The 57,671-nt window shown below is 31.1% G+C and carries 53 protein-coding genes, 1 tRNA gene and 1 other RNA gene (2 of these 55 only partly in view); 26 read left to right on the top strand and 29 right to left on the bottom strand.

The genetic code is table 11. From position 1 onward, the window contains the following. The 3 genes from ACUN3A_RS18365 to ACUN3A_RS18355 all read right to left on the bottom strand — a co-directional run. Positions 1–1,698 carry the 5' portion of a heavy metal translocating P-type ATPase gene (locus ACUN3A_RS18365; protein ID WP_445552735.1) on the bottom strand. Its footprint begins 813 nt before the window's first position, so the window shows 1,698 of its 2,511 coding nt (coding positions 1–1,698); the start codon lies at positions 1,696–1,698; its stop codon lies beyond the left edge, outside the window. A gap of 183 nt (positions 1,699–1,881) precedes the next feature. Then, positions 1,882–2,400, bottom strand: coding sequence for a helix-turn-helix domain-containing protein (locus ACUN3A_RS18360; protein WP_445552734.1), 519 nt, complete (start codon positions 2,398–2,400; stop codon positions 1,882–1,884). 45 nt (positions 2,401–2,445) lie between these two features. Then, complete coding sequence (locus ACUN3A_RS18355; protein WP_445552733.1) at positions 2,446–2,976, bottom strand: DUF3347 domain-containing protein; 531 nt, start codon at positions 2,974–2,976, stop codon at positions 2,446–2,448. A gap of 121 nt (positions 2,977–3,097) precedes the next feature. On the opposite strand from ACUN3A_RS18355, the gene ACUN3A_RS18350 reads away from it, so the two are divergent. Further along, positions 3,098–3,331 (top strand): hypothetical protein, encoded by a 234-nt coding sequence (locus ACUN3A_RS18350; protein ID WP_445552732.1) that lies wholly within the window; start codon positions 3,098–3,100, stop codon positions 3,329–3,331. Between the two features lie 324 nt (positions 3,332–3,655). Here ACUN3A_RS18350 and ACUN3A_RS18345 read toward each other — a convergent pair whose 3' ends face one another. Next, positions 3,656–3,916: a hypothetical protein gene (locus ACUN3A_RS18345; protein ID WP_445552731.1), complete on the bottom strand. Its 261-nt coding sequence runs from the start codon at positions 3,914–3,916 to the stop codon at positions 3,656–3,658. Positions 3,917–4,000: 84 nt separating this feature from the next. Then, positions 4,001–4,075, bottom strand: a tRNA-Val gene (locus tag ACUN3A_RS18340). Positions 4,076–4,283: 208 nt separating this feature from the next. Between ACUN3A_RS18340 and ACUN3A_RS18335 the strand changes: the two genes are divergently transcribed. Continuing rightward, positions 4,284–6,071, top strand: coding sequence for an ABC transporter ATP-binding protein (locus ACUN3A_RS18335; RefSeq protein ID WP_445552851.1), 1,788 nt, complete (start codon positions 4,284–4,286; stop codon positions 6,069–6,071). Positions 6,072–6,186: 115 nt separating this feature from the next. Here ACUN3A_RS18335 and ACUN3A_RS18330 read toward each other — a convergent pair whose 3' ends face one another. Next, positions 6,187–7,356, bottom strand: coding sequence for a proline dehydrogenase family protein (locus ACUN3A_RS18330; protein ID WP_445552730.1), 1,170 nt, complete (start codon positions 7,354–7,356; stop codon positions 6,187–6,189). A gap of 93 nt (positions 7,357–7,449) precedes the next feature. On the opposite strand from ACUN3A_RS18330, the gene aroB reads away from it, so the two are divergent. From aroB to ACUN3A_RS18295, 7 genes are all read left to right on the top strand, one after another. Then, positions 7,450–8,517, top strand: a complete 1,068-nt coding sequence (gene aroB, locus ACUN3A_RS18325; protein WP_445552850.1) for a 3-dehydroquinate synthase — start codon at positions 7,450–7,452, stop codon at positions 8,515–8,517. 58 nt (positions 8,518–8,575) lie between these two features. After that, entirely contained in the window at positions 8,576–8,755 is a 180-nt protein-coding gene (locus tag ACUN3A_RS18320) for a hypothetical protein (protein ID WP_445552729.1), read from the top strand. Positions 8,756–8,810: 55 nt separating this feature from the next. After that, positions 8,811–10,208 (top strand): arginine decarboxylase, encoded by a 1,398-nt coding sequence (locus ACUN3A_RS18315; RefSeq protein WP_445552728.1) that lies wholly within the window; start codon positions 8,811–8,813, stop codon positions 10,206–10,208. 109 nt (positions 10,209–10,317) lie between these two features. Further along, positions 10,318–11,289 (top strand): deoxyhypusine synthase family protein, encoded by a 972-nt coding sequence (locus tag ACUN3A_RS18310; RefSeq protein ID WP_445552727.1) that lies wholly within the window; start codon positions 10,318–10,320, stop codon positions 11,287–11,289. A 93-nt stretch (positions 11,290–11,382) separates the two neighbouring features. Next, positions 11,383–11,778, top strand: a complete 396-nt coding sequence (locus ACUN3A_RS18305; RefSeq protein ID WP_445552726.1) for a DNA primase — start codon at positions 11,383–11,385, stop codon at positions 11,776–11,778. A gap of 86 nt (positions 11,779–11,864) precedes the next feature. Then, positions 11,865–13,976 (top strand): DNA helicase RecQ, encoded by a 2,112-nt coding sequence (gene recQ / locus ACUN3A_RS18300; RefSeq protein ID WP_445552725.1) that lies wholly within the window; start codon positions 11,865–11,867, stop codon positions 13,974–13,976. 2 nt (positions 13,977–13,978) lie between these two features. Then, positions 13,979–14,458: a DNA-deoxyinosine glycosylase gene (locus ACUN3A_RS18295; protein WP_445552724.1), complete on the top strand. Its 480-nt coding sequence runs from the start codon at positions 13,979–13,981 to the stop codon at positions 14,456–14,458. A 16-nt stretch (positions 14,459–14,474) separates the two neighbouring features. On the opposite strand, the gene ACUN3A_RS18290 is transcribed toward ACUN3A_RS18295, so the two are convergent. The 4 genes from ACUN3A_RS18290 to ACUN3A_RS18275 form a co-directional block, all read right to left on the bottom strand. Continuing rightward, a complete protein-coding gene (locus tag ACUN3A_RS18290; protein WP_445552723.1) occupies positions 14,475–14,990 on the bottom strand; it encodes a DinB family protein in 516 nt (171 codons plus the stop codon). 43 nt (positions 14,991–15,033) lie between these two features. Beyond that, on the bottom strand, positions 15,034–17,619 hold the full coding sequence (locus ACUN3A_RS18285; protein WP_445552722.1) for a phosphoenolpyruvate carboxylase: 2,586 nt from the start codon (positions 17,617–17,619) through the stop codon (positions 15,034–15,036). An 89-nt stretch (positions 17,620–17,708) separates the two neighbouring features. Continuing rightward, positions 17,709–18,188, bottom strand: coding sequence for an Lrp/AsnC family transcriptional regulator (locus ACUN3A_RS18280; protein ID WP_024981770.1), 480 nt, complete (start codon positions 18,186–18,188; stop codon positions 17,709–17,711). A 76-nt stretch (positions 18,189–18,264) separates the two neighbouring features. Then, a complete protein-coding gene (locus ACUN3A_RS18275; RefSeq protein WP_445552721.1) occupies positions 18,265–19,419 on the bottom strand; it encodes a M14 family metallopeptidase in 1,155 nt (384 codons plus the stop codon). 310 nt (positions 19,420–19,729) lie between these two features. Between ACUN3A_RS18275 and ACUN3A_RS18270 the strand changes: the two genes are divergently transcribed. Both ACUN3A_RS18270 and ACUN3A_RS18265 read left to right on the top strand, forming a co-directional pair. Next, positions 19,730–20,182, top strand: a complete 453-nt coding sequence (locus ACUN3A_RS18270; RefSeq protein WP_445552720.1) for a helix-turn-helix domain-containing protein — start codon at positions 19,730–19,732, stop codon at positions 20,180–20,182. A 423-nt stretch (positions 20,183–20,605) separates the two neighbouring features. Continuing rightward, positions 20,606–21,271: a spermidine synthase gene (locus tag ACUN3A_RS18265; RefSeq protein WP_445552719.1), complete on the top strand. Its 666-nt coding sequence runs from the start codon at positions 20,606–20,608 to the stop codon at positions 21,269–21,271. Between the two features lie 44 nt (positions 21,272–21,315). Here ACUN3A_RS18265 and kdsB read toward each other — a convergent pair whose 3' ends face one another. Genes kdsB through ACUN3A_RS18250 form a run of 3 tightly spaced genes read right to left on the bottom strand, consistent with a single transcriptional unit; the run spans position 21,316 to position 24,400 of the window. Continuing rightward, complete coding sequence (kdsB, locus tag ACUN3A_RS18260; RefSeq protein ID WP_445552718.1) at positions 21,316–22,044, bottom strand: 3-deoxy-manno-octulosonate cytidylyltransferase; 729 nt, start codon at positions 22,042–22,044, stop codon at positions 21,316–21,318. Between the two features lie 58 nt (positions 22,045–22,102). Continuing rightward, positions 22,103–22,936: a 4,5-DOPA-extradiol-dioxygenase gene (ygiD, locus tag ACUN3A_RS18255; RefSeq protein ID WP_445552717.1), complete on the bottom strand. Its 834-nt coding sequence runs from the start codon at positions 22,934–22,936 to the stop codon at positions 22,103–22,105. Positions 22,937–22,975: 39 nt separating this feature from the next. Next, a complete protein-coding gene (locus tag ACUN3A_RS18250) occupies positions 22,976–24,400 on the bottom strand; it encodes an ATP-dependent DNA helicase (RefSeq protein ID WP_445552716.1) in 1,425 nt (474 codons plus the stop codon). Between the two features lie 269 nt (positions 24,401–24,669). Between ACUN3A_RS18250 and ACUN3A_RS18245 the strand changes: the two genes are divergently transcribed. Both ACUN3A_RS18245 and ACUN3A_RS18240 read left to right on the top strand, forming a co-directional pair. Next, on the top strand, positions 24,670–25,482 hold the full coding sequence (locus ACUN3A_RS18245) for a DUF3822 family protein (RefSeq protein ID WP_445552715.1): 813 nt from the start codon (positions 24,670–24,672) through the stop codon (positions 25,480–25,482). Beyond that, positions 25,479–26,081, top strand: a complete 603-nt coding sequence (locus tag ACUN3A_RS18240) for an RsmD family RNA methyltransferase (protein ID WP_445552714.1) — start codon at positions 25,479–25,481, stop codon at positions 26,079–26,081. The genes ACUN3A_RS18245 and ACUN3A_RS18240 overlap by 4 nt, the downstream gene beginning before the upstream one ends. A gap of 140 nt (positions 26,082–26,221) precedes the next feature. On the opposite strand, the gene rnpB is transcribed toward ACUN3A_RS18240, so the two are convergent. Next, an RNA gene (rnpB, locus tag ACUN3A_RS18235) (RNase P RNA component class A) lies at positions 26,222–26,543 on the bottom strand. 120 nt (positions 26,544–26,663) lie between these two features. Here rnpB and ACUN3A_RS18230 point away from each other — a divergent pair. Beyond that, positions 26,664–26,963, top strand: coding sequence for a hypothetical protein (locus ACUN3A_RS18230; protein WP_445552713.1), 300 nt, complete (start codon positions 26,664–26,666; stop codon positions 26,961–26,963). 150 nt (positions 26,964–27,113) lie between these two features. On the opposite strand, the gene ACUN3A_RS18225 is transcribed toward ACUN3A_RS18230, so the two are convergent. The 7 genes from ACUN3A_RS18225 to ACUN3A_RS18195 form a co-directional block, all read right to left on the bottom strand. Beyond that, positions 27,114–27,707: a 2OG-Fe(II) oxygenase gene (locus ACUN3A_RS18225; protein WP_445552712.1), complete on the bottom strand. Its 594-nt coding sequence runs from the start codon at positions 27,705–27,707 to the stop codon at positions 27,114–27,116. A 127-nt stretch (positions 27,708–27,834) separates the two neighbouring features. Further along, complete coding sequence (locus ACUN3A_RS18220; RefSeq protein ID WP_445552711.1) at positions 27,835–29,292, bottom strand: AAA family ATPase; 1,458 nt, start codon at positions 29,290–29,292, stop codon at positions 27,835–27,837. 141 nt (positions 29,293–29,433) lie between these two features. Beyond that, positions 29,434–30,552: a vWA domain-containing protein gene (locus ACUN3A_RS18215; RefSeq protein ID WP_445552710.1), complete on the bottom strand. Its 1,119-nt coding sequence runs from the start codon at positions 30,550–30,552 to the stop codon at positions 29,434–29,436. A 131-nt stretch (positions 30,553–30,683) separates the two neighbouring features. Further along, positions 30,684–31,472, bottom strand: coding sequence for an META domain-containing protein (locus ACUN3A_RS18210; RefSeq protein WP_445552709.1), 789 nt, complete (start codon positions 31,470–31,472; stop codon positions 30,684–30,686). A 23-nt stretch (positions 31,473–31,495) separates the two neighbouring features. Further along, positions 31,496–31,876 (bottom strand): YchJ family protein, encoded by a 381-nt coding sequence (locus tag ACUN3A_RS18205; protein ID WP_445552708.1) that lies wholly within the window; start codon positions 31,874–31,876, stop codon positions 31,496–31,498. Between the two features lie 26 nt (positions 31,877–31,902). Further along, the gene (locus tag ACUN3A_RS18200; protein ID WP_445552707.1) at positions 31,903–32,124 is read right to left on the bottom strand and encodes a hypothetical protein; all 222 of its coding nucleotides are present in this window, start codon (positions 32,122–32,124) and stop codon (positions 31,903–31,905) included. Positions 32,125–32,136: 12 nt separating this feature from the next. Continuing rightward, positions 32,137–32,289: a hypothetical protein gene (locus ACUN3A_RS18195; protein ID WP_445552706.1), complete on the bottom strand. Its 153-nt coding sequence runs from the start codon at positions 32,287–32,289 to the stop codon at positions 32,137–32,139. 246 nt (positions 32,290–32,535) lie between these two features. On the opposite strand from ACUN3A_RS18195, the gene ACUN3A_RS18190 reads away from it, so the two are divergent. Both ACUN3A_RS18190 and ACUN3A_RS18185 read left to right on the top strand, forming a co-directional pair. Continuing rightward, complete coding sequence (locus ACUN3A_RS18190) at positions 32,536–35,379, top strand: PAS domain S-box protein (RefSeq protein WP_445552705.1); 2,844 nt, start codon at positions 32,536–32,538, stop codon at positions 35,377–35,379. Further along, positions 35,376–35,771, top strand: a complete 396-nt coding sequence (locus tag ACUN3A_RS18185; RefSeq protein ID WP_445552704.1) for a response regulator — start codon at positions 35,376–35,378, stop codon at positions 35,769–35,771. The genes ACUN3A_RS18190 and ACUN3A_RS18185 overlap by 4 nt, the downstream gene beginning before the upstream one ends. On the opposite strand, the gene ACUN3A_RS18180 is transcribed toward ACUN3A_RS18185, so the two are convergent. After that, entirely contained in the window at positions 35,768–36,313 is a 546-nt protein-coding gene (locus tag ACUN3A_RS18180) for a hypothetical protein (RefSeq protein WP_445552703.1), read from the bottom strand. The two genes, ACUN3A_RS18185 and ACUN3A_RS18180, sit on opposite strands and share 4 nt — an antisense overlap. 374 nt (positions 36,314–36,687) lie before the next feature. On the opposite strand from ACUN3A_RS18180, the gene ACUN3A_RS18175 reads away from it, so the two are divergent. Beyond that, positions 36,688–37,170: a hypothetical protein gene (locus tag ACUN3A_RS18175; RefSeq protein ID WP_445552702.1), complete on the top strand. Its 483-nt coding sequence runs from the start codon at positions 36,688–36,690 to the stop codon at positions 37,168–37,170. A 78-nt stretch (positions 37,171–37,248) separates the two neighbouring features. On the opposite strand, the gene ACUN3A_RS18170 is transcribed toward ACUN3A_RS18175, so the two are convergent. Both ACUN3A_RS18170 and ACUN3A_RS18165 read right to left on the bottom strand, forming a co-directional pair. Further along, entirely contained in the window at positions 37,249–39,699 is a 2,451-nt protein-coding gene (locus ACUN3A_RS18170) for an InlB B-repeat-containing protein (RefSeq protein WP_445552701.1), read from the bottom strand. A gap of 295 nt (positions 39,700–39,994) precedes the next feature. Next, entirely contained in the window at positions 39,995–40,762 is a 768-nt protein-coding gene (locus tag ACUN3A_RS18165; RefSeq protein WP_445552849.1) for a sulfite exporter TauE/SafE family protein, read from the bottom strand. A 131-nt stretch (positions 40,763–40,893) separates the two neighbouring features. Between ACUN3A_RS18165 and ACUN3A_RS18160 the strand changes: the two genes are divergently transcribed. Beyond that, positions 40,894–41,415, top strand: coding sequence for a DUF7935 family protein (locus ACUN3A_RS18160; RefSeq protein WP_445552700.1), 522 nt, complete (start codon positions 40,894–40,896; stop codon positions 41,413–41,415). A gap of 297 nt (positions 41,416–41,712) precedes the next feature. Here the strand turns inward: ACUN3A_RS18160 and ACUN3A_RS18155 are convergent, their stop codons facing one another. The 4 genes from ACUN3A_RS18155 to ACUN3A_RS18140 form a co-directional block, all read right to left on the bottom strand. Beyond that, the gene (locus ACUN3A_RS18155) at positions 41,713–42,612 is read right to left on the bottom strand and encodes a patatin-like phospholipase family protein (RefSeq protein WP_445552699.1); all 900 of its coding nucleotides are present in this window, start codon (positions 42,610–42,612) and stop codon (positions 41,713–41,715) included. 66 nt (positions 42,613–42,678) lie between these two features. Next, positions 42,679–43,326, bottom strand: coding sequence for an HAD family hydrolase (locus tag ACUN3A_RS18150; RefSeq protein ID WP_445552698.1), 648 nt, complete (start codon positions 43,324–43,326; stop codon positions 42,679–42,681). A gap of 200 nt (positions 43,327–43,526) precedes the next feature. Next, positions 43,527–43,931: a hypothetical protein gene (locus ACUN3A_RS18145; RefSeq protein WP_445552697.1), complete on the bottom strand. Its 405-nt coding sequence runs from the start codon at positions 43,929–43,931 to the stop codon at positions 43,527–43,529. Positions 43,932–43,955: 24 nt separating this feature from the next. Next, positions 43,956–46,019 carry a M1 family metallopeptidase gene (locus tag ACUN3A_RS18140; protein WP_445552696.1) on the bottom strand — a complete coding sequence of 688 codons (2,064 nt, stop codon included), beginning with the start codon at positions 46,017–46,019 and terminating at the stop codon, positions 43,956–43,958. A 123-nt stretch (positions 46,020–46,142) separates the two neighbouring features. On the opposite strand from ACUN3A_RS18140, the gene ACUN3A_RS18135 reads away from it, so the two are divergent. Further along, positions 46,143–46,880, top strand: coding sequence for a Dph6-related ATP pyrophosphatase (locus ACUN3A_RS18135; RefSeq protein ID WP_445552695.1), 738 nt, complete (start codon positions 46,143–46,145; stop codon positions 46,878–46,880). A gap of 45 nt (positions 46,881–46,925) precedes the next feature. Here the strand turns inward: ACUN3A_RS18135 and ACUN3A_RS18130 are convergent, their stop codons facing one another. Then, complete coding sequence (locus ACUN3A_RS18130; protein ID WP_445552694.1) at positions 46,926–47,471, bottom strand: DUF1697 domain-containing protein; 546 nt, start codon at positions 47,469–47,471, stop codon at positions 46,926–46,928. A gap of 178 nt (positions 47,472–47,649) precedes the next feature. Here ACUN3A_RS18130 and recG point away from each other — a divergent pair, with 178 nt between their 5' ends. The 7 genes from recG to pheT form a co-directional block, all read left to right on the top strand. Next, a complete protein-coding gene (gene recG / locus ACUN3A_RS18125; RefSeq protein ID WP_445552693.1) occupies positions 47,650–49,758 on the top strand; it encodes an ATP-dependent DNA helicase RecG in 2,109 nt (702 codons plus the stop codon). A gap of 223 nt (positions 49,759–49,981) precedes the next feature. Further along, positions 49,982–50,620: a MarC family protein gene (locus tag ACUN3A_RS18120; protein WP_445552692.1), complete on the top strand. Its 639-nt coding sequence runs from the start codon at positions 49,982–49,984 to the stop codon at positions 50,618–50,620. 209 nt (positions 50,621–50,829) lie between these two features. After that, positions 50,830–51,888: an efflux RND transporter periplasmic adaptor subunit gene (locus tag ACUN3A_RS18115; protein ID WP_445552691.1), complete on the top strand. Its 1,059-nt coding sequence runs from the start codon at positions 50,830–50,832 to the stop codon at positions 51,886–51,888. A 115-nt stretch (positions 51,889–52,003) separates the two neighbouring features. Further along, the gene (locus tag ACUN3A_RS18110; protein ID WP_445552690.1) at positions 52,004–55,102 is read left to right on the top strand and encodes an efflux RND transporter permease subunit; all 3,099 of its coding nucleotides are present in this window, start codon (positions 52,004–52,006) and stop codon (positions 55,100–55,102) included. Between the two features lie 72 nt (positions 55,103–55,174). Continuing rightward, complete coding sequence (locus ACUN3A_RS18105; RefSeq protein ID WP_445552689.1) at positions 55,175–56,485, top strand: TolC family protein; 1,311 nt, start codon at positions 55,175–55,177, stop codon at positions 56,483–56,485. A gap of 23 nt (positions 56,486–56,508) precedes the next feature. Next, positions 56,509–57,372, top strand: coding sequence for a bestrophin family protein (locus tag ACUN3A_RS18100; RefSeq protein ID WP_445552688.1), 864 nt, complete (start codon positions 56,509–56,511; stop codon positions 57,370–57,372). A 176-nt stretch (positions 57,373–57,548) separates the two neighbouring features. Further along, positions 57,549–57,671 carry the beginning of a phenylalanine--tRNA ligase subunit beta gene (pheT, locus tag ACUN3A_RS18095; RefSeq protein ID WP_445552687.1) on the top strand. Its footprint extends 2,298 nt past the window's final position, so the window shows 123 of its 2,421 coding nt (coding positions 1–123); its start codon is at positions 57,549–57,551; the stop codon falls past the right edge of the window.

Below are 57,671 nucleotides of genomic sequence, written 5' to 3'. Positions count from 1 at the left end.
TGCCAAAGGATGTTCGCTGTATTGATTTAAAGAGGCAATGTCTTGTAGTAAAGAATCATCATCATTGTTTATGGCATATATTTTTTCGACAGATGGTTTTCCCTCTGTAATTGTTCCTGTTTTATCAGTAATCAGAACATCAATTTTATCCATGTTTTCTAGAGCTTCTGCATTTTTAATTAAAATACCAAACTGTGCTCCTTTGCCCACTCCAACCATAACTGACATTGGAGTAGCTAATCCCAAAGCGCAAGGACAAGCAATAATTAAAACAGCAATCGCATTAATTAATCCGTAAACATAAGACGGTTCCGGACCAAATTTTGCCCAAGAAATAAAAGTCAAAACAGAGATTATAACTACTGAGGGTACAAAATATTTGGCAACTTTATCAGCTAATTTTTGAATTGGGGCTCTCGAACGACTCGCATCATTTACCATTTGAATAATTTGCGAAAGCATTGTTTCGGATCCAACTTTTTCAGCAATCATAACAAATGATTTTGTTCCGTTTATAGTTCCTGAAATCACCGAATCCCCTACTTTTTTATCTACAGGAATTGATTCTCCTGTAATCATAGATTCATCTATATTACTTTCGCCAGTTGTAATTTTTCCGTCAACTGGAATTTTTCCTCCTGGTTTTACACGTAATAAATCTCCTTTTTTGATATCGTGAATAGAAATTACTTTATCGCTTCCATTTTCTACTACTATAGCATCTGTTGGTGCTAGTTTTAATAATTCTTTTATTGCTCCGTTCGTTTGTCCGTGAGCTTTGGCTTCTAATAATTGACCAAGTAAAACTAACGTTATAATAACCGTTGCTGCTTCAAAATACAAATGAATTGTTCCGTGATGTGATTTGAATTCTGTTGGAAAAATAGCAGGAAAAAACATTCCAACAAGACTAAATAGAAAAGCAACACTCGTTCCAATTCCGATAAGTGTAAACATGTTTAAATTCCATGTTATAATCGATTTCCAAGCACGGACAAAAAATATCCTTCCTGCATAAAATAGCACTGGAATCGAAAATAAGAATTGAGCATAATTCCATTTATTAATTGACATTATAGTATAAAGAGGATTATTTGGAATCATTTCTGACATCGAAATAATAAAAATAGGAAGTGTAAACAATACGGCAATCTTCATTTTTTTTAATAAATCACTGTATGTTTTGTTTTCTTCGTTTTCAGAAGCTTGTGCAGGAACTAAATCCATACCGCAGATGGGGCAGTCACCAGGCTCATTAGAAATAATTTCCGGATGCATCGGACAGGTAAATTGGGCACTACTGATTACGAGCTGTGGTATCAGATCCATACCGCAGACAGGACAATCTCCCTCTTTATTATAAGTTTTGTCCCCTTCACAATGCATTGGACAATAAAAAATACCAGTTGTATTGACCGTTTTTTTATGATTGTGTACCCCTTTTTTAGAAGAACAACAAGAGTTTACAGGTTCATCTTCTAAATTTTTAGAAGACTTCATCTCAATTGTATAATTTCCTGCAGCTGCCAAAACTTCTTTAAATTTTTCCGTAGAAACATGTTTGTTCATTGTAATTGTGGCTGTTGGAGGATTTAAATTTACTTCAGCATGAACACCATCAATTGTGTTTAAGGTATTTTCAACTTTAGTTCGGCAGCCATTGCACGACATTCCTGAAATTATATATTGATGTGTCATTGCTTTGTTTGTTTTAGTATTACAATGCAAATTTCCGAAGTAACGTTTACTCCCAGTTGTATAATTTTGAGAATGATTTGTAAGATTTATAAAAAGTTGTTTAACCGCAAAGAGTGCAAAGTTTTTTTTTAATATACAGGGTTTTATAAAATGAAAAGTTCATAAAGCTTGGTCGAAAAAAAATTACAAATTCTCTATTTGGATGCGTTTTTTGTCTTTTAGCTGTTTAAAATAGGTTGGCGTAAAACCTGTAATTCTCTTGAACTGATTACTCAAATGAGCGACATTGCTGTAGTTTAGTAAATCTGCAATTTCGCTTAACGAAAGTTCATTATACATTAAAAGCTCTTTTACTTTCTCTATTTTTTGACTGATGAAATATTTTTCGATAGTAGTGTTTTCAACTTCGGAAAATAAATTACTAAGTGTACTATAATCTTGGTTTAAGTTTTGGACTAGGTAGTCTGATAAATTAATTTTAAGATCATTGTTTTTATGATGAACCAAATCGATAATAAGCGTTTTTATTTTCTCGATGGCTTTACTTTTTTTATCATCAATCAAATCGAAACCTAATGTATGCAGTTTTTGCAGTAAAATTTCTTTCTGGTTTTCGGTGATTTTCTCTTTTAATTCAACTTCACCCAATTCAACTGAAATTGTCTGAAGTCCAAGTTTTTCGAACTCAGACTTCACAACCATTTTACACCTGCTGCATACCATGTTTTTGACATAGAGCATCATAATTTATTTGATAGTTTCAATCACATTGCCACAAGTAAGCATTGAAGAACCGTAATATGGATTTTTAACAGCTTTTTCTTTGCTTAACCAATTTGCATCAGCCATTGGACAATATTGGATGTAAATCGTTTCTGTTGGATTTGAAGCTTTAATCAGCTCGTAAGTATTTTTAGATAAGGACTTAAAGGTCTCACGTTGCTTTTTAAGATCTTGATTGGATGAAATTACTTTAGCATCGACAGTCATTTTTTTCATGACTTTCATCCAAACTGTACGCTCAGCGCTTTTCAGTTTATCAGTTTTTACTGCGCTAATCGAAGTTAATAAAGAAGCCGCTTTTACCGAAGTTGTTTTTGCATCACTTTTAATAAGTGCTTCTTTCATAGCAAAATAATTATCAAAAACAGGTTTTAATTGGCTTGATTCCTGAATATCTTTAATGATAGTTTCAGGTTTTATTTTGTTTGCTGTGATTGTATTTACTGAAAATACTATTGTAATTACTGTTAATATAGTTATGATTGAATTTTTCATTTTATGGGGTTTTTATAAAAGAATTTGAATTTCCTTCTGTGTTATTTTTATGATTAGTTATACAAATTTAGATAAAAATAGTTGGCTAAGCGTCTTTTAAGAATTCAATAACTAAAGTCTTTTGAAAATTATAGGACAAGAAACAACAAAATTTCTTGGATTTGAAAATGATATTTCTTTGAAATATGTGCCAGTCAAAGAGTTGGAAATAAATTGTGCCTTTTCTTTTTATCAGTCAACAAGTGCGATGAAATATCTACCAAAAATACAAGATGAAAACACACTAGCACTTTGGAGTTATATTATGATTTCATATTCTTTTAACGCTGTAAATTTAAAACATTACAAAAACTAACGTGCTAATTTTCAAATAAAAAAAGCTACAAGAAAATAATTCCTTTAGCTTTTTTGTAAAATTGAAATTACTAATCTTTATGGGCAAGGTTATAAATTACCCTATCGGATTTGTGTATACGATTTGTATAGAGAAACTATACAGATCATATAGAACAACTATATATATCATATAGAATGACTATATACATTGTATAGAACAACAATGCCTATCATATATACCAGCTATATTGATTGTATAGAGGAACTATACGAATCGTATATAATAACTATACACATCGTATAGAGCAACTATATAAATCGTATAGATTATCTAAGCAAATACTTAAGATTTGTCTTCTTTTAAATCGCTTATCGCGTTAATCTGGTCCAGTATATTAGTTTGATTTGGCGAAATGTGATTTTTGGTTTCCGGAATGTTTTCTTTTTTAAATAATAAGACTAATGCATTATGGAGTTTTAGCAATACATCTTTATCTTCTTTATCAATATCTACAGCACTATTGAAATCAAAAGTATAATTATTTGAATTTCGTACTTCAATTTTTATTGTTTTGGGAGTGATTTTAAATTTTACGACATCCATTTTCAAGAAGAATATTATTAGTTTTTGTAAAAATAAAGACAAAAAAGGACAAAAAAAAACTTCTCAATTTCTTGAGAAGTTTAGTGGGCGATGAGGGGTTCGAACCCCCGACCCCCTCGGTGTAAACGAGGTGCTCTGAACCAGCTGAGCTAATCGCCCTTTCGGGTTGCAATGTCTTGCGTTATTGCGAGTGCAAATATACAACTAGAACTCGTATTTGCAAGCGAAATTCAAAAAAAATAAAATAAAAAATAACGATTTGTTTTTTAATGCCTCATTAATAGTGTTTTATTTAAAAATGAAACACGTTATTATTTTTGGTTATCACCCTTATATAGCCTTACATTTGTATTATAAAACAAATATAATGGCACGATTCCAAGAAAATGATTTACCCAAATCAAAAATTACTGCAACTTCACTGCAAAAAGCTATTCTAATTTTTAAATATGCCGATATTCACAAGTGGAAATTTTATGTGGGATTGGTCTTCTTACTACTAACCAGTGTTACTGCCCTAGCCTTTCCTAAGTTTATGGGAATGCTCGTGGATTGTGTGAACAAAAAAGATGCCCATTTAGCCAACGAAATTGCATTAGGTTTAGGATTGGTACTATTATTACAATCATTATTTTCTTTTTTTAGACTTTCCTTGTTTGTCAACTTCACCGAAAATACTTTGGCAAACGTTCGATTAGCTTTATATACCAATTTAGTTAAATTACCAATGTCATTTTTTTCTCAAAAACGCGTTGGAGAATTAAATAGCCGAATTAGTAATGATATCACTCAAATTCAGGATACGTTAACTACGACAATTGCTGAATTTTTAAGACAGTTCATATTAATCATTGGAAGTTTCGCTATGCTAGCCAGCATTAATATCAAATTGACTATTATGATGGTTTCTGTAGTGCCTTTAGTTGGGGTAATTGCTGTTGTTTTTGGGCGATTTATCCGAAAATATTCTAAAAAAGTACAAGATCAAGTTGCCGAGAGTCAAGTCGTAGTTGAAGAAACAATGCAGGGAATTAGTATTGTTAAGGCTTTCGCCAATGAATGGTACGAGATTGCCCGTTACAAAGAAAGAATTAAAGAAGTTGTCAAAATAGGTATTAAAGGAGGTCAATTTAGAGGATATTTTGCTTCTTTTATTATTATTTGCTTGTTTGGTACAATCGTTGGTGTTGTTTGGTATGGTGTTCAATTAAGTATAGCGGGTGAAATTACCGTAGGTGAATTATTTACTTTTATCCTGTATTCAAGTTATGTTGGAGCATCCTCAGGAGGTATCGCCGAATTATATGCACAAATGCAAAAAGCAATTGGTGCAACCGAAAGAGTTTTTGAATTATTGGATGAAGTACCGGAAAAAATCAATTCAAATATACACATTCCTTCTATAGATAAAATTAAAGGAGATGTTACCTTTAATAATGTTGCTTTTAGCTATCCTTCAAGAAAAGAGGTTAAGGTCTTAAAAGACATTAATTTCACAGCCAATTTTGGTCAAAAGATAGCACTTGTTGGACCAAGTGGTATGGGAAAATCAACTATCGCATCTTTATTATTACGTTTTTATGACATAGAAAGTGGCGAAATTCTAATTGATGGAAAAAATATTTACGATTATGATTTAGAAAATCTTCGAGGGAATATGAGTATAGTGCCTCAAGATGTTATTCTCTTTGGTGGAACTATAAAAGAAAATATTGCATATGGTAAACCTAATGCAACTGAAGAAGAAATTATAACAGCTGCTAAACAAGCTAATGCTTATAACTTTATAGAAAGCTTTCCTGAGAAATTTGATACTATTGTTGGTGAAAGAGGAATCAAACTTTCTGGTGGACAAAGACAGCGAATTGCCATTGCTCGAGCTTTGTTGAAAAATCCTTCGATATTAATTTTAGACGAGGCTACTTCTTCATTAGATAGTGAAAGCGAAAAATTAGTACAAGAAGCTTTAGAAATCTTGATGGAAGGAAGAACAAGTATTATCATTGCTCACCGTCTTTCAACTATTCGTAGTGCTGATCAAATTTTAGTACTTGATAATGGAAAAATAAGCGAACAAGGAACCCATCAGGAATTAATTAATCTAGAGAATGGATTGTATAAAAATTTAAGCAATCTACAATTCAGTAATTCTTAATTTTAAAATAAAACCACATAAAAAAAAATCCATTTGTTTATTAGTACAAATGGATTTTTTTATGAAAAACAGACAGTTTTTAAATGTTTAAAAATTGAAAACTGATGGCTTAATTTTATTTTCCTCTTCTTCTATTGCGTTCTGCTTTAATCATCGATAATTCACGACTAGTTTGTCCTGCAACAGATGTGTTTTCTTCTGCACGGCGAATCAAGTATGGCATAACGTCTTTTACAGGTCCAAAAGGCAAATATTTGGCAATGTTATATCCATTGGCAGCTAAATTGTAACTGATATTATCGCTCATTCCATACAATTGACCAAACCAAATTCTACTATCACTAGTTGATATTCCTTTAGTTTTCATCAATTCCATTAATTTATAAGTGCTCTCTTCGTTATGAGTACCAGCAAAAATAGACATAGTCTCTAAATGCTCTACCATATATTGAACAGCAGCATCATAGTTAATATCAGAAGCCTCTTTAGAATCGCATATTGGTGTTGGATATCCTTTTTCTTCAGCACGAAGATTTTCTTTTTCCATATAAGCACCACGAACCAATTTCATTCCAATGAAGAAACCTTCCGCTTTGGCTTGTTCGTTCAATTTTTTTAAATAATTCAGACGATCCCAACGATACATCTGAAGCGTGTTGAATACAATAACTTTTTCTTTGTTGTATTTGCGCATCATTTCAGTAACTAAATCATCCGCTGCATCTTGCATCCAACTTTCTTCAGCATCAATCAATAAAGCTACATTTTTTTTATGTGCCTCGCTGCATACTAAATCAAAACGAGCCACGACCCTATTCCATTCCTCTTGTTCTTCTAGGGTTAACGTTTCTTTTTCTCCTATTTTTTCATATAAATCCAAACGTCCTAAACCTGTAGGTTTAAATACTGCAAATGGAATTGCTTTACGCTCTTTGGCAAACTCAATGGTTTTTAAAGTCATTTCCAGAGCTGCATCAAATTGGTTTTCTTCCTCTTTACCTTCAACTGAATAATCTAATACAGATGATACTCCTTTAGTATACATTTTATCAACTACTGATAGACAATCATCCTCGTTTACTCCACCGCAAAAATGATCAAATACCGTTGCTCTAATTAAGCCTTCAACAGGAAGATTTGCTTTTATTGCGAAATTGGTAACAGCTGTTCCAATACGAACTAACGGCTGACTATTGATTAATTTGAAAAGAAAATACGCTCTTTCGAGTTCAGTATCGCTTTTCAATGCAAACGCAATTTGTGAGTTATTGAAAATATTATCCATATTTTGTTATATTTTTTTTGCAAATATAAAGAGAGTAAATCATTATTATTAGCAAATTTTCCCTTATTTTGCGGTTTCAATTAAAATAAAATGATGCAATCTATTCAAGCAAATAATTATCCTGTACATTTTAATGAAACTGGATATGAAAAACTAAATCAACATTTAAAAGAGAACAAATATTCTAATTTATTTATCATTGTAGACACTAATACAAACGAATATTGTTTGCCAAAATTTCTACCATTATTAGAAACAGATTTGACAATAGAAATTATTGAATTTGAAGCAGGTGAAGTAAATAAAAACATTGAAACTTGTATTGAAATCTGGAATGTTTTAACAGAACTTGGAGCTGATAGAAAAACATTGATTATTAATATTGGTGGTGGTGTTGTAACAGATTTAGGTGGTTTTGTGGCTTCAACTTTCAAAAGAGGTGTTGATTTTATTCACATTCCAACCACTTTGTTATCTATGGTAGATGCTTCTGTTGGTGGTAAAAATGGAGTAGATTTAGGAAATTTAAAAAACCAAATTGGTGTAATTAATACTCCAAAAATGGTTTTAGTTGATACAGCATATCTTGAAACCGTTCCTCAAAACGAAATGCGATCAGGCCTTGCAGAAATGTTAAAACACGGATTAATATTTGATAAGCCTTATTGGGAATCATTTTTAGATATAAAAGCCATTGATTTTAATCAATTAGATTCTTTAATTCATCGTTCGGTTGAAATTAAGAACATAATTGTTATGCAAGATCCAACCGAAAAAAACATTCGAAAATCATTAAACTTCGGGCACACTTTAGGGCATGCTATAGAAAGTTATTTTTTAGAAAATGAAAATAAAACAACTTTGTTACATGGTGAGGCAATTGCCGTTGGAATGATATTGGAAAGCTACATTTCGTTGCATAAAAATTTAATAACTAAAGAAGAATATCATCAAATTAAAAAGGCTTTAAAGTCAATATATGATGATGTAATTTTTGAAGAAAATGATATCGATCCGATACTGGAATTACTAATTCACGATAAGAAAAATGAATATGGAACGATACAATTTGCATTAATCGAAGGTATCGGGAAAATAAAAATTAATCAATCTGTTGAAAACGAATTAATTCTAAATGCTTTTGAAGATTATAAATCTTAGCGTTTTTTTAATAAAAAAGCATTGCTTTACGTTTATATTATTTTTTACATTTGTGCCAATGAATAAAAATAAAAATACTAAAAATTTTTCTACTAAAAGAACCAGAAACAATAGAGCTTTTTTGAGTTTGTTGAAGCGTTTTTATGGTATTAAAGGAAATTTTAGTTTTGATTTATTTCAATATTTTAAGGCCGATTACGAAGAACTTCAAATCATCTATGCCAATATTAGGGTTTGAACCAATATTAATTCTATTTTTTTAATACAATTAATTCTAAAACTCTAAAAAACATATGAATACAAAATATTCCGACTTAATAAATCAAACGTATTATTTTCCTCAAGAAGAATTTAAATTAAATAAAGATAATCTTCAATTTCATAATATCGATTTAATGAAATTGGTAGAACAATATGGTACTCCGTTAAAGTTTACCTATTTGCCACAAATTTCCAATAATATTAACAAAGCCAAAAGCTGGTTTCGTAAATCGATGGAAAAAAATAAATATGAGGCTAAATATTTCTACTGTTATTGCACTAAAAGTTCTCATTTTGAATACGTTATGAATGAAGCTTTCAAGAATAACATTCATGTAGAAACATCATCTGCCTTTGATATTAATATTGTTGAAAATTTATTAGAAAAAGGAAAAATAAATAAAAGTACTTATATCATTTGTAATGGTTTCAAAAGAGATCAATACATTGAAAATATCGCCCGATTAGTTAACAATGGACATAAAAATACTATTCCAATTATTGATAACTATGAAGAATTAGATTTGTTACAGGAGCAAATCAATGGCAAATTTAAAATAGGAATTAGAATTGCTGCCGAAGAGGAACCAAAATTTGAGTTTTATACCTCTCGATTAGGAATTGGATATAAAAACATTGTTCCTTTTTATAAGAAAGAAGTAAAAGAGAATAAAAATCTGGAACTTAAAATGTTACACTTTTTTATTAATACTGGAATCAATGACAATGCTTATTATTGGAATGAACTTGTAAAATGTATCAAGGTATACGTGGCTTTGAAGAAAGAATGCCCAACTCTTGATGGTTTAAATATTGGTGGTGGCTTCCCAATCAAAAATTCATTGGCTTTCGAATATGATTACCAATATATGATTGACGAAATCATCAATCAAATTAAAATTGCTTGTGACGAAGCTGAAGTTGATGTTCCAAATATTTTCACCGAGTTTGGTTCTTTTACAGTTGGAGAAAGTGGTGGTGCTATTTATCAGGTATTGTATCAAAAACAACAAAATGATAGAGAAAAATGGAATATGATTGACTCCTCTTTCATTACAACTTTACCAGATACTTGGGCAATAAATAAGCGTTTTATCATGTTAGCTATTAACAGATGGAATGAAACCTACGAAAGAGTTTTATTAGGTGGAATGACTTGTGATAGTGATGACTATTACAACTCTGAGCAAAATATGAATGCCATATATTTGCCAAAGTACAATAAGGAGAAGCCATTATATTTAGGTTTTTTCAACACAGGAGCTTATCAAGAGACTATTGGAGGTTTTGGAGGATTGCAACACTGCTTGATACCACAGCCGAAACACATTTTGATTGACCGCGATGAGAATGGAATATTAGCAACCGAAGTATTTTCTGAACAGCAAACAGCAGAGGATGTACTAAAAATATTAGGTTATAATAAATAATAAATATAAATTGGGTTAGAGGAAAATTGATATTTATAAATTTCTTTTATTTGTAAATCCAAATCTCAATTGCCCTTTTGAATACTAAACAAAAAAGAAAAAAAAGAATATGAGTAAAGGACCAATCAGTCAGTTTATTGAAAAGCACTATTTGCATTTCAATTCTGCATCTTTAGTTGATGCTGCAAAAGCTTATGAGCAGCAGTTAGCCAATGGTGCAAAAATGATGGTAAGTATGGCTGGTGCTATGAGTACCGCTGAAATTGGAAAGATTTTTGCCGAAATAATTCGTCAAGATAAAGTTCAAATTATTTCTTGCACAGGAGCGAATCTTGAAGAAGATATTATGAACTTAGTAGCACATTCTCATTATGAAAGAGTTCCAAATTATCGTGATTTGACTCCTCAAGATGAATGGGCTTTGTTAGAAAGAGGTTTGAATAGAGTTACAGATACTTGTATTCCTGAGCACGAAGCTTTTCGTCGTCTTCAAAAACACATTTATAAAATTTGGAAAGATGCTGATGATAAAGGAGAAAGATATTTTCCACATGAGTTCATGTACAAAATGTTACTTTCAGGTGTCTTAGAAGAATATTATGAAATTGATTTAAAAGACAGTTGGATGTATGCTGCTGCTGAGAAAAATTTACCAATTATCGTACCAGGATGGGAAGATAGTACTATGGGAAATATTTTTGCATCATACGTTATCAAAGGAGATTTGAAAGCTTCGACCATGAAATCAGGAATTGAATATATGGTTTTCTTGTCTGATTGGTATCCAAAAAACAGTGCTAATGGAATTGGTTTCTTCCAAATTGGTGGTGGTATTGCAGGAGATTTTCCAATATGTGTAGTACCAATGTTGTATCAAGACATGGAAATGCATGATATTCCATTTTGGAGTTATTTCTGTCAAATTTCTGATTCAACAACCAGTTACGGATCTTATTCCGGAGCGGTTCCTAATGAAAAAATTACTTGGGGAAAACTAGATATTAATACTCCAAAGTTCATTATCGAATCGGATGCTACCATTGTAGCGCCATTAATTTTTGCTTATTTGTTAGATTTATAATAATTATTTATGAAATGAGCATAGCTGAAAATTGGTAAAAAACCAATAAAGATATGCGAATTACATATTTCAACAAAACAATATTTACTACATATGAAAAGAGTAATAGTTGATTACGCCAAATTGACCAACGAAATTTTGAATCTTTTGGTTGAAAAATTTCCTGATGGATATGATGATTCAGACATCATTAGATTTAGAAATGCCAAAAATGAATTGATTGAAGCTGTTGAAGTTAGAACAGAAGATACTATTTATTTAGTAAAAGTAAGTACTAAACTTGCCGACAGAATTGGAAATTATGATGAAGATGATGAAATTGATGATGTTGTAGAACCAATCAGTGGTTTAGAGTTAGATGTTGAAGATGCGGATGATGATGATGAGGATGACAATATTGATAAACCAGATTTAGATGGAGATGATGATGACGAAGATTCTGATAGCAAAGACATCGCTGATGATGACGATGATGAAGACGAAGATTAATTTTTAATTTTTTGAAATATAAAAAAGGAACTCTATAATTCGAGTTCCTTTTTTTATTACATTTATTTTTCAAAATATACGCCAAAATGACAAGAGAAATTTTACACGCCAAACTTAAAGAAAATTTTGGGTTTGAAAAATTCAGACCTAATCAAGAACAGATTATTAATTGTGTACTTTCAGGGAAAGATACATTGGCAATTATGCCAACAGGTGGAGGGAAATCAATTTGTTTTCAGCTGCCTGCTTTGATATTTCCAGGAATTACTATTGTGATTTCTCCACTTATTGCTTTGATGAAAGATCAAGTGGATAGTTTGAAAGCCAATGGAATAGCCGCATGCTTTATTAATAGCAGTCAATCTAGTGAAGAGCAAGAATTACATATTCAAAATTTAAAAGACAATAAAGTAAAACTTGTTTATGTTGCACCAGAAAGTTTGTCTTTTTTAGAAAATGCATTTAGTCAGATAACGGTTAGCTTAATTGCTATTGATGAAGCACATTGCATATCATCTTGGGGTCATGACTTTCGACCGGCTTACACCAATCTTGGATATTTAAAAAACCGCTTCCCTTCTACTCCAATCTTAGGATTGACTGCAACTGCCGATAAAGCAACACGTGTTGATATTTGTGAGCAGTTAAATTTAAAAAATCCTGAAATTTTTATTTCTTCTTTTGATAGAAAAAATTTAAGTTTAGAGGTTAGACCCGCTTTAGATCGTGTAAAGCAAATTATAGATTTCATAAAAAACAAACCCAATGAATCAGGTATCGTATATTGTTTAAGTCGCAAAACAACGGAAGAACTTGCTGAAAAATTACAAAAAATTGGAATTAATGCTAAAGCGTATCATGCAGGTTTGGACAATAAAATTCGTTCCAAAACTCAGGATGAATTTATAAATGATGATTGCCAAGTTGTTTGTGCGACCATAGCTTTTGGAATGGGAATTGATAAATCGAATGTTCGTTGGGTTATTCATTATAATTTACCAAAAAATATTGAAGGCTATTACCAGGAAATTGGGAGAGCTGGTCGTGATGGATTACCATCCGAAACTGTTTTATTTGAAAGCTATGGCGATGTAATTCAATTGCAAAAATTTGCCTCCGAAGGTTTGAATGCAGAAGTTCAACTTTCTAAATTGGAAAGAATGAAACAATATGCCGATGCTTTGAGTTGTCGAAGAAAAATTTTGCTGTCCTATTTTGGCGAATTAGTTTCAGATAATTGTGGAAACTGTGATATATGCAAAAATCCACCTGCTTTTTTTGATGGAACAATTATTGCACAAAAAGCATTATCGGCTATAATTCGTTTACAAGAATCTGAAGCTTTACCAGTAATTGTAGATTTTTTAAGAGGTTCTAAAAATGCTTCAATATATGACAAAGGCTATCAAAATTTAAAAACCTATGGAGTTGGTGCAGATGTATCATGGTACGATTGGAATCAATATTTAATACAGCTAATCAATTTAGGATTTTGCGAAATTGCTTTTCATCAACAGAATAAAATAAAATTGACTTCTTTTGCAAAAAAGGTTTTATTTGATGGAGAAAAAGTAAAATTGACAACGGTATTAAAAATTGATAAAAATAAATCCGAAGTCAAAGAGCGAGCTACTAAAACAACAACAAATTCTTTGTTTGAATTTCTTAGAAAATTACGTTCAGAAATTGCCAAAGAAGAAGGAGTTCCAGCTTATGTAATTTTTAACGATGCAACTCTTAAACAATTAGAAACTCAACGTCCAATGAGTGACGAAGAATTTCTCAGTATTGATGGAGTTGGAAAAGCAAAGCTTGAAAAATATGGAGATGTTTTTATAAAAGCTATAATTGAATTTCAAAAAATAAAAAAGGAACGTTCCAAAAAAGAAGGAAGTACCTATAAGGAAACTTTAGAATTATTTAAAAATGGTCTGTCTGTTGAAGAAATTGCAATAAAAAGAAAATTAGGGGTTCCAACAATAATTTCTCATTTAGCTAAATTATATAGTGACGGTCATCCAATAGATTTAAGTATTTATATTAGTAATGAAGAAATTTCAAAAATTGCTAAAGCAAAAATAAAATTAGAAAACCCAAATGCGCTTAAACCTTATTTTGATTTTTTTGAAGAAACAATTTCGTACGACAAAATAAGAATTGGTTTAACCATTCTTGAAAAAGAAAATTTAGTACTTTAAATATGCAACTGAATTCATTTCCCTATTTTATAGATTCAAATACTGAAATATTAATTTTGGGAACTATGCCTGGTGCAATGTCTCTAGATAAAAACGAATATTATGCTCATCCAAGAAATCATTTTTGGAAAATTTTATATACTCAATTTGAGGCGTTACCGATTTCAACTATTTTTGAAGAAAAAAAAGAATTTTTAAAATCCAATAATATTGGGCTTTGGGATGTTTTAGAAAATTGTGAACGAAAAGGAAGTTTGGATATTCACATCAAAAACCATAAAGAAAATGATTTTGAAAGTTTATTCAAAAAATTCCCGAAAATCACTAAAATAATTTTTAATGGAAAACAGAGTCATGCATTTTTCTATAAAAAATTTGGACAAATTGAAGGTGTTACCTATTTTGTAATGCCTTCGACCAGTCCTGCAAATACTATGTCTTTTGAAAATAAATTAAAGATTTGGTCAACTTGTTTTGAATAAAACAAATAATACTATTTTATAAATATCTTTCACCAAAAACTTTTTGATGGTGTTTCATGTGACCTATAATTAAAAATCCAATAGCTCTTACCGAAATTTCATGATCGGAGGCAATTCCAATTCTGGCTAATTGTTCTTCAGAAAAACTTTTAAACATAATTATATCAGAATGCCTTACAGCTGAAAATTCGGTTAACAAATCTTGAATGCTTCGGTTTTTTGCATTAGTATTATCAACATAAAAATTTTCGTCAAATCCTGGTAATGGTGTTTTATCATTTCTAGAAATTCTCAATGCTCGATAACTGAAAATTCTCTCGGTATCGATAATATGCTGAATGATTTCTTTGATTGTCCATTTACCTTCAGCATAACTATAATCAAATTTATCCAAAGGTATATTTTGGATAAATTTGATAAAGTCATGTAAACTAATTTCTAATTCTTCTAATAGTTCAACATTTTCTAATGCTTGTATATAGGTAGCATTAAATTTTGAATATTCATTTACTGGCAATTGATTTGAATTCATCTGACAATTTTTGAAGGTTAGAATATTATTTTATTAAAATTAATTAAGCTGAATTTCTACTAGCATTTGTGTTTCCAAAAAGAGAACGAGTTACAATTTTCTCATAAACTTTTATTAAATTCAAATCTGGCTTTTCTTCTTTATTAAGTTCGCTAATTTTCAACAAAGCATATTGTTGTATTGTCAATAATGGCAACACAATACGTTCTCTCATTTGAATAGAAGCTATACCATCAGGATAATTTTCCATCAATTCTTTATGACCTGCAATTTTTAACAAAAGTCGTTTTGTTTCTAAAAACTCATCATAAATAATTTGCCAAAAAGCTCCGAACTCAGGATCCTTACTCATATATGCAGTCAAAGGGAAAAATGATTTAGCCAATGACATCATACTGTTTTCTAACAAAGTTTTGAAAAACAATGAATTATCATATAAATTTTGAACTTTATCCCATTGTTTAGTCTCTTCAAAATGTTTTAAAGCTGTACCCACTCCAAAAAATCCAGGTACATTTTGCTTCAATTGGCTCCAAGAACCTACAAATGGAATAGCTCTTAAATCTGCAAAATCAAGAGTTTCTGATTTACTTCTTTTAGATGGACGACTACCAATATTAGTTTTAGCATAATATTTCAAAGTACTCATTTGTTCCAAATAAGGAATAAATTTAGGATGATTTTTAAAACTTAAATATTTATTATATCCTAAATCAGCCATTTGATCCAAGATATTTTTTTCTTCTATACTTAGTTCGTTTTGTCCTTGATTGAATACTTGATTGGCAACACCTGCGCTTAAAAGATTTTCTAAATTATAACGACAAGAATCTAATGTACCAAAATTTGAACTAATGGTTTGACCTTGTATTGTAATTTGAATTTCATTATTTTCAATATTTGGTCCTAATGAAGCATAAAATTTATGTGTTTTTCCACCTCCACGTGCTGGTGGTCCACCGCGACCATCAAAAAATATAACATGAATACCATATTTTCTCGACATTTCGGTTAAAGCTTCTTTTGCTTTATAAATACTCCAGTTTGCCATCATATAACCACCGTCTTTAGTACCATCCGAAAAACCTAACATTATGGTTTGTTTGTTTCCTCGGTGTACTAAATGTTGAGCATATTCAGTATTTGTATATAATTTTTCCATCACTAAATGAGCATTATGCAAATCATCTACTGATTCAAAAAGAGGAATAACATCTACTGTAGCGTTTTCCCAATTACATAATTTGAATAATGCAAAAGTTTCCATTACATTCAGAGCGCTCTCATTATTACTTATAATATAACGATTGGCACCAAATTCTCCATTATTTTCCTGAATTGTTTTGATGGTTTGAATTGATTCAATCGTAGATCTTGTCATTTCATTTTCAAAATCTGCGGCATCTAAATTCCCTTTTAATGTAGATAATACTTCAATTTTTGCTTCCTCAGTTAATTGGAAATAGTTCTCTGGAAAAATATTTTGTTTTGATTTTGAATAATAATCTACAATATCATAAAAAACACTTTGATGAATTTTACTATTTTGTCTAATATCTAAAGTAGCAAAATGGAAACCAAACAAATTAATACGGATAAGCAAAGCATCTATTTGATCAACATAAATTGATTGATGTTGTTCAACGATTAAAGTTTTTATTTTATTCAGATGTGATTTTAATTCATCAAGTGTAATAAAAATATCCCCTTTAGAATAAAAAACTGAACGATATAATTTTTGTTCTAACTCCATCACCAACGAATCCACAACTGGAAAAGTCAATTTTCGTTTTAGATTTCTAATTTCAAAATAATAACATTTTAAAATAGAAGTTCTCAAACGCTCAGCAACTTTCAGTGTAATTTCAGTGGTTACAAATGGATTACCATCGCGGTCACCACCTGGCCAGAAACCAAGTTTAATTAGTGGATTTTTTATAGATTCACCTTCAAAAACATTCTTTTGCAAATAATGAACCATTTCCCCAGAAGTGTTGTAAAAAACATTTTCTAGATACCAAATTAAACTAACAGCTTCATCATAAGGATTTGGCTTTTCATTTTGTATGAAAGGAGTTTTACCCAATTGAGCTAATAATTGTTTTATTTCTAATAAATTATTAGTTCTAATCGCTTCAGTCAAATCATTGATAATACCTAGAACAGATCCTGGGTAAAACTGAGTTGGATGAGCTGTTAAAACAGTACGAACATTAAAATTTTCTAAAAAATGAATCAGTTCTTCTTTACTATTTTTAACATCTGACTTCTCTTTAATATCACGAAGTGAACCTCTCCCCTCCATATTATTTACTACAGGAAATGCAGCATCCTCAATAGCATCAAATAAAACTATTTGACGTTCAATGTATTGTATGAAATGAAACATCAAATTGATTTTATCTTTTTCAGAAGCGCTATGTAGGTATTTATCTGAGAAAAAATCAAAAATTTCTGTAGGTGTTTTTTGTTTTTTGAAACCACTATCACAAACTTCTGTGAAAATCGGCAACAAAACACCTGTATTGTCCACAGAATCAAAGGGTAATGTTATAAATACACTATTATAAATATGGTATTTAGATAAAACATTTTGATTAAAACGTTCTATTTTAGGTAGCGTGTACATAATTCTATCAGTTGGTTGGTTTATCAAGCATAAAAAAACCTCAAGATTACACTCTTGAGGTTATATTATATATATAAGCATTCAAGATTTTACATTTCTTTAAAAATGGTATGCATCAAACGTTTTTTATCGTTGATACTTTCTTCAAGTGAAATCATAGTTTCTGTTCTATAAACTCCCTCGATATCATCAATCATAAAAATAACATCTTTTGCATGTTTAGTATCTTTTGCTCTAATTTTGCAAAAAATATTGAATTTACCTGTAGTTACAGATGCTACAGTTACAAATGGAATCTCATTAATACGTTCTAAAACAAATTTAGTCTGAGAAGTATTATTAAGAAAGACACCTACGTAAGCAATAAATGAATATCCTAATTTATCATAATCAAGAACCAAAGAGGATCCCATAATAATACCAGCATCTTCCATTTTTTTAACTCTAACGTGCACCGTTCCAGCTGAAATCAATAATTTTTTGGCTATGTCGGTAAACGGAACTCTTGTGTTGTCTATCAACATATCTAAAATCTGATGATCTACTTCATCTAAACGAAACTTACTCATAATTCTTCTATTATTTGGTTATTTAATACTAAAAAAGTTAAAATTATAAATAAAAATTAAATAAATAGTAAAAAAATCAATTTTTTATTTTCCCGTTAACGAAAAAAACTTTTTTATTTAAATTGAAATCGGCAACTTTACCTTCGAGAGGTAAATTTTTTATACCATCTTGGAATAAAGCTCCCTTTGCATCGTACTCAAAATGACCAAATTTTCCTTTTAAATCGCCTATTTCAACTATGTAAGCATTAAAATTTAGTTTATAATCGATCAACTCTTCTTTATATTGAGCGACAAAATTCGTGATTATTTCATTACCATCATAATTTATTTTGACATTTTTATACATAAAATCAAAAAACACAACATTATTCTGAGGAATGTTTAAATATTTATCATTTCTATTGTCAACTACATCGTTTTCGTTAAGAATAATGAAACTCGTAACTAAAGACATAAATACAAATTTTCTTGTTTTTTCTCTTTCATAATCATTTGGATAGTGACCTGCTTCAAACAATAATGTTGGAACACCCAAATATTGAAAAGTATCTCCAATACAGTTTATATTGAATGAATCATCAAATCGCCCAATTTGTCCAGGAATATATTTTTGTAAGACCTCGTTAATTCCAGCGATCAAATTTATAGCTTTTAATCTCGAATCATTAATTTCTCTCTCTTCGTTGTAAGAAGGAGCTAAAAATGATAGAGTTGCTGGTTTTCCAGTATCTGCAACACCGAAAATAGTACGCTGATCATGAAGATTAAAACAATAATCAGGTTTAAATTCTTCAAAAACGGCTCTTAATATTTTACTTTCTGGCTGTGTAAGATCTTGAGAATCTCTGTTTAAATCAATATTGTTTGCATTAGCACGTGTATATAATTTAGCTCCATCAGGATTTAGGATTGGAATACAATAAAATGTAAAACTATCCAAAAGTTGATTAGCTAAATCAGACCCGTTATTCAATAGGTTTATGAAATCAAACAGAGCTTTGGTTGTTGTACTTTCGTTTCCGTGCATTTGTGACCAAAGGTAAATTTTCAATTTACCACTTCCTTTTTGGTAGCTATAAATTGGTTTTCCCAAAACGGATTCTCCAATTATTTTTACATCTTTTTTTAAGGTTTCGCTGTTTAACAATGGCTCGATATCATCTAAAGTTATATAACGCCCTTGAATTGTCTTTTCCTTGTTTTTATTAAATAGTGCTTCTAAATCCATGTTATAATATTTGATTTACAAAAGTAAACATCTTTGTTTTTACATTTGTAAACAATTGATTTTTTGAATTAATTAAGATTGTAAACCCTTTTTTGGGATTTAAATACACAAAAGTACAATCAATATTTTCATGTATTTAATTATTTTAATTTTAAATATAACTATCTTAAAATTAAATTATTATTGTTATTTATATATAGTATATAATTAAACTAAAATAGCTCTATTTTATCTTTTAACATTGTAAATTAGTCTATTCTATTCATTTTAGTTACATTTGTAAATACTTTAATTTGAATCATAATTTACAATGGTAAACACGGATGATTTTATAAAAAGATTGGAAATTATACTTGATTATTTTAGTCTTAGTGCCTCATCATTTGCTGATAAAATTGGTGTACAGCGTTCTAGTATGTCTCATCTTCTTTCCGGAAGAAACAAACCTAGTTTGGATTTTATTCTAAAAATTACTGATTTTTTTCCTGAGGTTGATTTGTATTGGATATTAAATGGCAAAGGTGTTTTTCCGAAAAATTCATCGGCTATTGAAAATCTTGATACAAATTCAGTGGTGACAAATTTTGACACTCCTACTCCAATTGATCTATTTTCTCAACTTTCTATACCTGTTAAAGAAAATAGTAATCATCCAAAAACAAAACAAATTGAAACTTCAATCGGAAATGAAAATACAGATGAAATAGAAAAAATTGTCCTTTTTTACAAAAATGGTACTTTCAAAATATATACACCAAATTGATTGATTTGGTAAAAGGTCTTATTAGATAATTTTTGTCCGTTATCAAAGATTGTTTTTTGAAAAAAATTAAATAATCTGTAAAATGGAGTTTAATTTGAAATTCACGAAAATTAGATATTTCACACTAACAATCGGAAAAAAAAATTTGTGCGATTCTCAGCGCGTTTAATTTGAAGTTATTTTATATCCTTTTTTGGATTTTTTTTTAAAATCAATTGATGTTAAGCATTCTGTAAATAATAGCAATATCAAATCATACCAAATTGTTTGTATTATAACCATTACTATTATTTTATTTTCTCATCGAAGTTACCTTCTATTTTTCAGTCCATTAAATTGCAAATAATCCATTTATAGATTTTATTCTCTTTTTTTGAAAAAATAAAGTAATTAATATCTTATTTTTGGTAAAAACCATAATTAATGCTTAAGAAATTTTTCAGTTATATTATTCCGATTAAAATATTTAAAACCAAATCAACTTTAAGTAAAGCAATAGAAGTAACTTGGGCAAATGGTGAGTTAGTACTCGATTCTGAGAACACTAATTATTCTTACGGCAGTCTTCAGCGTATATTAAGAATAGGACTAAAACATTTTGGATTTGATAAAATTTCAAAAATGAATAATGCATTAGTTTTAGGTGTTGCCGGTGGGAGTGTAATTAAGACATTGGTTGATGAAATTCATTTTAAAGGTCAGATTACAGGTGTTGATATTGATGCGAAAATAATTGAAATTGCAAACGAATACTTCCAACTTGATGAAATTGAAAATCTTGATATAGTTATTGAAGACGCCTTTGAGTTTGTATTAAAAACTAAAGACAAATACGATTTAATAATTATTGATATATTTCAGGATACTAAAATGCCAAACTTTTTATTCGAGAAATTCTTTATTGATAGAATTTGTTTTTTGCTAAATAATAAAGGAGTCGTATTATTCAACACGATGTGTTTGACTGCAGCGGACAATTTTAGGAATCAAAAATTTATTAAAAATTTCAATGTTACAAATTATAAAATCCAATCAATTCCTAGAGTTGAAGTACATAATGAATTGATTATAATTGAAAAGCTGAATTAAGTTTGAAATTTTAATTCAGCTTTGTAAAATTGAAAGAATATAAATTAAAGAAGCATTTTTCTGGCTTTTTCTAAATCTTCTGCAGTATCAATTCCGATTCCAATGTGTGTAGTTTCTACCATTTTGATGCTCTTTCCAAATTCTAAGTAACGCAATTGTTCTAATTTTTCGGATGCTTCCAATGATTTCATAGGTAAATTGTAGAAATCTAAAAGGGCTTGTTTTCTAAAAGCATAAATTCCGATATGTTTCATATAGCGAACACCTGCATTAAGTTCTCTTGGATATGGAATTACCGAACGCGAAAAATATAACGCAAACCCACTCTGATTCACGACTACTTTTACATTATTAGGATTGTTAATTTCCTCTTCTTCTTTTATTTCACACATCAAAGAAGCCAAATCTACTTTCTTTTCAGTGTCATTTTTATAGACTTCAATTAACTTTTCTAAAGCTGCTGTATCAATAAAAGGTTCATCACCTTGTACATTGATTACAATTTCCACATCCATATTTTCGACAGCCTCAGCAATACGATCACTCCCTGATTCGTGTTCTTTGATGCTCATAATGGCTTTTCCTCCATTTGACGTTATTTCGCTAAAAATCAAATCAGAATCGGTAACTACAAAAACATCTTCAAAAAGATTGGATTCTAGAGCTGCTTCGTATGTTCTTAAAATCACTGTTTTTCCTCCCAAATCCTGCATCAATTTGGCGTGAAATCTTGTAGATGCGTAACGGGCGGGAATGACTGCTATTATTTTCATTTTTATTTATTCTTCTATTTTAATTTAGTTTTCAAATATATGCTTTTATAATCTAAAGCTAATTCGAAATTTTCACTGATGTCATACTCAAAGATCCTCCAACTAATTTATCATTAAACAGACTTAATTCTTCCGATTTTCCTTTTAATCCCAAAGTATAAATTAATGGCAAATAATGGTCTGGTGTAGGAATTGCTAATTGAAAAGCTTTACTCTGTTTTTCAAAATCAATAAGCGGTTGAAAATTACCATCGAGTAAATAACTGTTTATATCGGCTCTGGCTTCTATCGCCCAATCGTAGCCATAATTATCTGTATTGATATTTCTAAAATCGACCAATCTTAAATTATGAATGATATTTCCGCTGCCTACTATCAAGATCCCTTTGCTACGCAAGGCGCTTAGTTTTTGTGCTAATTCAAAATGGTATTGCCCAGATTTTGTGTAATCGATACTCATCTGGATTACAGGAATATCAGCATTCGGATATAAATGTTTAATTACACTCCATGATCCATGATCCAAACCCCAATGATGGTCAAGTTCTACAGCAGTTGGCAATAATAATTCTTGTGTTATTGCAGCTAGTTTTGGGCTTCCTTCGGCAGGATATTGAACTGCAAATAATTCTTGTGGAAAGCCACCAAAATCATGAATTGTTCTTGGCATTTCCATTGCGGTAACTTTGGTACCGTTTGTAAACCAATGTGCCGAAATACATAAAATAGCATTGGGTTTAGGTAGTGTTTTAGCTAAATTTCTAAAGCTGGTCACAAACTGATTTTCTTCAATGGCATTCATTGGGCTTCCGTGGCCCAAAAACAAAACTGGCATTTTTTCAGTATTTGAAAAGGAGCCTGATATTTTATGTAAATCGTTTAGTGTGTTCATAATAAAAAGATTTATTATTGTTTTTAAACAGTCAAGGTATTATTCAACAAAACTCTCATCTTTAAAACCTATCAAATATAGCTTATTTTTGGCTCTTGTCATAGCAGTATATAACCATCGGATGTAATCCTTGTCGATGCCATTTGGTAAATATGGCTGTTCAATAAAAACAGTATTCCATTGCCCTCCCTGCGATTTATGACAGGTAATTGCATAGGAGAATTTAACCTGTAGTGCATTAAAATATTCGTTTTCCTTTACTTTTTGGAACTTTTTATACTTAGTGGTTTCGCTTTCATAATCCAACATCACTTCTTGATACAATCTATTTGATTCCTCAAATGTCAAGGACGGCGATTCACTTGTTATGGTATCCATCAAAAGCACGGTTTCAAAAGGCTTCTGATCTGGATAATCAATCATTCGGATTTTTACTTTCGCAAATTTAAAACCGTACAATTCCTTTATTCCAAACATTTCCAAAATTTCAATAATATCACCATTGGCAATGAATCCGGCTTCATCTGAATCTTTTAGCCAAAAATAATTATTCTTCACGACCATCAAGAAATCACCCGTTGACAATTCACTTTCCTTATCGAGAATTTTGGTTCGGATTTGCTCATTGTACTGATTCGCTCTTTTATTGGAACGAACAATAAAAGCCGTGTCTTCTATACTAAAATTGCTGTAAGCCGAGTGAATCGCATCCTGAATATCATAGCCATCCACCAACCGCACAATGTCTTTGAATTTTCGAACATTGAATTTGAATTCAGTTATAAAAGTATCTTTCAATAATTCTCTTAATTCTGTAGCATTATGTAGAATTCCAGAGTTTTCTTCCTGACGCATTACTTCGTTAAGTTCTATATGTTCAACCTCTTTGTTGTAATTTATGCTAAGTGTATGAATGTCTAAAGCCGGGCTTATGTCTAAATTTACAGGCGGTAATTGGGCTGTATCTCCCAACAGAATCATTTTGCAATTGGTTCCCGAATACACATAGGAAATCAAATCATCGAGCAAAGAACCGTTTTCATACAATTTAGAATCCGAATTCGTATCGGAAATCATCGATGCTTCATCGACTATGAAAACCGTGTTTTTATGTTTGTTTTGCTGCAAAGTAAACGAAACTCCCCCACCAGAATTCTTCTTCGGGAAATAGATTTTTTTATGAATTGTAAAAGCCGGTTTGTTCGAATAATTGGCAATTACTTTGGCCGCGCGCCCAGTTGGAGCCAGCAAAACATATTTTTTGTTAATCTCTAACAAGCTATTCACGATAGTAGAAATAACCGTTGTTTTCCCAGTTCCTGCATAACCTTTCAGCACAAAAATTGTCTCATTTTGAGCATCGGTCAAAAAAATAGCGATTTTTTGAAAAAAAATATCCTGATTGTACGTTGGCTGAAAAGGAAATTTTCTCTGTAAATGACTATAAAATGAGGAGGAATTCATTGGGTGTATTTTGATTGCAAAGTAAGGCTATTTCAATGGCAATTTCAAAAATCAATATCAATTGCAATGACAAAAAATCAATTTCAATGGCAATGGCAAAAAACAATATCAATAAGAATGTTTATTTTAAAATTAACTATTAGAAAAACTATTCAATTTTGAATTTCTTGAAAGTTTTATTTTTTCTATTGTCATTGATATTGCCATTGATTTTTGATATTGAAATTGCTTTTTTAATTCGTAAGTTTGCATTGTCGTAAAAAAAATCTATGAACACCAATATAACCGATAAGAAATATAAAAAACTGTCTATTCAGGTTTCCCTGACTGGATTGTCTTTTTGTTGTTTTGACACGCTTCATAATAGGATTGTATCAATAAATGAAATTCATTTTGATACTTTCCATAAATCGACAAAGATTGAAGAATTGTTTTCGGATGCTTTTAAAAATTACCCGGAACTGAATGACAGTTATGATGAAGTTCAGATTATTCACAATAATAATCTTTCAACATTTGTTCCTACTGCCCTATTTGACGAAAATTTTCTAGGCAGTTATTTACAGTACAATACCAAAGTTTTTGAAACCGATTTTTTTGCATTTGATGAAATCACAAACTATCAAATGAATGCGGTTTACATTCCATATGTGAATATCAATAATTTTTTTATAGACCAATTTGGTTCTTTTGATTACAGACACGCCAATAGTATCTTGGTTTCAAGACTTTTGGATGCGTCCAAAAACAATGACAATAAGAAAATGATTGTTCATTTTAATCCGGGACATTTTGAAGTTATTGTAATTCAGAATCAAAAATTACTTTTGTTCAATTCATTCGAATATAAAACGCCAGAGGATTTTATTTACTATCTGATTTTTACAGCCGAACAATTAAATATGAATCCCGAAAGTTTTCAATTGGAATTATTAGGAGCCATTTCGGAAGAAGATGATTTTTATAAAATCGCTTTCAAATACATTCGCAATGTGTCCTTCTTCAATGTAACTGATTTGCAAAAAAACAATTCTTTTTCAACGGTACAAAATCAGCAACATTTTATACTTTTTAACTCATGAGAATCATATCAGGAAAATACAAAGGAAGACGCATTTTTCCACCAAAAGGACTCCCCGTTCGGCCTACAACCGATATGAGTAAAGAAGCATTATTTAATGTTTTGAACAATCATTTCAGTTTTGAGGGCTTAAAAGTTCTGGATTTATTTGCAGGAACGGGTAATATCAGTTATGAGTTTGCTTCGAGAGGAAGTTCTCCAATTACTTCTGTTGATGGTGATTTTGGCTGTGTAAAATTCATTAAACAAGTGGCAGCCGAATATGATTTTAATATCGCTGCAACCAAAAGTGATGTGTTTGCTTTTTTAGAAAAAAATAAAACCTCATATGATATTATTTTTGCTGATCCCCCTTATGGATTAGACCAAAAAATATTTGAGAAAATTGTTTTATTGGTTTTCGAAAAAGGATTACTCAATGAAGAAGGCATGATGGTTATTGAGCATTCCAAGTACACCAAATTAGATCATATGATTAATTTTTCTTTTCAGAAAAGTTATGGTGGTTCTATTTTTAGTTTCTTTGAATTGGATTCAACCGAAGAGGAAGAAATAGACGATGAGTCAAATACAAAAGAGACTGAAGAAGACGAAGGTTAATCTGTCCAAAGAATTTATATAAACAAAGCCCTTGCAATTGCGAGGGCTTTAGTGTTTTTTATAGTCTAATGTTTTTTTAGATAATGACAAAAATGCCTAATCCTTTTGTTCTAAAAAAATAATCGAACGTAAGTTTAAAATAAAAAAGCAGACCTATAAGCCGGATTCTGTTCTTGTTATTACTAACAATACCTTATCATTTATCTAGATCCAGCATTACTGCTGGACTCAAGCTATCTACCCTTCAGCAACGGACGAGAAGCCCTTAAATGCTGATATACTTGATATTTCACCGCATAGAGTTTACCTGGTTTCACTACAGCATTACCTGTACATACTTTCTGTTGCACTTGTCCTAATCCAATTTCTTGAACCGACGGGTGTTACCCGCTATGCTTCTCTAAGGTGTCCGGACTTTCCTCCCTCCCAATAAATCGGAACGACGATAAGGCGGTCTGCAGTGCAAATCTACAACATAAATCAAGTTTTATCAAGGATAGCTCTTTTACTTTAACAAGTACTTTGCAACCACTTACAAATAAAATAGTTACCTTTAAGAATATCTTTTAATTGTATTCCAATATGAAACCAACTTATCATTATACCACTGTTTTAGAAGCTTTAGAAGATTTAAAAGAAAAAGGATTTCATCATGATTTTAATCTTCAAACAGAAGCGATTAAGAGAAATCCAAATGAATTTTCTGTTAAGCATGTTTATCGTTATGAAGGAGATTCGGATCCGGATGAAGAATCTGTTGTTTATGGAATAGTCTCTGTTTCAGGTAAAAAAGGTGTTTTTGTGGCTGGTTTTTCGGCAAATTCGGATGATGAGGCAGCAAAGATTTTAGAAAAATTATTTATTGAAAGTAACGGACAATAATTCACTGTATTTGAATTTGGGTGTGCCCCTTTTCTTTTCAATTGCCACGGATTTAAACCCGTGGCAATTGAAAAGAAAAAAGAGCTCCACTGCTATCACTCACGCAGAGTAGTATTATAAAACATATTAATTGAATAAATACAGTAATTATTAATCGCTCTTCAACCAACCGGTAATACTCATTCTAGTATTTTGAGTTACCAAAACTTCGTGAACCAATTCATCGCTTTTGAAGAAAACTGTTTTACCTTGAGTTGGACTTATTTTCTGATTGTTATCTAATTGATGAATGAGTAGTTCTCCACCGTCACTTTCCTGCCAATCACTGTTTAAATAGCTGATCATAGAGTATTTTCTGCTTGGGTTGTTTTTGAATTGATCGAGATGTTTCAAATAAAAATCTCCAGCTTCATATAACGAATAATGGAATTCATAGCCCGTAATTCCGGCATAACAGCTTTCGTTCAAGTACAGTATAAATGCTTCAATTTGTACAAAAAATTCATTTTCAAAAGCATTATTATTCTTTTTGTCAAGCCAATAGATAGAATCGCTTCGAATGGCGCCATCGTATGATAACTTCTCTGAATTGCCAATACCTGCTGCAGAAAGTTGACTATTTTCATTTAGAGTAAATAAATTCTGCTTTAAATTATTAGCCAAATCGTTACTCAAAAAATGTTCCGATATGCCTACTTTATTTTCGATATAAGTGGCAATTAAATCCTCAAAGGAATTTTCCATTATTTTTTTAGGAAAGACTGAAAATACAGCCAACGGAGCAAGGTAGACTAAATAAAATGGGAAAACCTCTTTTTTGAAATTAATAAAAAAAGGGGTTAACATATAACGTTAAACCCTTTTTCTGTTTTTACAATTTACTGATATAACTACCGTACAAATCCTTGAATTGATATCCTTCGGAAAGTCGGTCTTTGCTCAGTTTTTTGTATTCCACCAATCCCCAAAGAATAAACTCTTTCATGAAATAACTGTCTTCTTTGTCTAATTGTGGCTGGTATTTTTTGACTAAAACTTCCAATGGAGCAATACTGTCTAAAATGGTTTTGTATTCCTCATCCGAACAATCATCTAATAATTCGAAACCGCTTTCGGTAAAAAACCATTCTAAGGTATCAGAATATGGTGTTTTCACATCTTGCTTTTCGAGTTTTTCAATTTTTGGAAAATAACCTGGGAAGAAAGTACGAATCGCATCGCCAATTAAATGTTGTGCAACAATCCCAGCTCCCTCCTGCTCTCCTTCGTAAACCAATTCTACTTTTCCTGTAATAGCCGGAATAATTCCCATAAAATCAGATAATCTCAAAGTCGTTTTATCCACTCCGGATTTTAAGGCACGGCGTTCGGCTGTGCTTAATAAATTTTCGAAAGCAGTTATGCTCAATCGGGCACTCACACCACTTTTATTGTCAATAAATTCGCATTCTCTGGCTTCAAAACTGATTTGTTCTAATAAATCTTTTGCTAAAGAAGGAACATAAACCAAATCACTTTGTGCAACGTCTAATTTAGCTTCTTGCTCTGTAATTGTTCTTGCAATTTTGATAGTTTCTGGGTAATGCGTCAAAATTTGAGAACCAATTCTATCTTTTAAAGGCGTTACAATACTACCCCGATTGGTATAATCTTCTGGATTTGCCGTGAAAATAAATTGCATATCAAGAGGCATTCTCAATTTGAATCCACGAATCTGAATGTCGCCTTCCTGCAAAATATTGAACAACGCCACCTGAATTCTGGCTTGCAAATCGGGTAATTCGTTGATGACGAAAATACAACGATTCGCTCTTGGAATCATCCCAAAATGAATTACTCTGTCATCTGCATAAGAAAGCTTTAAATTAGCTGCTTTTATAGGATCGACATCACCAATTAGATCTGCAACCGTTACATCAGGAGTTGCTAGTTTTTCGAAAAAACGTTCGCTTCTATGCAACCAGGATATTGGAGTTGCATCTCCTTTTTCGGCAATTAAATCTTTGGCAAAACGGGAAATGGGATTCAAAGGATCGTCATTGATTTCAGAACCAGTCACAAATGGAATGTATTCGTCTAACAATTCAATCATTTTGCGAGCGAGTCTGGTTTTTGCCTGACCGCGAAGTCCCAACAAATTGATATTGTGGCGTGATAAAATAGCGCGTTCCAATTCCGGAATTACCGTATTTTCAAAACCGTGAACACCTTCGAACGTCGGTTGTCCTGACTTGATTTTCTCTCGTAAATTATGACGTAATTCGTCTTTGATACTTTTAGTTTCGTATCCGGATTTCTTTAATTCGCCTAGTGTGTTTATGTTGTTCATTGATATTGATATTGTGATTGAAAATGTTATTTATTTATTATTACGATTTGCGTTAGGGATAGAAGTGGAAATCCTTTTTTGAGGCTTTTCGCCGAGAAAAAGATTGAAACGAATAGCCCGACCCTTGGGTAACGCCCAAAACTATTTTATCCTTTTTTTACGATTCGTTTCATAATCTTGAAAAATCATTTCGCCCAAACCTTTTAAACCTGTGTAAAATGCTTTCCCTTGATTGGCTTCTGTAAAATGGTCTACAAATTTTTGCAAATAAGGATCACTGGCAATCATAAAAGTGGTTATTGGAATGTGCAATTTTCGGGCTTGTTGTGCCTGATTGTAACATTTATCTACAATATATTCATCGAGACCATTGCTATTCATGTAATAAGAACCGTCTTTTTCAATCACACAGCTTGGCTTTCCGTCAGTAATCATGAAAATTTGTTTGTTGGTATTTCGTTTTCTACGCAACAAATCCATTGCTAATTGTAAGCCAGCAACAGTATTGGTGTGATAAGGACCCACTTTTAAATACGGTAAATCTTTGATAGAAATTCTCCAAGCATCATTCCCAAAAACTAGTATATCTAGCGTATCTTTTGGATAGCGAGTCGTGATTAATTCGGCTAAAGCCATGGCTACTTTTTTGGCAGGCGTGATTCTGTCTTCGCCATACAAAATCATACTGTGGCTTATGTCAATCATCAAAACCGTGCTCATTTGTGATTTATATTGGGTTTCTTCGACCACCAAATCATTTTCGGTTAGCATAAAATCGGCTACGCCATTATTGATTTGTGCATTGCGCAAACTTTCGGTTAATGAAATTCGTTCCAATCCATCGCCAAAATGAAACTCCCGAAATTCTCCGGTATGTTCGTCTCCATTGCCAATATGCTTAGTTTTGTGATTACCAGTTCCTGATTTTCTTAGATTTCCGAAAATGTTATCCAAAGCTTGTTGTCTAATGGCTCGTTCGGTTTTGGCAGTAATTCCTGTACCAGATGTTCCATCGTCTTTGAGCTCTTCTTTAATATATCCTTTTTTCTTTAAATCTTCGATAAAGTCATCGATAGTATAGGAAGAATCGGTTAGTTTGTATTCTTTGTCTAATTCGCGTAACCAATTGATAGCTTCATCAAAATCACCAGAAGTATGTGTGATAAGCTCCTTGAAAATAGCAAAGAGTTTATCAAATGGCGATTGAAACGGAGCTTCGTAGGTTTTAAAGTAGAATCCTTTTTTTATCGTATTATTCATAATTATAAAAGTAAATCATTTTGAAATGAATGAAGTACAAACAATTTATAATTTTACGTTAAAAGGCTTTAATTAGGTATTATGAAATTTAGGGAGTTAAAATCAACTATTAAATTTATAGTTTATAATAGTTAGTCTACTTTTTTGAAAACCAATTCATTACCCGATTGATTTATAAGTGTCAATCGTAAATTTTCAACTTTGTAAGTAGTTGTGCTTTGCAAAGTTTTTAGGAATTCATTTTCTTTATTATTTGCTCCACAAGCCATTTCGGTACTTGTGATATTAATAAACCGAAGTAATCCTCTTTCAAAAAAAACACTCCCTCCTATTCTATTGCAACCAGCAAATCCCATGAATGTATTGGTAGTACTGTTGATTTCAAGATTGGGTAATTCTTTGGTAAAATTTGCTACAGAAACATTTTCTCCATTTATTTTTTCTAGAACCCAAATATCGTGCAAACGGGGATCAGTAATATAATTTCCGCAACCGCTTAAAAATGTTGATTTGTTATCTTTTACGATTTCAATTCGAACTGAATAAGAGGATTTATCGCCAGACATTGTATTGGTACATTCTTGTTGCATAATTTGGATAATCATCATTCCTGCAACTGTTGGGACTCTATACATTTTGACATTAGCGTCCATGGCTCGAATTGGCTCTACATGATTGCCTGACAATGTTTCAAAACCAGGTATTAAAGAAGTAAAGTCAATGGATTTCTCAGATATTTTTAAATTCCAATCTGGTTCGTTTCCATTCCCCCTGAAATAAATACCTTTCTCTAAATTCTCCATTTGCTGTTTGTAGGCAAAAGTTGGATCTTTTTCTACAGGTTCACTGGGTGGTGTTGTCGCACTTTTACAGCCAATAATAAGTAAAACGATTGGTAATAATTGAATCCATTTCTTCATGATTTTTGATTTAAAACCTTAAATTATTCAAATTTTCCATCCACATAAAACCAACTGTCATTTTCCTTTTTAAAAGTTGAAAATTCATAATGTACTTGATTCACATTATTTTCATCAATAAAATACGCTTTAAACTCGACTGTATTTTCTGTGGCCGAAATAATTTCCAGTTTTTGCCATTTATTGGCGGTAGCCCATTTCAAAATTTCTTCACGAGAATAATATTTTCTTTCAGAACTGTGTGTAGTTGCTAGTAGATAATCTGCTTGATGAGTAGCATAAGCAGAATACCTGGATTTCATTAAAGCTAAAGCAGTTGGTGCTTTTTCGATTCTACTGATATAAAGATTACAGCACGAATCGAAAGATTTAGAGGAACCACAGTAGCAATTTTCAGAAGCCATAATTCTTTAAAATTAAGATTGAAATTTTACTGAAGTGAAATAATTTTCTGTTGCAATTGATTCAATAAAACCTGAAATTTACTAATCTCTCTTAGTTCTTCATCTTCATCAGTATGATCCAAAAGTTCATCTAATTCTTCGCTAACTTCTACTAGTTTATTATTAGCGTCTTTTGCATTTTTATTAGCAATCAAATCAATGATTTCTTGAACTCCGCTTTTTAATTCGTCAAATTTAGTTGCATCCATTATAAAAAATAATTAGTCATTCTTTGAAGCTTTATCTTCATTGAATTTTTTAGTAATTTGTTTCAATTTTTCTTTACGATCCATTTCTGCTTTTTTGGCTTTATTCTGAGCTTTATGCAGTTTGTCGTTGTGTTTTTTGATATTCCCTTCGTTATTTCTGCTCATGGCATTTATGTATTACTCAGTACTTTCTGTTTAATTAATAAAAATTAAAACTTCTTATTAATTGCAAATTTCGACTTTATTATTGAAATGTTGGTTATTTTATTTTAAGAGACAAAACATTTTATACGAGTTTATAATCAAAATTACGACCTTTTTATTTCTTTTAAATATTATAAATAGTATATTTATGATTGAAAATTCTGAGCTTACATAGGATTAAAATCTTTTATTACAGTTATAAAAAATATGAAATACAAAAATAGGTCGTCTAATTATTTTCAATGGTTTTTGGACAGACCCAGAGCTACAGGATTTCTTTTTTTTTTAATTTTAAGTATGGGTGTCTCGTTTATGATTTACCAACGAATTCAAATTATTAATAAAAATATGAATTCTGAGATGCAAACTACACTTGAGAATTTGCATCAAAATATTGATCAAAATCTTAAAAACTGTAACGCTACCACCCTTACACTTGCATTAACAATTAATGATAATGGTATTCCAGAAAATTTTGAATCTATAAGTTCACAACTTTTAAATTCAAATAAATGCATCAATGCCGTTCAGTTGGTGCCAGATGGAATAATTAAATACATTTACCCTTTAAAGGAGAATGAATTTGCATTAAATCTGAATATTTTAAATTCTGCCCATTTAAAAAAAGAAGCTTTAAAATCTATCAAAACCAAAAAAATGTATTTTGCAGGTCCTTTACATTTAAAACAGGGAGGTATTGGAATTGTTGGAAGATTGCCGATTTTTAAAAAAAATAAATTCTGGGGTTTTTCTGCTGTTGTTATAAAATTGGATACTCTATTAAGAATATCTGGTGTTAAAACAATTGACACTAATAAATACTATTTTCAATTTTCAAAAATAAATCCAAATACATTCAAAGAGGATTTTTTTCTTCCAATATCGAGTAATATCAATAAAAATGAACAAATTTCTACAAGAATTCCAGAAGGCAATTGGAAATTATATTTAATTAATAAAAAAACAAATAATAATTATTCAGTTCTTTATCTTCCTTCTATTTTGGGTTTTACTTTGGCAATATTATTTGGTATTCTATTAACAATTATATTAAATAGACCAAAACGATTGCAACAATTATTAGACATTCAGGAAGCAATGCTTTTAAATAGTGAAATGAAGTTTAAAACCATTTTTGATCAAGCTCCAGTTGGAATTGCATTGGTGAAAAATGATACAGGAGATTTTATAGAGATTAATAATAAATTTTGTGACTTAATTGGGTATACTGAACAAGAAATGAAATTGAAAAATTATCATTCAATAACACATCCTAAAGATTTGATAGTTAGTGAATCTGTAACTAATGAATTAAACAATGAAAAGAAAGCGGATTATAATTTAAAAAAACGATACATAACCAAAACTGGAAAAACTGTCTGGGCAAATTTAATCGTTTCCTCACTTTATACCGTAAATGAAAACTTAAATACTAACATTGCAATTATAGAGGATATAACTCTTCAAAAGCAAATTCAGGATGATCTTAGAGATAGTGAAAAACAATTTAAAAGTCTATTTAAAAACTCTCCTATACCGTTATGGGAAGTTGATTTGTCTTTGGTAAAAAATTACCTTAATGATTTGAATTTAATTAATAAAGACCAAACTTTTGTATCCGGCTATTTTGAAGATCATCCAGAAGTTGTAAATAAATGTTTTACACTTGTAAAAATCATTGGTGTAAATTATAAATGTTTAGAGCTACTTAATATAAAATCAAAGCAAATATTAGCTAGTAATTTAGAACAAGTACTTGATGAAACCACTTTAAAAAATTTTCAAAATCAATTATTGGCAATAACCCAAAATAATGATCAGTTGGCCTACGATTCTAAAATCAAGAATAGTAATGGTGAATCGATAGATATTCATTTTAGATGGAATGCTATAAAAGGTCATGAAAAAACAATGGATCGAATGATTATTTCTACTGAAGACATTACTTTTAGAAAAAAACACGAAAAATTAATTATGGCATCTCAGGAAAAAGTAGAATCTCTTATCAATACAATTGACGGGATTGTTTGGGAATGCTCTATTGAAACCTTTTCGTTTACTTTTGTTAGTAAAAAAGTTGAGGAAATTCTAGGTTACACCTCTGAAGAATGGCTAAGTGATCCTAATTTTTGGCAAAATCATATTCATCCAGAAGATAAAGCATGGGCTTTAGAATATTGTACAACAAAAAGTAAAGATCTTGCTAATCATGATTTTGAATATAGAATGATTTGCAAAGATGGCTCTGTAATTTGGATGAGAGATATGGTGAATGTTGTTTTTCAAAATGGAAAAGCAGTAAGTCTTCATGGAATAATGATTGATATAACCAAATCTAAAAATATAGAAAACGATTTGAATAACTCATTCAGTTTGGTATCCAAACAAAATGAAAGGCTTTTAAATTTCTCTTATATAATCTCACACAATTTGAGATCGCATACTAGTAATATTGCTTCGATTGTATCTTTAATTAAAGATGCCGAAACAGAGCAGGAAAAAAAACAATTAATGGATTTATTAGTTTCTGTATCTGATTTGCTTAACGAAACAATGGTTCATTTAAATGAAGTGATTAATATACGTACGAATATAAATCTTGCAACAGAATCATTAAATTTAAGTGAGTGTATAGATAATGTCATGAAAGTTTTTTCTAAACAAATTCTATCGAAAGAGGTTATAATTACTAATTTAATCCCCAAGGACTTAGTAATTAATTACAATCCGGCCTATCTAGAAAGTATTTTGTATAACCTAATTTCAAATGCAATTCGCTTTAGTCATTCAGAAAGGAAACCTAATATTCATTTAGAATGGATACCAAAAAAGAATAAAAATATTCTCAAAATTTCAGATAACGGTATAGGTATTGATTTGGAGAAATACGGAAATAAAATTTTCGGCTTGTACAAAACTTTTACTAATGATAAAAGATCAAAAGGAGTTGGATTATTTATCACAAAAAATCAAATTGAAGCAATGGGAGGAACAATTACTGTTCAAAGTGAGGAAAATCAAGGAACAATCTTTAAAATAGAAATTTTATGAAGCAAATAATAATATGGGCAATTGATGATGATCCGATCTATCAAATTATTGTCAATAAAATGATTAAAAAATCAGAATTATTGTTGAATGTTTTGAGTTTCAAAAACGGAAAAGACGCTATTGATGAATTCAAAATAATGTTAGAAGAAAAAAAAGATCTTCCTAATATAATACTTTTAGATATCAATATGCCAATCATGGACGGTTGGGAATTTATGGATGAAATGGTACTTTTAAAAGATAAAATTGATGAAAGAATTCAAATATACATAGTAAGTTCTTCAATTTCTGTAGAAGACAAAAACAAAGCAAAACATTATACGGAAATAGTTGATTATTTAGTAAAGCCACTTAATAATGACGATTTAAAAAGAATTACAGGAAACAATTAATCAAGTTCTCTTTTTATTTCTTCCAACGTTCTATTTGTAAAAATTAATTGATCAATGATTTTCTTGCGAAGTTCATCAATATCATCATAATCAAAATACTTTGCCCATGACGTAAGTTCAAATAAATTTCTAATTTGCTTAATTTTTTTTCCAGTTTCAAAACTAGTCCTGAGTATAGCTTTCCCACTATATTCAGGATTATTCCGATGCTGATAATTTACCTTTCTTTTTGTGAAATCGGCCTCCAAATAATACAACTCTTCCTCTGCATTATCAGAATAAAACTCATTCCAAGAGGCAAAACCAATTTTAAATTTCGATTCTGTTTCAGGTTCCATTTGTTCTAGACGCCATTTGCTATTGGCCAAACGTCCCCAATGATTCGACAATCGATACATTCCGTCTTTAGTATAAAAATATTTACTACCAGATTGACTATCGTATTGAACCTTCATTCCCGCTATCTTTTCGGGCAGCACTTCATGAAAAATACAAAACGTATTTTTAAAAGATTTTGGACTCGGACGAAACAATTTTTCCATATTGCAAAGATAAGTACAAACAATAGTATATGTCAAAACATTTTCAAAGAACCAGAATTAGTTTCATTTGGGCGTGCCATTAAGTTAAGATATTTTAGATTGATGATTAACGATTGTTGATTTCAGATTTGTGTTGCTAAATATAAGATTGTTGATTTTACAAGGCATGACTTTTACATCTGAAATCAAAAATCGCTAATCAAAAATCAGCAATCATTTGATCAATTAATCCATTGGCTAAATTATATTAGCTTCCATCCCTCAGGCAACCTCTAGTAAATCCATACACATCGTTTAATAAGATGAAAAATATTGAATTAATTCGTAAATTAGCAATGGCTATTGCCACAATTATTAACTAAATATGTATTACTATGAAAAACCTAGGTCTGTTTTGTTTGCTGTTGACTTGCATTGGATTCGAAAGTTGTAAAAATGATCAAAACTCAAAAGATGCTGAAGCGGCTAAGGCTCAAGCTGAAAAACCGATAAGCACAGCGTGCTACAAAGCATTGTATGAAAATGACACAATTAATCTGACAATCAACACATTAAAAAGCGGAAAAATAACTGGAGATATGATAATGAAAATTGCTGACTCGCCAGAAAAAGTTGGAGAAATCGCTGGAGAATTCCATGGCGATACATTGTTTGCTGACTACTCCTTTATACAAGGGACTAATGATAAAGTAACATTCAAAAATCCGATGGCATTTCTAAAAAAAGGGAACGAACTTATTTTAGGTAGTGGAAAAATAGAAACTTATTTAGGAAGATCTTATTTTGCCAAAGACAAACCTATAGATTTTGAAAAAGTGAAATATAAATTCACAACTGTAGATTGTGTAGCTAAATAATCTACCAATAAAAATATATAAAAAAACCACTTCCGTTTCAAGAAGTGGTTTTTGCTATTAAAAAGCGGTCTTGTTCTATTATTTTACAATTACTTTTATTGATTTGTTTATTCCTTCTGCATCAACTTTCAGAATATAAAAACCCTTTGCGACTGTACTTTTATTTATTGAAATAGTATTTATTCCTGTATTTAATTGTTGTTGTTTTGAGAACAAAATCTGTCCGTTTACATTTGATAATACGATGTTAGCATCTTGTACTTGAGAAGAATTTACAATTAAATTAATGTTTTCAACAACTGGATTTGGTGAAACATATGCTTCGAATAATAGTTTTTCAAAATCATTTGTTCCCAATGATTTTGCTTGACTAGTACAAGACTCTGCAGCAGGAGCTTCTCCTGTTATTTCTACCCAGTCAATATCTGCAAACGCAGAAGCAACAGTCGTTTCTAATCGAATTGTATTTACTCCTTGAACCAAAGTTATATTTTCAGCAGCGGTTGTAGTAAAAGTAGTTGAATTTGCTGTTTTAGGAAAAGAAAAAGCAGGAATTGCATTTGCACCGTTTATGATAAGTTTTGCTGTAGTTGCATTGCTAGAGCTACTATTTACATATCTAAACACAATACTATAAACGCCTGCGGTAGGAACTTTTATCGTATAGTTTACTCCTTTTGCTGCGCTATTCGAAAGGTTTGTAACTGAACCGTTATTTGCACCTGTATTCGAGGATATAGCTCCATCAAAACCACAATAACCTGCTGTAAATGTAGCTGAATCTTCTATTCTTAAAGTTTGAGTTCCTGTTACAGGCAAACTAAATATTGCACTTACAGTCTTGTCACTATTCATTGTGATTGTTGTTGTAGCAGTCGTAATTTCATTGCTCCATTTAGTAAACACATATCCAGAGGCTGGAGTAGCAGTTAGCGTTACTATTTCTCCTTCTGTATACGTAGCCTTACTTGGATTTATGGAAATTGTTCCTCCATTAGAAGGACTTGCAGTTGTTGTTAAAATATAAGCTGCGGGAAGTGTACTTTTAAAATTGGCTGTAATCGTTTTATTAGCATCCATTGTAACTGTAGTTGTTGCAGTAGTAGCTCCATTACTCCAAGAAACAAAAGCATAATCTGTAGCTGGTATTGCTGTAAGAGTTACCACTGTACCAGCATTATAAGTTGCGTTATTGGGATTACTTGTAATTGTTCCTCCTAATACAGGACTTGCAGCAGTAGTAAGAACAAAATCTGTTGTCTGTACTGGTCCAGTTTCTCTGGCTCCTAAATCAGGGGCTGTTCCGCTAAAGCTTATTCCAGTTGCAGTAACACCCGCATCAATAAAATCACTATTAGTATTTAGTGTTGCAAAAGTACCTAAATTAGGGCTTCCATCAGCATTTTTAATTACAGCAGGAACAGTCAAAGAGACAAAATCAGCTGCACTAGAAACAATAGCAGGAATTCTACCATTATTACTTTTTTTACTTATCCACCATACATTTGAAAAACTCACATCGGTACCTGCATTTTTATCACTATTAACCGAATTATACGAAACGTTATTTCTAAATTGATGTGTTCCACCTGTACGGAAGCTATAATTACTATCGGCATTATTAACAGATGTGTTATTAGACATTTCGATGGAGCCTAAATTATTATTATCGGTAAAACCGTGGTGACCATTTCCAAAAGCAACACAACGTCTTAAAATGTGGTTTACAGGAATTCCTTCTCCTCCTAATTTAAAACCATTTTTGTCTCCAGTAGCTGTTGTTGAGCCGTCTGTTAATGTACCATTATTGTATGCTACACAGTTTTCAAATAATATAACTCCAATAGGTCCTGTTTCTGTTTTAGTATACAAATCCCAACCATCATCACTATTGTTATGGGAAATACAGCCACGAAAGATATTACCTGTACCACAAGTCAATTTTGCTGCAAAACCATCCGCATTTTCAGCTAACACATCCTTATTATCAAATGATTCCGAATTTAAAATTAAATTATTCGAAGGCCATTGACTGATTGATGTAGCATTGACATCATATCTGCTCATTTGAAGCCCTGTATCTCTATTTTTTTCAAAAACGCAATTGTCAATAGTGTTATTACTTCCTGAAAGAAGCATTCCATTATCTCCTGAATTTCTAATTCTTATTCCTTTAAAGTACCAATAATATCCATCTAAAATAAAACCTCTATTAGCAGGAAGTTCTGTTTGAGCCGAAAAATCGACAATTGGACTTTCTCCAGTATAAGCTTCTATTCTTTTTAGATTTCCTGCCGTTCCACTATTTGCTCTCGCAATTAAAATGGTAGAAGCGACCGAATAAACTCCACCACGCATATAAATTGTTTGTCCTGGAGTTATTGTATTAATAGCGTTTAATAAAGTTGTTGGATTTGCAATAGATCCGTCATTTGTAGAAACTCCTGTTGGAGAAACATAGATTTGGGAAAACATACAAAGCGGAAGAAATAGCAATGCCCTAAATAAATGGTGTAATTTTTTTTTCATTTGGTTTGGTTTTTATTGGTTGGTTTAGTTTAATAGAAAACACAATTTTATATAATTTAAAATGTGTAATCGATTACACAAAAATATAATTTTATTATTAATAAACAAATAAAATACTAAAAATTGCATTAAATAATTACAAAAAACATGTAAAAATTACACTTTATATAATTATATTATTCGTAATTCCAGTAAAACTGATGCTTAAGCCGAAAAAATGTAATCGATAACATTCAGAGAAATACTGTGAGACTAAGGCTAAAAAAGGAATTAAAGTAAAAGAAATAAAAATTTACTATTTGTAAAAAACATCGTAAGCAAATCGTATCAAAGTACCGATAACGACGATTAAAAAGAAGATTCGAATAAAGGTATTACCACGATTGATGGCTAGTTTTGCACCTAAAAAACCACCTAAAGCATTGCTGGCTGCCATTCGCAATGCAATAGCCCAAATGATTTTACCTTTAAGAATAAATAAACAAATCGAGCCAAAATTAGTAGCAAGATTTACCATTTTGGCATTGGCTGAAGCATGTAAAAAGTCAAATCCCATTAAGGCGATGAAAGCAACAACAAGAAAACTTCCCGTACCAGGCCCAATGAATCCGTCATAAAAACCTACCACAAAACTAATTATCAATGCGTTGAAAATTTGAGTTCTAGGTGAAATATTTTTTTCTTGATGTTGACCAAAATTCTTCTTTGCATAAGTGTAAATTGCTAATAATGATAATACTACCAGTAATAATGGTTTCATAAAATCATTACTAACATAAGTCAATAAAGTGGAGCCTAAAAATGCAGATGGAAATGCTAAAACCATCATGATACTTAGGATCCTCCAATTAATATTGACTTTTCTAACATATTGATAAGCTGCAAATGTAGTTCCACTAAAGGCAGGAACTTTTAAGGTTCCTATAACGGTAGACACTGGAAAATTAGGTAATAGAATTAATCCCATAGGTGTTTGTATCAATCCGCCGCCACCTACAATGGCATCTACAAATCCCGCAAAAAAAGCAGCCAAACAAAGTAAGATGATAATGTAGTTTTCCATTTGGTTTGTGCTATTTGGGATTTCAATTTTGAATGTGCAAAAATACAATCCTCTTTTTGTTTTTGGAGGTAATTTTGCCATTGTTTTCATTTCAAAAAGATTATTTTTGCTTTTTTTAAAATAAAAACAAAATGGATATTTCAAAAATGCTAGAATTATTAAGTTATACTTTACCTGCAATTATTACCGGAATGGTTGCTTATTACTTTTTCAATTTACACACCAAAAACGAGGAAGGTAGACGTCGTTACTTATTGAGTAAAGAGACTCAAAAAAGCGCTTTACCTTTGCGTTTACAAGCATACGAGCGTATGACTTTATTTTTGGAACGCATTAGTCTTTCTAATTTATTGATTAGAATTTCTCCAATTTCACCAGATAAAAATGATTATGCTAATTTTGTTATTGCTCAAATTGACCAAGAATTTGAACACAATTTAGCACAGCAAATCTACATGACCGAAGAATGTTGGACAATTATTGCAACTGCTAAAAATGCTACAAGTCAGATGATTAGAAAAGCAGCTTTAAGTCCAGATATTGTTAATGCTGACCAATTGAGAGAAACATTGCTAAATGATTTACTTGAAAAACAAACTCCTAGTAATGCTGCTTTAGGATATATTAAAAGAGAAGTGAGTCAGATGTGGTAGTTTTTTGAATGAATTAAATTCAAAATTATAATCCAAGGTTTAAAAATATTTACCGCAAATTCGCAAATTATTATATATTTTTAAGTGTATAATTTGCGAATTTGCGGTTTCTTTTTTGTATTCAACCGTGCAGACTGTACTTATGTTAGTTATGAAAAACTAAGGTTATCTCTTTAGCCCTGATCGAAGTGGCATCCTCTTGTATTGCGATAGCAAATGCAAGAGATATAACGGAGAGCAGGTGGATTTTTTTTATGAAAATGAAAGTTGTGCTCCTAATCAAAAAAAAAGTTTGAATTATCTGATTTCACTCATGTTTTCACTTTTGTTTTTGGCATAATTGAAACCGTTTTTCCACCATTTTTTCATTTGTTGTTTATTGAAAATAAGCGCATTATTGGTCAATTTGGTTGGAGTGTTGTATAAATTAAGTTTTACATTATGGTTTTTTGCGGTCAGCTTCCCGATAGAAATATCGTGTTTTCCAATTTGGTCTAGGGAAAAAAGAAACAAACTAATCATCAGCGAAAAGGGATTATTTCCTAAAGCGGCTTTGGATGTAGCTATTTCGGTTTCTAGAATAATTACATCAATTTCGGTGGCACCTCTAAGGATAGCTTCTCTAATGGGAACCAAGTTAGAAAATCCGCCATCGCCGTATTCGCAGCCCTGCTTTTTTACAATACTCATGAAAGGAATATAGTTGCTGGAAATCCAAATCCAATCGCAAAATTCTGCATAAGTGCAGTCTTTAATAGATTTATATTCGGCTTCGTTTTTGGTAATATTGGTGACTGTTACTATAATATCTGTAGGTAAGGACTTCAGGTGTTCAAATTCAGCAATTGTTAGATTAGATTTGATGAATTGCTGTAGTTTTCTACTTTCTCCAAAGGTTCGTTTTCCTCTCAATAATTGCAAAAAAACATTGAAATGATTGATGGTTACGAAATTTCTCCCGTTTTTCTTTTTAACAACAAAAGGATTAATGTCAAATATCTGATTCATATCGACATTGGTATAAATCGAGCGTATTTTATCGATTTTACCTAAAGCAAGATGCGAAATTAGCAGGCTTCCTGTAGAAGTTCCGATAAACAAATCATATTTATAACCTTTGTTTTCTATCAGGTATTGAGCAACGCCTCCAGCAAATGCGCCTTTACTTCCTCCACCAGAAATGACTAATGCTCGCATAGTATTATAATTGCTAAGGTTCTAAGATACTAAGTTTTTAAGGAGTTTGTTGAAAATCTTGAAATCTTAAAAAAGCTCCATTAAATCGGATGGTTGATTCAAGAGAAGCTTTGCTCCCTCTGAAAGTAATTCGTCTTTTGTTCGATATCCCCACGAAACACCAACAGCATGCATTCCGGCTTGGGTTGCAGTTTGCATATCAATACCGCTGTCTCCAACAAAAATAATCTCCGAAGGTGTACAATTTAATTGTTTGCTTATTTGAATAGCTGTAAAAGGATTTGGCTTTTTAAATTCTTCTGAAGTTAGACCAATCACGGGCTCAAAACTGTCTGGAAATATCGCTTGAGTAATCCTTTTAGTCAATACATCTGACTTATTTGACAAAACACTAATGGGAATATTTAGAGAACCCAGTTCGTCTAAAAGTGCTTGAATTCCGTCATAAGGTTTGGTTTTTTTGATACAATTTTCTCCATAAATTGTCATCATAGCTTCGTAACAACGATCAATTTCGCTTTCATTTTTATTAGATTCAGGCAAGGCTCTTGAAACCAATTTGCGAAGCCCATTCCCTATAAAATAATTATAACTTTCGTAGGAGTGTGTTGGATAATTCTTGTCTGTAAGGACTTTGTTCATCGCATCAGCAATGTCTTCTAGGGAGTTTATTAGGGTTCCATCTAAGTCAAAAATAATGGCTTTGTATTTCATTTTTATTTTAAGGGATAAGTTTTGAAGTCGTCTTTTTATTCGTGTTTTGTTTTTAAGCAATTATTTAAAAATATACAAAAATAACTTTTTTACAAGTTACTTTTTAGTTTGATAGCTTGTGTTTCATAGTTTAGGGCAAGGTTTGCTAGGCCAAGCTATTGTTCAACAGGGAAATTTGTTTATACTGGCACCATCTGATTTTACTTAATTCTTTTTCTAATCAGTATAAAATGTTCTTTTTTTGCTGTTGTTAGTTTCATAAAAATAGTATCTTTTGAATATTTTTTAATCTTAAATGTTGTTAGATATGAGGTGGTTAAGGTGTTTTCTTTTTCATTAAAACTCCATTTTTCTATATCTCCACCTTCAATAAGTATTAATTGAGGAGAACCTATCACATCTTCTTTAAAGGAACACAAACTTTTTAATGTTTTATCTGTCAAAAAAACGGATTGTCTACTGTAATATTTATATTCACCTGTAGAATCCATCATCTTTTCTACCCAAAAGCTATTGTCTTTATCATTTACAAGGTATTCTTCAAATGCATTATGCTTTGTGCAAGATGATAGAATGATTGCTAGGATTAAAATTGCTTTTTTCATTTTTTTTCAATGTTATTTTAAAAATTATTCCTTCAGTAATCGATCCAATTGAAATTGTTCCTTTTCATTCAAATTAGGTACAATTGTTTTGAAAGTATTTTTGATTTCAGGATTTTTTATTAAAACACGAATATTATCTCTTCCAAATTTAGAAAATTGCCACATGTGATGCGTAGTTGCATTGACCAAATTCTTTAAAATTTCTTCGTTAATGATATTGAAATTCAATAAATATTCCAAAGCGTTTTGCCTAGTTGTTGCTTCATATTTGGGTGAAGAATAGTCAACTAATTCCTGAATATAAGTTTCTTTATTGGCTACAAATTCAGGTGTAGAAACCGCTAAGGATAACCACAGGATTCGCAAATTGAAATCGTTGAACCCAATCCAATCTTTTGTTTTTAATAAATAGTCATTTCTTTTATTTGGGAAATTATTCCATAAATAATAGAGTGCCATTTCTTGGGTTTGATAGGATTTGTCATCGAGTAAGGTTTCATATTCGGATTTGAATTCTTCGGGTATTTTTTGGAGTTTGCTGGCTACTGCTTGTCTTACCTGAATATTTTGGGTTTGCAAAGCCAAATGTAATAATTGTTTTTTAGCTTCAAATTTTTCATTAAAAAGTTGACCGACAATAGACGCTTTAACCGAAGAATACACCTCTGATTGCAATGTTTTTTCAAAAAATGAATATTTATCAACCAATGGTTTGCTTCTTAGTTCGGCAACTTCTAGTTGAACTTTCATGGCATTGTTTTTAATCAGTAATTGATTGGCAATGTTATTATTAAAACCTGCTGTTTCAAGCCACACTTTGCTAAAATTAACTAAATCATAGTCAGATACTTTTTTAATTTCATCAAAGAAATTTTGTGTAGTAACGTTTTGAAAGGGATATTTCAAAAGGTAATTTTTTACAGCTTTTCTAAAAGTCTCTTCTCCTATTCCTTCTCTCAATACATGCAATGCCCAAGCTCCTTTTTGATAAAATGATAAAGAACTTGCTTTGGCATTTAGCACTGGAATAGTATCCGTTTTAGATGCTTGCTTAAGTTGTAATGACGATTCGTATAATTTGGAATAAAAATAATCATCACCATAAATAGAACGTTCTGCAAGCAAAGCATAATAAGTTGCAAATCCTTCCTGTAGCCAATGATCTTTTCCGCTTTGAGCAGTGACTAAATCACCAAACCATTGGTGTGCAAGTTCATGCGCATTAACATTGGTATAACTTCGATCTTCAAATCCTATGGAATCTACTACATAACGCGTTGCAAATAATGTAGCACTTGTATTTTCCATACCCGCATACAGAAATTCGCTCACAGGGACTTGACGATAGATTTTCCAAGGGTACTTCACTCCTATTTCCCTTTCCAAATAATCAAATATTTCTTTAGAATAACGGTAAGTAGGTTCTTGTTTACCAACATCTTTTGGATTTATGTATAATTCCAATGATATTCCTGATTTTGTATTTAATGTGTGTGTTTTAAAATCACCAATAGCAACCATTAATAAATACGAACTCATTGGTTTTTGCATTTGATAACTCCAATGGATATTATTTTTATCAGCAATTTTATGCTTTAAAACTCCGTTTGAAACTACTTCATACTTAGAATCAAAAGTAATATCCATATTAAAAATTACTTTTTCATTAACATCATCAAAACTAGGAAACCAATGACTGGTGTACTTGCCTTGTCCTTGTGTCCAAATTTGTAAATTATTTGTGGCTTCAGAACCAACAAAATATAGCGTCTGTTTTGGTTTTGCTTCGTATGAAAACTGAACAGAATTTTTGCCTTTTTCGAATGGATGAATTATTAATAACTCTTTTCCATTGGTTTTAAATGGTATTTTTTTCTCGTTTAATTCCAATGCCGTAAACGTCATGTTTTGTGCATCAATTTTGATGGTGTCTATGGGTTTTAAAACTTCAAAAGTATAAGTAACCGTTCCTGAAATACTTTTATCATCAGGATTAATAGAAATGTTGCCATTAGCGGTTTTAAAATCAACCGATTTGGTTTGTTGTGCGAATACAAATGTGGAAAGAATCAGAAAAAGGTATTTCATTCTAGTATGAATTTATGGAATTCGTCGTGCATTTTTGTGCAAGTTATTCAAAGTTACAAAGGTTTGAGTAACAAATCGAACATAATTTGTAAGTTTACTTCCGAAATAAATTATAAAGAAAAATTGAAGAAAAAAGCCTTATTTAATTGGAGCAGCGGAAAAGATTCTGCTTTAGCATTATACAAAACATTGCAGAATGATGAATATGAAATTAGTTGTTTATTAACGAGTGTAAATCAACAGTTTCAGCGTATTTCTATGCATGGAGTTAGAGTCGAATTATTGGAACAGCAGGCACAAAGCATTGGTTTTCCACTCGAAATTATGCAAATTCCCGAAATGCCAACGATGGAAGTTTATGAAGCAGTAATGCAAACAACACTTTCAAAATTAAAGGAACAAGGTGTTACTCATTCTATTTTTGGAGATATTTTCTTGGAAGATTTAAGAAAATACAGAGAAGATAAATTGGCAGAAATAGGTTTTGAAGGTGTATTTCCACTTTGGAAAATTCCTACTCCCGATTTGATTCAGGAGTTTATTGAACTAGGATTCAAGACGATTGTCGTTTGTGTGAACGAACGTTTTCTAGACAAAAGTTTTGTGGGACGCGTCATTGACCAAAATTTCATTAATGATTTACCTGAAAATGTAGATGTTTGTGGTGAAAACGGAGAATTTCATACTTTTACTTTTGACGGACCTATTTTTAGCAAGCCAATTTCATTTGAAGTTGGTGAAGTAGTTTATCGTAAATATGAAAAACCAAAGGAAAAAGATGCTTCAGATACCGCTTGTGACACTTCAGCTTCGGATGCTTTTGATTACGGATTTTGGTATTGTGATTTGGTAACAAAATAAAGATCTAAAAAAACATAATTTCAGCAATCGGAGAGCTTTTTTAATTTATCTCTCCTCATACATTTTCAACAACTGTGTCACGGTATTCCAATTTCGAATTGTTGCCGTGACATTTAATTTTTTCTCGATATATTTCTGGTCAAATCTTGTTTTTCCTGCGCCAACAGAATATTTGATGTAGATTCTGCTTTCGTCGATATAGGCTTCATCGGGTTTAACCTGGCTCATTTTTAAATCATTAATACTGTCGCTTCGCAGTGGTATCGAAACGAAGGCCACATATAATTTCTTGGTGTCTACTTCTTTTTCTTTCAAAAAAAGATTGTTTTTTAAACAGTTTTCTAAATCAGTTTTTCCAATAACTACCACAGGGACTTCATGTCCAAAAGCTTTGAAAATTTCCTGTTTTATTTTGAAACCAACTGACGCAGGATTTTCTTCATCTGTATCCACAAAAACATTTCCTGATTGAATATAAGTTATCACATTCTTATAACCAATGTTTTCTAAAGTAGTTTTCAAAATATCCATTTTCATCATGTTATGTCCAGAAACATTGATGCCACGAAGAAGTGCTATATGAGTTGTCATTTGCTAAAATTTTGTTTTGCTAAGGTAAAGTGAATTATAAGAATTTCCTAAACAATACTATTTCCAAATTTCCTAACAAAAAACTATCTTCGCTTTCTTAAAAAGAGTAAAGAATATAGAACAAAGAGTATAGACTCTAAAAAATCTAAATTCTACAATCTAAATTCTACAATCTAAAATGTCCAATAATCTCCTAGAAACTCCCATAGAATATCTTAAAGGCGTTGGTCCCACTCGTGGTGCATTGCTACGTAAGGAATTGGGGATTTTTAAATATGGAGATTTGGTTAATTTTTTTCCGAACCGATACATCGATCGTACACGCTATTACAAAATTAATGAGCTGCAAAATAATATTGCCGAAGTTCAGATTATTGGAAAAATCATTAACATTAAGACTGTTGAATTTGGTAAAAACCAAAAGCGATTAGTAGCCACATTTGTAGACGATACAGGACAAATAGATCTTAATTGGTTTCAGGGTCATAAATGGATTAAAGAAAGTTTGAAAATCAACGAAGTGTGTGTTGTTTTTGGAAAATGTGCACAATATGGAAGCCAATACAGTATGGCACATCCCGAAATTGAATTATTGACTGAACACCAAAAAAGCTTGCGTTCGGCAATGCAACCGGTTTATCCTTCGACGGAAACGTTAACAAATCGGGGAATTACAAATCGTGTGGTAAATAAAATGATGCAGCAATTATTCATGGAAACGCAAGCATTATTTACAGAAATTTTACCTTCTTATTTAACAAATGAATTACAGTTAATACCCAAAAACGCTGCTTTATTCAATATTCATTTTCCTAAAAGTACCGAGATTTTAGCGAAAGCTCAATTCAGATTAAAGTTTGAAGAATTATTCTTTATTCAATTGCAATTGATAACGAAGAATTTGATTCAGAAACATAAAATAAAAGGTCATCCATTTTCTAAAGTGGGCGCATTTTTTAATGAATTTTACCAAAATTATCTCCCTTTTGAATTAACAAATGCTCAAAAAAGAGTTATTAAAGAAATCAGAACCGATATGGGCAGCAATGCTCAAATGAATCGATTATTACAAGGTGACGTTGGTTCAGGAAAGACTATTGTAGCTTTTATGAGTATGCTTCTGGCAATGGATAATGGCTTTCAGGCTTGTTTGATGGCTCCAACAGAAATTTTAGCAAATCAACATTTTATAGGTTTGTCAGAATTAGCTAAGTCTTTAAATATCAATATAAAAATACTTACAGGTTCAGCCAAAATCGCAAGTAGAAGAATCATACATGAAGAACTCGAAAATGGTTCTTTACAAATACTTATCGGTACCCACGCTTTATTAGAAGACAAAGTAAAATTTAAAAATTTAGGATTAGCGGTTATTGATGAACAGCATCGTTTTGGCGTAGAGCAACGTTCTAAATTATGGAAAAAGAATGCAATTCCGCCACATATTTTGGTAATGACTGCTACTCCTATTCCTAGAACTTTGGCGATGAGTTTGTATGGAGATCTTGATATTTCAGTTATTGATGAATTGCCTCCAGGACGAAAACCTATTCAGACTGTACATCGTTTTGATAGTAATCGACTAAAAGTTTGGAAATTTATTAGGGATGAAATTGCTTTAGGACGTCAGATATATATAGTTTACCCTTTGATTCAGGAATCTGAAAAAATGGATTACAAAGATTTAATGGACGGTTATGAGAGTATTTCTCGTGATTTTCCGCTTCCACAATATGCTGTTTCTATTCTTCACGGAAAAATGAAACCAGCCGAAAAAGATGCTGAAATGAAACGTTTTTCGGAAGGAAAAACAAACATTATGGTCGCTACAACCGTTATCGAAGTGGGTGTAAATGTTCCCAATGCGAGTGTAATGATTATTGAAAGTGCTGAACGTTTTGGATTATCCCAACTGCATCAGTTACGAGGACGTGTGGGTCGTGGAGCTGATCAAAGTTATTGCATTTTGATGACTTCTTTTAAATTATCGAGTGACAGTAAAACACGTATGGAAACGATGGTGAGTACTAATGATGGTTTCGAAATTGCCGAAGTCGATTTAAAACTCCGTGGTCCAGGCGATTTAATGGGAACGCAACAAAGTGGTGTTCTAAATCTTCAAATTGCTGATATTGTTCGTGATAAGGATATTTTGCTTTTAGCACGAAACTATGCCATTAAAATCTTAAAAGAGGATGGTCCTTTGGAGAAACCAGAAAATGCTATCCTAAAAGCAGTTTTCATAGAATTAACCAAAAAGAAAAATATTTGGAATTATATAAGTTAGCATTTATAATTCCAGATTTCATTGGGTTATTAAAAAATATACTTCAAACTATCTTTCCAGTTTTAAAATGAATTTATAAGTTAAAAACTTAAAAATTGTTAATTGTAATTTTAAATAAACAATCACAATAAAATTCTTATATTTAAGTCCTATGTTTTTTCGATAAAAGCTTAATTATTAATCCGGGTTATCTTTTTATTTTATGGGTACTGTTATAACTTTTATGCATGTAGCATTTGTTGCCTTTGTAACGCTCTTTCCACCTGTTAATCCCGTTGGAACTTCTTTTATTATAGATCCTATGTTGGGAAAATTAAATCGAAAAGAACGGATTGCTGTAGCCAAAAAAATATCTTTTTATTGTTTTTGCATTTGTATTATATCTGTAATTATTGGCAGTTGGATTTTAAAATTATTTGGTCTTTCATTACCAATAGTTCAAGTTGGTGGTGGTTTAACGATTTGCAGTATGGGTTGGAATTTATTAAAATCGGATACTGCCACTTCAGACAAAGCAATTCAACCAGAAGATAAATTTTCAAAAATAGAAAAATCACTATTTTATCCTATTTCATTTCCTATGACTTGTGGAGCGGGAACGATTTCAGTACTATTGACGCTCAGTGCTTCAAATTCTTTTAAAAATATTGAGCAATATATATGGAATACAAGTGCATTACTAGTTGGGATAACAGCTATGATTTTTGTAATTTATATTTGTATTGCGAATACACATATTATATTAGAAAAAATTGGAGAAAGAGGACAACAAATTGTAAATAGATTGAGTGCATTTATTGTACTATGCGTTGGATTGCAAATTATTTGGGAAGGATTACAGTCACTCCTATCTCTAAAATAATTTTAAAAAGAAATTTTTAATTTTCTAATTAAACCTTCTTTAATTTTAAAAGTCTTAATTGTCAAGCTAAATCTTTTTTGGCTAAATATTAATACTTGTATGTACAAACGTTAAATAAAAATTAACACTTAGAATTTTAACACATCTAAAACTTAAATTTGTTCTTCTTAACCAAAGAAATTTTTCAACTTCACTTATAACCCTAAAACATGAAAATTAAAAACATTGTCTACGCCTTATTATTACTAGGATTTGTTGGATTTATAGGCTACAGAGTTACTTCTAATAATGCCAAAAAAAATGATTCGAAAGGAAAGGACGAAAAAGATAAACCAATCACTGTTACAGGAATTGTAATTCATCCTAAAACTTTTGATAATAATCTATCACTTTCAGGTTCTATCGAAGCCAATGAACAAATAGAAATTCATAGTGAAGTTTCAGGGATAGTTGAGGGAATTTATTTTAAAGAAGGTAGCAATGTAGCAAAAGGGCAACTATTATTTAAAGTAAATGATATAGAATTAAGAGCTCAATTGACTCAGGCAACTACTAAAGAAGGTTTAGCTGCTGAAAATGAAAGAAGAGCTAAATTATTATTACAAAAAGAAGCTATTAGTCAGGAAGAATATGATATTGCAAGAGCCGATTATAAATCAGCACAAGCTCAAAGCCAGTTAATAAGAGCACAAATTTCAAAAACATCTGTTCGCGCTCCGTTTTCAGGAAAAATTGGATTGCGTTCTATTTCTCCAGGAACTTATATAACTCCAACAATTTTAGTAGCAAAATTAGTTAATTCGGGAAAATTAAAAATTACTTTTTCTATTCCTGAAAAATATGCTTCTCAAGTAAGATCTGGTTCTACAATTGATTTTACAGTTTCAGAATCTGATAAAATCTATACCGCAAAAATATATGCTATTCAACCAGAAGTTGAAGTGGCTACCCGTACTTTACAAATTCGGGCTATTGCTGATAATATAGATGGTAACCTTTTCCCAGGAACTTTTGCAGATGTAAAATTACCTTTAACTATCATTAAAGATGCCATTGTAATTCCTTCAGAAGCAATTGTACCTGTACAAGAAGGTAAAAAAGTTTTTATTTCAAATATGGGCAAAGCCAAACAAATAATGGTAGATGCTAGTACTAGAACAGATGCTTCTATCTTGATTCTTTCAGGGTTAAAAGCTGGAGATACTTTGATCACAAGTGGAGTAATGTCTTTAAAAGATGAAGCCCCCATAAAGGTAAAAGTAAAATAGATTTTATTTTAAAGTACAAAGATTAAAGTATTAAATAGTAAGAAATCTAAAATCAAAAGTCTACACACGAGCCCATAGGGCGAACTGATGAAGTAATCTAAAATCTGCAATCTCAATGAGTTTATCAACTACAAGTATAAGGAGACCTGTTTTAACAATAGTACTCAATCTTTTAATTATATTATTCGGTTTTCTCGGATACACTTTTCTAGGTGTTAGAGAATTTCCTTCAATTGATCCGGCACAAGTTTCTATTAGAACGAATTATACAGGTGCCAATGCTGATATTATTGAATCTCAAATTACTGAGCCTCTTGAAAAAGCAGTAAACGCTATTGACGGAATTAGAAATATAACTTCATCTAGTAATCAGGGAAGCAGCACTATTACAATCGAATTTAATTTAGATAAAAACTTAGAAGAAGCTGCGAATGATGTTCGTGATAAAGTTTCGCAAGCTGTTAGAAGTTTGCCACAGGATATTGATGCACCACCTGTAGTTTCTAAAGCTGATGCGGATAGTGAATCTATTATTTCTATGACAGTTCAGAGTGACACCAGAAGCTCTTTAGAATTAAGTGATTATGCAGAAAATGTTATTTCACAGCGATTAGAAACTATTCCTGGTGTAAGTGGTGTTCAAATTTGGGGACAAAAACGCTATGCCATGCGTTTGTGGATTGATCCAATAAAATTAAATGCTTATAACTGTACTGTTTCGGATGTTAGAGATGCCTTGAATGCTCAAAATGTTGAATTACCATCTGGAAAATTAACTGGAAATAATACAGAATTGACTGTAAAAACAATCGGAAACCTTTCTAAACCAGAAGAGTTTAATAATATTATCATTCGTACAGACGGAGATAAAATTGTTCGTTTAAGTGATGTTGGTGGTGCCGAATTAGGTCCTGAAAACATCGAAACTTCATTGACATCGTCAGGACTTCCAATGATTGGTTTAGCTATTGTGCCAATGCCTGGAGCGAATTATTTAGATATTTCAAAAGAATTTTACAAAAAATATGAGGCTTTAAAAAAGGACTTACCGAAAGATATTAAACTTAATATTGCTTTAGATAATACTATTTTCGTAAAGAAATCGGTTCTTGAAGTAGCAGAAACATTAGGGATTTCTATTATTTTAGTAATTATTATTATTTATTTGTTTTTTAGAGATTGGGCAATTGCTTTCAGACCTCTAATTGATATTCCTGTTTCCTTAATTGCTACTTTTTTCATCATGTGGCTTTTTGGATTTTCGATTAATGTATTAACGCTTCTTGCTATTGTTCTCGCTACTGGTTTGGTGGTAGATGATGGTATTGTGGTTACTGAAAATATCTTTAAAAAAGTAGAAGAAGGCATGACGCCAATCGAAGCGGCTATCAAAGGATCAAACGAAATTTTTTATGCTGTAATCTCAATCTCAGTAACACTTGCAGCAGTATTTTTACCTGTAATTTTCTTAGAAGGTTTTGTGGGGCGACTCTTCCGGGAGTTTGGTGTTGTAATTGGAGCAGCGGTATTAATTTCAGCTTTTGTATCCTTGACTTTAACTCCGATGTTAAATGCCTATTTAATGAAAGGCGGTGAACAGAAAAAATCTAAGTTTTATATCAAAACCGAACCATTTTTTGTAAAATTAAATAGCGGTTATGCAGAAGCATTAGAAAAATTCATGCACAAAAAATGGATTAGTTTTCCAATTTTAATTGCTTGTTTTGGGTTGATTTATTTGTTTTTTACCATACTTCCAAAAGAAACTGCTCCATATGATGACCGTGGTTCGGTAACGATGCGTATGACCACTCCAGAAGGTTCTTCATATGAATACACCAACCGTTTTATGCAGGAAATATCAAAATTAGTTGATGATTCTATTCCTGAGAAAAAAATAAGTTTAGTAATTACCGCTGGAGGTTCTGGAGGTTCGGCAACAAATTCTGGTTTCATCAGACTTTCATTAAAAGGACTTGACGAAAGAAAAAAATCTCAAAAAGATATTGCTGATAAATTATCAAAATTGACAAAAAAATATCCAGATGCTAAAACATCGGTATTGCAACAAGCTACAATTGCTGTAAATAGACGTGGTGGCTTACCTATTCAGTATATTATTCAAGCTCCAACGTTTGAAAAACTTCGTGAAAAAATTCCAGTATTTATGGATGAAGTTGGTAAAAGCGATGTTTTCTCAATTACCGATGTGAACTTGAAGTTTAATAAACCCGAAATCAATGTTAGTATTGATCGTGCAAAAGCCGAAAGTCTTGGAATTTCGATCATGGATATTGCACAAACATTACAGCTTTCTTTAAGTGGTCAACGTTTTGGTTATTTCATTAAAAACGGAAAACAATATCAGGTTATTGGGCAATTTAATCAAAGAGACCGATCAAAACCGTTGGATTTAACTTCGATGTTTGTCAAAAACAAAAGGGGGGAATTAATTCAGATGGATAACGTTGTAAAAATAGAAGAGCAAAGTAATCCTCCTCAATTGTATCATAACAACCGTTATATGTCGGCAACGGTTTCTGCAGGTTTAGCTCCGGGCAAAAGTATTAGTGATGGTATTGATGCAATGAACGAAATTAAAGCCAAAGTACTTGACGATTCTTTTACCACAGATTTGGGCGGGGAATCACGAGATTTTGTCGAAAGTAGTTCGAATACTTCTTTCGCTTTTGGATTAGCTTTGTTATTAATTTTCTTGATCCTTGCCGCTCAATTTGAAAGTTTTATTGATCCATTTATTATCATTTTAACAGTGCCAATGGCGGTAGCAGGAGCTTTATTCTCACTTTGGTTATTCAACCAAACTTGGAATATTTTTAGCCAAATTGGAACCGTAATGCTTATTGGTTTGGTAACCAAGAATGGAATTTTGATAGTCGAATTTGCGAATCAATTGCGAGAGCAGGGAAAACCAAAATTAGAAGCAATTTTAGAAGCATCAGAAGCGCGTTTACGTCCGATTTTGATGACAAGTTTAGCTATTGCTTTGGGAGCATTGCCAATTGCAATGTCACTTGGAGCAGCTTCTACCAGTAGAATTGGTATGGGAGTTGTAATTGTGGGAGGAACTATTTTCTCTTTGGTTTTAACTCTTTTTGTAATTCCTGCTATTTATTTAATGTGGTCAAAAGCACGTAAACATTATCCTGAATTTGATCATATTGAAGAATATGAAAGAGACAGTAAATCGTAGATTCTTAATTTTGAAATAACTACTTAAGTTGTGAATTACTCTGTAAAGAATTGACAACCAATAATTCAATGTATGAAAACTAAAAATATAATAAAAAGTCTAGTTTTATTTTTGTTTTGTATCGCAAAAACTAGCGCGCAAGAAGTGCTAACTCTTGAAGATGCAATAAAAATTGCTTTAGAAAATAATTTTGAAATTAAAATTGCTAAAAACAATTTAAAAATAGAGGAAACAAATGTAGCTATTGGAAATGCAGGAATGCTTCCAAGTGCAACAGCTTCTATTGTAGATAATAATAGTATTCAAAATTCTTCTCAAACACGTCAAGACGGAACATCGACCTCATTAGACAATGCCAAAAATAATAGTTTGAATTATGGTGTTTCTTTGGATTGGACCATTTTTGATGGAATGAAAATGTTTGCTAAATACGATCAACTAAAAGAATTTCAAAATATGAGTGATACACAGTTGAAATTGACTATCCTTAATAAAGTTAGTAACGTAAACACGGTGTATTATGATTTGATACAAGAACAACAAAAATTAGCTGATTTGGATTCGACAATTGTTATTTCCAAAAAAAGACTTGAATTTATCCAAAATCGCTATACTATTGGAAAAAACTCAAAACTCGATGTCTTAAATGCTCAGGTTGATTTGAATACCGATCTTGGTAATTTAGTAAAAGAAAAGCAAGTATATGCTAATGCAAAAACACTTTTGAATCAGTTGATGGCTAGGGATTTAAAAACTGATTTTGTAGTTTCTGATAAAATTGAAGTGGATAGAAAATTACAATTGGATGCTTTAATGATACTTGCTGAAAAGCAAAATCCTGAATTGCTAATACAAATAATTAATAAAAAAATATCCGAATTAGAATTAAAACAAATCAAAGGCGAGCGCTATCCTACCGTTAAATTAAATACAGGTTACAATTTCAGTGATGCTCAATCAAGCCTTGGGTTTACATCTCAATCTTCTTCTCATGGTTTGAATTATGGCTTTTCAGCGTCTTTAAATTTATTTGACGGAAATGCACAAAACAGAAGTGAAAAAATTGCAAAAATGCAAATTGACAATTCTAAACTAGCAATTGATCAACAGTTAATTCAATTGAGAAGCAATTTAATTGTTGCTTTTCAACTGTATTTGACAAATTTAGATTTGATTGATTTAGAAGAAAATAATACTGCAATTGCTAAGCAAAATATTCAAATTACTGCTGATAAATTTAAAATTGGAACTATTACTTCTGTTGAATTTAGAGCAGCACAATTGAACTATATTAATTCTAGAATTCGTTTGAGTAACGCACAGTTTCAAGCCAAATTATCTGAAATAACCTTGAGAGAGTTAGCTGGTAATCTTAATTTTTAATTATTTTTGGTTAAAAAAAGAGAATGATATCATACAATCCTAAAATTTGGCTTACATATATTTTTCGTTTTCACAAATCAGATTCTTTTAGAGAACTATTGCCCTTTGTATTCCTGCTTGGAATTTATTCAGGAACTATTGCTTATTTAGAAATTGAATATTTTAAATTAGAGGAAACCAGTCATGTCAGAAATCTTTCGATTATACATACAACATTAGGTTTTGTAATCTCTTTATTATTAGCATACCGAATTAACTCTGCTTATGATCGCTGGTGGGAAGGGCGAAAATTATGGGGAGCTTTGGTTAATAACAGCCGTAATCTTGCCATCAAACTTTCAGTTATTTTGAAAGATGAAAAGGATTTGGCTTATTTCCGAAAATTAATTCCAAGTTACGCTTCAATGTTAAACAAACATTTGAAAGATGAAGAAACAAGCATGTTATTGTTTGAGGATATCGATTTAATCTTAAATCATCACAAGCACAGGCCTAATCAAATTGCTAAAATGTTATTCCAAAAAATTAATGATTTATATATTTCGCATAAAATAACAGGAGATCAATTAATTATTTTGAATAATGAAATTCAATCATTCACTGATATTTGCGGTGCTTGCGAGCGAATAAAAAACACTCCTATCCCCTATTCTTACAGTACATTTATCAAGAAATTTATTTTCGTTTTCGTTTTAACACTTCCTTATGCTTATGTATTTGCATTGGGATATTATGTTATTCCTGTAGTCTCTTTCATTTTTTATGTCTTGGCAAGTATCGAAATAATTTCTGAAGAAATTGAAGAACCTTTTGGTAACGATGACAATGATTTGCCAATAGAAAAAATTGCTCAAAATATAAAAAAGCACATTGAAGAAATTATTTAATTAAAATATTTTAAAGGTTGATTGTAAAATCAGCCTTTTTTATTTAATGAAATTATGGCTTTACTACAGAGGTGAAAACTGAATAATATTCACAGATATAAAAAACAAAAAATAGTTTTCAACTCCCACAAGCAATCCTTATATTTACATCCTTAAAAAAGACTAATTAAGTTACAATGAAAATATCTTACAACTGGTTAAAACAATTCATTAAAATAAATAATAGTTCAGAAGAAACAGCAGCATTACTTACCGATTTAGGACTTGAAGTAGAAATTGTTGATAAATACCAATCTATC

The sequence above is a fragment of the Flavobacterium sp. WC2509 genome, assembly GCF_052683105.1.
The sequence above is the reverse complement of the archived record's forward strand: the minus strand, read 5'-3'. Positions and strand labels throughout refer to the sequence as shown.

Coding starts and splice junctions, on each gene's coding strand:
- ACUN3A_RS18360 (WP_445552734.1), bottom strand. CDS start 2,400: ATGGTTGTGAAGTCTGAGTTCGAAAAACTTGGACTTCAGACAATTTCA.
- ACUN3A_RS18355 (WP_445552733.1), bottom strand. CDS start 2,976: ATGAAAAATTCAATCATAACTATATTAACAGTAATTACAATAGTATTT.
- ACUN3A_RS18345 (WP_445552731.1), bottom strand. CDS start 3,916: ATGGATGTCGTAAAATTTAAAATCACTCCCAAAACAATAAAAATTGAA.
- ACUN3A_RS18335 (WP_445552851.1), top strand. CDS start 4,284: ATGGCACGATTCCAAGAAAATGATTTACCCAAATCAAAAATTACTGCA.
- ACUN3A_RS18330 (WP_445552730.1), bottom strand. CDS start 7,356: ATGGATAATATTTTCAATAACTCACAAATTGCGTTTGCATTGAAAAGC.
- aroB (WP_445552850.1), top strand. CDS start 7,450: ATGCAATCTATTCAAGCAAATAATTATCCTGTACATTTTAATGAAACT.
- ACUN3A_RS18320 (WP_445552729.1), top strand. CDS start 8,576: ATGAATAAAAATAAAAATACTAAAAATTTTTCTACTAAAAGAACCAGA.
- ACUN3A_RS18315 (WP_445552728.1), top strand. CDS start 8,811: ATGAATACAAAATATTCCGACTTAATAAATCAAACGTATTATTTTCCT.
- ACUN3A_RS18310 (WP_445552727.1), top strand. CDS start 10,318: ATGAGTAAAGGACCAATCAGTCAGTTTATTGAAAAGCACTATTTGCAT.
- ACUN3A_RS18305 (WP_445552726.1), top strand. CDS start 11,383: ATGAAAAGAGTAATAGTTGATTACGCCAAATTGACCAACGAAATTTTG.
- recQ (WP_445552725.1), top strand. CDS start 11,865: ATGACAAGAGAAATTTTACACGCCAAACTTAAAGAAAATTTTGGGTTT.
- ACUN3A_RS18295 (WP_445552724.1), top strand. CDS start 13,979: ATGCAACTGAATTCATTTCCCTATTTTATAGATTCAAATACTGAAATA.
- ACUN3A_RS18290 (WP_445552723.1), bottom strand. CDS start 14,990: ATGAATTCAAATCAATTGCCAGTAAATGAATATTCAAAATTTAATGCT.
- ACUN3A_RS18285 (WP_445552722.1), bottom strand. CDS start 17,619: ATGTACACGCTACCTAAAATAGAACGTTTTAATCAAAATGTTTTATCT.
- ACUN3A_RS18280 (WP_024981770.1), bottom strand. CDS start 18,188: ATGAGTAAGTTTCGTTTAGATGAAGTAGATCATCAGATTTTAGATATG.
- ACUN3A_RS18275 (WP_445552721.1), bottom strand. CDS start 19,419: ATGGATTTAGAAGCACTATTTAATAAAAACAAGGAAAAGACAATTCAA.
- ACUN3A_RS18270 (WP_445552720.1), top strand. CDS start 19,730: ATGGTAAACACGGATGATTTTATAAAAAGATTGGAAATTATACTTGAT.
- ACUN3A_RS18265 (WP_445552719.1), top strand. CDS start 20,606: ATGCTTAAGAAATTTTTCAGTTATATTATTCCGATTAAAATATTTAAA.
- kdsB (WP_445552718.1), bottom strand. CDS start 22,044: ATGAAAATAATAGCAGTCATTCCCGCCCGTTACGCATCTACAAGATTT.
- ygiD (WP_445552717.1), bottom strand. CDS start 22,936: ATGAACACACTAAACGATTTACATAAAATATCAGGCTCCTTTTCAAAT.
- ACUN3A_RS18250 (WP_445552716.1), bottom strand. CDS start 24,400: ATGAATTCCTCCTCATTTTATAGTCATTTACAGAGAAAATTTCCTTTT.
- ACUN3A_RS18245 (WP_445552715.1), top strand. CDS start 24,670: ATGAACACCAATATAACCGATAAGAAATATAAAAAACTGTCTATTCAG.
- ACUN3A_RS18240 (WP_445552714.1), top strand. CDS start 25,479: ATGAGAATCATATCAGGAAAATACAAAGGAAGACGCATTTTTCCACCA.
- ACUN3A_RS18230 (WP_445552713.1), top strand. CDS start 26,664: ATGAAACCAACTTATCATTATACCACTGTTTTAGAAGCTTTAGAAGAT.
- ACUN3A_RS18225 (WP_445552712.1), bottom strand. CDS start 27,707: ATGGAAAATTCCTTTGAGGATTTAATTGCCACTTATATCGAAAATAAA.
- ACUN3A_RS18220 (WP_445552711.1), bottom strand. CDS start 29,292: ATGAACAACATAAACACACTAGGCGAATTAAAGAAATCCGGATACGAA.
- ACUN3A_RS18215 (WP_445552710.1), bottom strand. CDS start 30,552: ATGAATAATACGATAAAAAAAGGATTCTACTTTAAAACCTACGAAGCT.
- ACUN3A_RS18210 (WP_445552709.1), bottom strand. CDS start 31,472: ATGAAGAAATGGATTCAATTATTACCAATCGTTTTACTTATTATTGGC.
- ACUN3A_RS18205 (WP_445552708.1), bottom strand. CDS start 31,876: ATGGCTTCTGAAAATTGCTACTGTGGTTCCTCTAAATCTTTCGATTCG.
- ACUN3A_RS18200 (WP_445552707.1), bottom strand. CDS start 32,124: ATGGATGCAACTAAATTTGACGAATTAAAAAGCGGAGTTCAAGAAATC.
- ACUN3A_RS18195 (WP_445552706.1), bottom strand. CDS start 32,289: ATGAGCAGAAATAACGAAGGGAATATCAAAAAACACAACGACAAACTG.
- ACUN3A_RS18190 (WP_445552705.1), top strand. CDS start 32,536: ATGAAATACAAAAATAGGTCGTCTAATTATTTTCAATGGTTTTTGGAC.
- ACUN3A_RS18185 (WP_445552704.1), top strand. CDS start 35,376: ATGAAGCAAATAATAATATGGGCAATTGATGATGATCCGATCTATCAA.
- ACUN3A_RS18180 (WP_445552703.1), bottom strand. CDS start 36,313: ATGGAAAAATTGTTTCGTCCGAGTCCAAAATCTTTTAAAAATACGTTT.
- ACUN3A_RS18175 (WP_445552702.1), top strand. CDS start 36,688: ATGAAAAACCTAGGTCTGTTTTGTTTGCTGTTGACTTGCATTGGATTC.
- ACUN3A_RS18170 (WP_445552701.1), bottom strand. CDS start 39,699: ATGAAAAAAAAATTACACCATTTATTTAGGGCATTGCTATTTCTTCCG.
- ACUN3A_RS18165 (WP_445552849.1), bottom strand. CDS start 40,762: ATGGAAAACTACATTATCATCTTACTTTGTTTGGCTGCTTTTTTTGCG.
- ACUN3A_RS18160 (WP_445552700.1), top strand. CDS start 40,894: ATGGATATTTCAAAAATGCTAGAATTATTAAGTTATACTTTACCTGCA.
- ACUN3A_RS18155 (WP_445552699.1), bottom strand. CDS start 42,612: ATGCGAGCATTAGTCATTTCTGGTGGAGGAAGTAAAGGCGCATTTGCT.
- ACUN3A_RS18150 (WP_445552698.1), bottom strand. CDS start 43,326: ATGAAATACAAAGCCATTATTTTTGACTTAGATGGAACCCTAATAAAC.
- ACUN3A_RS18145 (WP_445552697.1), bottom strand. CDS start 43,931: ATGAAAAAAGCAATTTTAATCCTAGCAATCATTCTATCATCTTGCACA.
- ACUN3A_RS18140 (WP_445552696.1), bottom strand. CDS start 46,019: ATGAAATACCTTTTTCTGATTCTTTCCACATTTGTATTCGCACAACAA.
- ACUN3A_RS18130 (WP_445552694.1), bottom strand. CDS start 47,471: ATGACAACTCATATAGCACTTCTTCGTGGCATCAATGTTTCTGGACAT.
- recG (WP_445552693.1), top strand. CDS start 47,650: ATGTCCAATAATCTCCTAGAAACTCCCATAGAATATCTTAAAGGCGTT.
- ACUN3A_RS18120 (WP_445552692.1), top strand. CDS start 49,982: ATGCATGTAGCATTTGTTGCCTTTGTAACGCTCTTTCCACCTGTTAAT.
- ACUN3A_RS18115 (WP_445552691.1), top strand. CDS start 50,830: ATGAAAATTAAAAACATTGTCTACGCCTTATTATTACTAGGATTTGTT.
- ACUN3A_RS18110 (WP_445552690.1), top strand. CDS start 52,004: ATGAGTTTATCAACTACAAGTATAAGGAGACCTGTTTTAACAATAGTA.
- ACUN3A_RS18105 (WP_445552689.1), top strand. CDS start 55,175: ATGAAAACTAAAAATATAATAAAAAGTCTAGTTTTATTTTTGTTTTGT.
- ACUN3A_RS18100 (WP_445552688.1), top strand. CDS start 56,509: ATGATATCATACAATCCTAAAATTTGGCTTACATATATTTTTCGTTTT.